The 56,787-nt window shown below is 61.2% G+C and carries 54 protein-coding genes and 1 tRNA gene (2 of these 55 only partly in view); 31 read left to right on the forward strand and 24 right to left on the reverse strand.

Translation table 11 applies throughout. The features are described 5' to 3' along the window. On the reverse strand, positions 1 to 731 hold the 5' portion of the coding sequence (locus V7773_RS12565; protein ID WP_083569156.1) for a glycosyltransferase family 4 protein. It extends 361 nt beyond the left edge of the window; only the first 731 of its 1,092 coding nucleotides appear in the window; its start codon is at positions 729 to 731; its stop codon lies off the left edge, out of view. Positions 732 to 1,073: 342 nt separating this feature from the next. Here V7773_RS12565 and V7773_RS12570 point away from each other — a divergent pair, with 342 nt between their 5' ends. Further along, positions 1,074 to 2,564, forward strand: coding sequence for a helicase HerA-like domain-containing protein (locus V7773_RS12570; RefSeq protein WP_336073648.1), 1,491 nt, complete (start codon positions 1,074 to 1,076; stop codon positions 2,562 to 2,564). Positions 2,565 to 2,677: 113 nt separating this feature from the next. Here the strand turns inward: V7773_RS12570 and V7773_RS12575 are convergent, their stop codons facing one another. Then, positions 2,678 to 3,133, reverse strand: a complete 456-nt coding sequence (locus tag V7773_RS12575; RefSeq protein WP_305468249.1) for a DUF721 domain-containing protein — start codon at positions 3,131 to 3,133, stop codon at positions 2,678 to 2,680. 306 nt (positions 3,134 to 3,439) lie between these two features. On the opposite strand from V7773_RS12575, the gene secA reads away from it, so the two are divergent. The 4 genes from secA to V7773_RS12595 all read left to right on the forward strand — a co-directional run bounded on the left by secA (position 3,440) and on the right by V7773_RS12595 (position 9,183). Next, positions 3,440 to 6,175 (forward strand): preprotein translocase subunit SecA, encoded by a 2,736-nt coding sequence (secA, locus tag V7773_RS12580; RefSeq protein WP_336073650.1) that lies wholly within the window; start codon positions 3,440 to 3,442, stop codon positions 6,173 to 6,175. A 123-nt stretch (positions 6,176 to 6,298) separates the two neighbouring features. After that, entirely contained in the window at positions 6,299 to 7,516 is a 1,218-nt protein-coding gene (argJ, locus tag V7773_RS12585; RefSeq protein ID WP_057452545.1) for a bifunctional glutamate N-acetyltransferase/amino-acid acetyltransferase ArgJ, read from the forward strand. Positions 7,517 to 7,609: 93 nt separating this feature from the next. After that, positions 7,610 to 8,242 carry a glutathione S-transferase family protein gene (locus V7773_RS12590; protein ID WP_336073653.1) on the forward strand — a complete coding sequence of 211 codons (633 nt, stop codon included), beginning with the start codon at positions 7,610 to 7,612 and terminating at the stop codon, positions 8,240 to 8,242. Beyond that, positions 8,239 to 9,183 (forward strand): Nudix family hydrolase, encoded by a 945-nt coding sequence (locus V7773_RS12595; RefSeq protein WP_336073655.1) that lies wholly within the window; start codon positions 8,239 to 8,241, stop codon positions 9,181 to 9,183. Before V7773_RS12590 ends, V7773_RS12595 begins: the two co-directional genes overlap by 4 nt. Before the next feature lie 135 nt (positions 9,184 to 9,318). On the opposite strand, the gene V7773_RS12600 is transcribed toward V7773_RS12595, so the two are convergent. From V7773_RS12600 to V7773_RS12610, 3 genes are read right to left on the reverse strand one after another with little or no spacing between them, the layout of a single operon-like run. After that, positions 9,319 to 9,900, reverse strand: a complete 582-nt coding sequence (locus tag V7773_RS12600; protein ID WP_092145103.1) for a cob(I)yrinic acid a,c-diamide adenosyltransferase — start codon at positions 9,898 to 9,900, stop codon at positions 9,319 to 9,321. 2 nt (positions 9,901 to 9,902) lie between these two features. Continuing rightward, positions 9,903 to 11,939 (reverse strand): sensor histidine kinase, encoded by a 2,037-nt coding sequence (locus tag V7773_RS12605; RefSeq protein ID WP_063324604.1) that lies wholly within the window; start codon positions 11,937 to 11,939, stop codon positions 9,903 to 9,905. A gap of 46 nt (positions 11,940 to 11,985) precedes the next feature. Further along, positions 11,986 to 12,903, reverse strand: coding sequence for a putative 2-dehydropantoate 2-reductase (locus V7773_RS12610; protein ID WP_063324605.1), 918 nt, complete (start codon positions 12,901 to 12,903; stop codon positions 11,986 to 11,988). Between the two features lie 142 nt (positions 12,904 to 13,045). Here V7773_RS12610 and V7773_RS12615 point away from each other — a divergent pair, with 142 nt between their 5' ends. Continuing rightward, positions 13,046 to 13,531, forward strand: a complete 486-nt coding sequence (locus V7773_RS12615) for a YajQ family cyclic di-GMP-binding protein (protein WP_060740892.1) — start codon at positions 13,046 to 13,048, stop codon at positions 13,529 to 13,531. A gap of 154 nt (positions 13,532 to 13,685) precedes the next feature. After that, positions 13,686 to 14,528, forward strand: a complete 843-nt coding sequence (locus V7773_RS12620; protein WP_063324606.1) for a mechanosensitive ion channel family protein — start codon at positions 13,686 to 13,688, stop codon at positions 14,526 to 14,528. Between the two features lie 170 nt (positions 14,529 to 14,698). Here the strand turns inward: V7773_RS12620 and V7773_RS12625 are convergent, their stop codons facing one another. Beyond that, entirely contained in the window at positions 14,699 to 15,952 is a 1,254-nt protein-coding gene (locus V7773_RS12625) for an OprD family porin (RefSeq protein WP_063324607.1), read from the reverse strand. Between the two features lie 888 nt (positions 15,953 to 16,840). Here V7773_RS12625 and V7773_RS12630 point away from each other — a divergent pair. Both V7773_RS12630 and V7773_RS12635 read left to right on the forward strand, forming a co-directional pair. Further along, positions 16,841 to 17,266 carry an HIT family protein gene (locus V7773_RS12630; protein WP_092145111.1) on the forward strand — a complete coding sequence of 142 codons (426 nt, stop codon included), beginning with the start codon at positions 16,841 to 16,843 and terminating at the stop codon, positions 17,264 to 17,266. 3 nt (positions 17,267 to 17,269) lie between these two features. Next, on the forward strand, positions 17,270 to 17,476 hold the full coding sequence (locus tag V7773_RS12635; protein ID WP_003205050.1) for a SlyX family protein: 207 nt from the start codon (positions 17,270 to 17,272) through the stop codon (positions 17,474 to 17,476). Between the two features lie 79 nt (positions 17,477 to 17,555). Here the strand turns inward: V7773_RS12635 and V7773_RS12640 are convergent, their stop codons facing one another. Then, entirely contained in the window at positions 17,556 to 18,161 is a 606-nt protein-coding gene (locus V7773_RS12640) for a cold-shock protein (protein ID WP_003205048.1), read from the reverse strand. A 394-nt stretch (positions 18,162 to 18,555) separates the two neighbouring features. Between V7773_RS12640 and V7773_RS12645 the strand changes: the two genes are divergently transcribed. The 19 genes from V7773_RS12645 to V7773_RS12735 all read left to right on the forward strand — a co-directional run bounded on the left by V7773_RS12645 (position 18,556) and on the right by V7773_RS12735 (position 33,353). Beyond that, positions 18,556 to 19,026 (forward strand): Dps family protein, encoded by a 471-nt coding sequence (locus V7773_RS12645; RefSeq protein ID WP_063324610.1) that lies wholly within the window; start codon positions 18,556 to 18,558, stop codon positions 19,024 to 19,026. A gap of 301 nt (positions 19,027 to 19,327) precedes the next feature. Then, positions 19,328 to 19,672: a ribbon-helix-helix domain-containing protein gene (locus tag V7773_RS12650; RefSeq protein WP_063324611.1), complete on the forward strand. Its 345-nt coding sequence runs from the start codon at positions 19,328 to 19,330 to the stop codon at positions 19,670 to 19,672. A 148-nt stretch (positions 19,673 to 19,820) separates the two neighbouring features. Continuing rightward, positions 19,821 to 20,042 carry an FmdB family zinc ribbon protein gene (locus tag V7773_RS12655; RefSeq protein ID WP_003178589.1) on the forward strand — a complete coding sequence of 74 codons (222 nt, stop codon included), beginning with the start codon at positions 19,821 to 19,823 and terminating at the stop codon, positions 20,040 to 20,042. 75 nt (positions 20,043 to 20,117) lie between these two features. Further along, a complete protein-coding gene (gene aspS / locus V7773_RS12660; protein WP_092145114.1) occupies positions 20,118 to 21,893 on the forward strand; it encodes an aspartate--tRNA ligase in 1,776 nt (591 codons plus the stop codon). 120 nt (positions 21,894 to 22,013) lie between these two features. Next, positions 22,014 to 22,760, forward strand: a complete 747-nt coding sequence (locus tag V7773_RS12665) for a YebC/PmpR family DNA-binding transcriptional regulator (protein ID WP_018614256.1) — start codon at positions 22,014 to 22,016, stop codon at positions 22,758 to 22,760. A gap of 181 nt (positions 22,761 to 22,941) precedes the next feature. Then, positions 22,942 to 23,466 (forward strand): crossover junction endodeoxyribonuclease RuvC, encoded by a 525-nt coding sequence (gene ruvC, locus V7773_RS12670; RefSeq protein WP_063324612.1) that lies wholly within the window; start codon positions 22,942 to 22,944, stop codon positions 23,464 to 23,466. A 115-nt stretch (positions 23,467 to 23,581) separates the two neighbouring features. Continuing rightward, complete coding sequence (ruvA, locus tag V7773_RS12675; RefSeq protein ID WP_058542614.1) at positions 23,582 to 24,190, forward strand: Holliday junction branch migration protein RuvA; 609 nt, start codon at positions 23,582 to 23,584, stop codon at positions 24,188 to 24,190. After that, on the forward strand, positions 24,191 to 25,252 hold the full coding sequence (ruvB, locus tag V7773_RS12680; protein ID WP_003178599.1) for a Holliday junction branch migration DNA helicase RuvB: 1,062 nt from the start codon (positions 24,191 to 24,193) through the stop codon (positions 25,250 to 25,252). A gap of 127 nt (positions 25,253 to 25,379) precedes the next feature. After that, the gene (gene ybgC, locus V7773_RS12685) at positions 25,380 to 25,847 is read left to right on the forward strand and encodes a tol-pal system-associated acyl-CoA thioesterase (protein ID WP_025215227.1); all 468 of its coding nucleotides are present in this window, start codon (positions 25,380 to 25,382) and stop codon (positions 25,845 to 25,847) included. Beyond that, entirely contained in the window at positions 25,837 to 26,532 is a 696-nt protein-coding gene (gene tolQ / locus V7773_RS12690) for a protein TolQ (protein WP_014339916.1), read from the forward strand. The genes ybgC and tolQ overlap by 11 nt, the downstream gene beginning before the upstream one ends. Before the next feature lie 23 nt (positions 26,533 to 26,555). After that, positions 26,556 to 27,008: a protein TolR gene (tolR, locus tag V7773_RS12695; RefSeq protein ID WP_161798348.1), complete on the forward strand. Its 453-nt coding sequence runs from the start codon at positions 26,556 to 26,558 to the stop codon at positions 27,006 to 27,008. Continuing rightward, positions 27,008 to 28,084, forward strand: a complete 1,077-nt coding sequence (tolA, locus tag V7773_RS12700) for a cell envelope integrity protein TolA (protein WP_336073661.1) — start codon at positions 27,008 to 27,010, stop codon at positions 28,082 to 28,084. Before tolR ends, tolA begins: the two co-directional genes overlap by 1 nt. Then, positions 28,081 to 29,382, forward strand: a complete 1,302-nt coding sequence (gene tolB, locus V7773_RS12705; protein ID WP_063324614.1) for a Tol-Pal system beta propeller repeat protein TolB — start codon at positions 28,081 to 28,083, stop codon at positions 29,380 to 29,382. Before tolA ends, tolB begins: the two co-directional genes overlap by 4 nt. Positions 29,383 to 29,434: 52 nt before the next feature. Further along, positions 29,435 to 29,932 (forward strand): peptidoglycan-associated lipoprotein Pal, encoded by a 498-nt coding sequence (pal, locus tag V7773_RS12710; RefSeq protein WP_003178634.1) that lies wholly within the window; start codon positions 29,435 to 29,437, stop codon positions 29,930 to 29,932. Between the two features lie 6 nt (positions 29,933 to 29,938). Beyond that, the gene (gene ybgF / locus V7773_RS12715) at positions 29,939 to 30,778 is read left to right on the forward strand and encodes a tol-pal system protein YbgF (protein WP_336073676.1); all 840 of its coding nucleotides are present in this window, start codon (positions 29,939 to 29,941) and stop codon (positions 30,776 to 30,778) included. Between the two features lie 166 nt (positions 30,779 to 30,944). Continuing rightward, a complete protein-coding gene (gene queE, locus V7773_RS12720; RefSeq protein WP_072348921.1) occupies positions 30,945 to 31,592 on the forward strand; it encodes a 7-carboxy-7-deazaguanine synthase QueE in 648 nt (215 codons plus the stop codon). A 19-nt stretch (positions 31,593 to 31,611) separates the two neighbouring features. Continuing rightward, positions 31,612 to 32,286: a 7-cyano-7-deazaguanine synthase QueC gene (gene queC, locus V7773_RS12725; RefSeq protein WP_336073722.1), complete on the forward strand. Its 675-nt coding sequence runs from the start codon at positions 31,612 to 31,614 to the stop codon at positions 32,284 to 32,286. 63 nt (positions 32,287 to 32,349) lie between these two features. Continuing rightward, positions 32,350 to 32,425: transfer RNA gene (locus V7773_RS12730), tRNA-Lys, on the forward strand. A 244-nt stretch (positions 32,426 to 32,669) separates the two neighbouring features. Then, positions 32,670 to 33,353 (forward strand): hypothetical protein, encoded by a 684-nt coding sequence (locus V7773_RS12735; protein ID WP_336073679.1) that lies wholly within the window; start codon positions 32,670 to 32,672, stop codon positions 33,351 to 33,353. A 5-nt stretch (positions 33,354 to 33,358) separates the two neighbouring features. Here V7773_RS12735 and V7773_RS12740 read toward each other — a convergent pair whose 3' ends face one another. The 5 genes from V7773_RS12740 to V7773_RS12760 form a co-directional block, all read right to left on the reverse strand. Beyond that, entirely contained in the window at positions 33,359 to 34,546 is a 1,188-nt protein-coding gene (locus V7773_RS12740; RefSeq protein WP_072348915.1) for a cyanate transporter, read from the reverse strand. A 256-nt stretch (positions 34,547 to 34,802) separates the two neighbouring features. After that, complete coding sequence (gene copD, locus V7773_RS12745; RefSeq protein ID WP_336073682.1) at positions 34,803 to 35,714, reverse strand: copper homeostasis membrane protein CopD; 912 nt, start codon at positions 35,712 to 35,714, stop codon at positions 34,803 to 34,805. A 4-nt stretch (positions 35,715 to 35,718) separates the two neighbouring features. Next, positions 35,719 to 36,105 carry a copper homeostasis periplasmic binding protein CopC gene (gene copC / locus V7773_RS12750; protein ID WP_063324621.1) on the reverse strand — a complete coding sequence of 129 codons (387 nt, stop codon included), beginning with the start codon at positions 36,103 to 36,105 and terminating at the stop codon, positions 35,719 to 35,721. A 53-nt stretch (positions 36,106 to 36,158) separates the two neighbouring features. Further along, entirely contained in the window at positions 36,159 to 37,079 is a 921-nt protein-coding gene (locus V7773_RS12755) for a copper resistance protein B (protein WP_063324622.1), read from the reverse strand. 10 nt (positions 37,080 to 37,089) lie between these two features. After that, on the reverse strand, positions 37,090 to 38,907 hold the full coding sequence (locus V7773_RS12760) for a copper resistance system multicopper oxidase (RefSeq protein ID WP_336073685.1): 1,818 nt from the start codon (positions 38,905 to 38,907) through the stop codon (positions 37,090 to 37,092). Between the two features lie 476 nt (positions 38,908 to 39,383). Here V7773_RS12760 and nadA point away from each other — a divergent pair, with 476 nt between their 5' ends. Next, a complete protein-coding gene (nadA, locus tag V7773_RS12765) occupies positions 39,384 to 40,442 on the forward strand; it encodes a quinolinate synthase NadA (protein WP_063324624.1) in 1,059 nt (352 codons plus the stop codon). A 234-nt stretch (positions 40,443 to 40,676) separates the two neighbouring features. On the opposite strand, the gene V7773_RS12770 is transcribed toward nadA, so the two are convergent. The 8 genes from V7773_RS12770 to V7773_RS12805 all read right to left on the reverse strand — a co-directional run bounded on the left by V7773_RS12770 (position 40,677) and on the right by V7773_RS12805 (position 50,779). After that, positions 40,677 to 41,165, reverse strand: coding sequence for an RDD family protein (locus V7773_RS12770; protein ID WP_063325237.1), 489 nt, complete (start codon positions 41,163 to 41,165; stop codon positions 40,677 to 40,679). Between the two features lie 93 nt (positions 41,166 to 41,258). Then, positions 41,259 to 41,471 (reverse strand): cold-shock protein, encoded by a 213-nt coding sequence (locus tag V7773_RS12775; RefSeq protein WP_063324625.1) that lies wholly within the window; start codon positions 41,469 to 41,471, stop codon positions 41,259 to 41,261. Between the two features lie 393 nt (positions 41,472 to 41,864). Further along, on the reverse strand, positions 41,865 to 42,989 hold the full coding sequence (gene gcvT / locus V7773_RS12780; RefSeq protein ID WP_336073691.1) for a glycine cleavage system aminomethyltransferase GcvT: 1,125 nt from the start codon (positions 42,987 to 42,989) through the stop codon (positions 41,865 to 41,867). Between the two features lie 39 nt (positions 42,990 to 43,028). After that, entirely contained in the window at positions 43,029 to 44,405 is a 1,377-nt protein-coding gene (locus V7773_RS12785; RefSeq protein ID WP_063324627.1) for an L-serine ammonia-lyase, read from the reverse strand. Between the two features lie 149 nt (positions 44,406 to 44,554). After that, a complete protein-coding gene (gcvP, locus tag V7773_RS12790) occupies positions 44,555 to 47,416 on the reverse strand; it encodes an aminomethyl-transferring glycine dehydrogenase (RefSeq protein WP_336073693.1) in 2,862 nt (953 codons plus the stop codon). Between the two features lie 10 nt (positions 47,417 to 47,426). Further along, a complete protein-coding gene (gcvH, locus tag V7773_RS12795) occupies positions 47,427 to 47,810 on the reverse strand; it encodes a glycine cleavage system protein GcvH (RefSeq protein ID WP_003205000.1) in 384 nt (127 codons plus the stop codon). 425 nt (positions 47,811 to 48,235) lie between these two features. Then, the gene (locus tag V7773_RS12800; RefSeq protein WP_063324630.1) at positions 48,236 to 49,744 is read right to left on the reverse strand and encodes a sigma-54-dependent transcriptional regulator; all 1,509 of its coding nucleotides are present in this window, start codon (positions 49,742 to 49,744) and stop codon (positions 48,236 to 48,238) included. A 129-nt stretch (positions 49,745 to 49,873) separates the two neighbouring features. Continuing rightward, positions 49,874 to 50,779: a LysR family transcriptional regulator gene (locus tag V7773_RS12805; protein ID WP_092223489.1), complete on the reverse strand. Its 906-nt coding sequence runs from the start codon at positions 50,777 to 50,779 to the stop codon at positions 49,874 to 49,876. Between the two features lie 111 nt (positions 50,780 to 50,890). On the opposite strand from V7773_RS12805, the gene V7773_RS12810 reads away from it, so the two are divergent. Together V7773_RS12810 and V7773_RS12815 are read left to right on the forward strand one after the other, a co-directional pair. Then, on the forward strand, positions 50,891 to 51,769 hold the full coding sequence (locus tag V7773_RS12810) for an MBL fold metallo-hydrolase (RefSeq protein WP_336073696.1): 879 nt from the start codon (positions 50,891 to 50,893) through the stop codon (positions 51,767 to 51,769). Between the two features lie 218 nt (positions 51,770 to 51,987). Continuing rightward, on the forward strand, positions 51,988 to 52,602 hold the full coding sequence (locus tag V7773_RS12815) for an NAD(P)-dependent oxidoreductase (RefSeq protein WP_336073698.1): 615 nt from the start codon (positions 51,988 to 51,990) through the stop codon (positions 52,600 to 52,602). A 50-nt stretch (positions 52,603 to 52,652) separates the two neighbouring features. Here V7773_RS12815 and V7773_RS12820 read toward each other — a convergent pair whose 3' ends face one another. From V7773_RS12820 to V7773_RS12835, 4 genes are all read right to left on the reverse strand, one after another. Then, complete coding sequence (locus tag V7773_RS12820; protein WP_170862026.1) at positions 52,653 to 52,982, reverse strand: GlpM family protein; 330 nt, start codon at positions 52,980 to 52,982, stop codon at positions 52,653 to 52,655. 28 nt (positions 52,983 to 53,010) lie between these two features. Next, a complete protein-coding gene (locus V7773_RS12825; protein WP_063324635.1) occupies positions 53,011 to 54,339 on the reverse strand; it encodes a sigma-54-dependent transcriptional regulator in 1,329 nt (442 codons plus the stop codon). Beyond that, entirely contained in the window at positions 54,336 to 56,240 is a 1,905-nt protein-coding gene (locus V7773_RS12830) for a sensor histidine kinase (RefSeq protein WP_336073701.1), read from the reverse strand. Before V7773_RS12830 ends, V7773_RS12825 begins: the two co-directional genes overlap by 4 nt. Before the next feature lie 212 nt (positions 56,241 to 56,452). Further along, on the reverse strand, positions 56,453 to 56,787 hold the 3' end of the coding sequence (locus V7773_RS12835) for an amino acid ABC transporter ATP-binding protein (protein ID WP_003204983.1). The gene runs 400 nt beyond the window's last position; 335 of the gene's 735 nt are visible here — the last part of the coding sequence; its start codon lies beyond the right edge, outside the window — the gene reads right to left on this strand; the stop codon is at positions 56,453 to 56,455.

Here is a 56,787-nt window from a genome sequence, read left to right on the forward strand (position 1 = left end):
GGGCAGAATTCATCGATCACCGTGACGTTGTCCGGCACCAAGGCGGGCATCGACGAGCCCACCAGGAGCAGGTGGTAGCGCTCGCCCAGGCGTTTCATGCACTTGAGCAGCACCGGCAGGTTTTTTTCCTTGGAGCCGCGACCGGCGAAAATCAGCAGGCGCGCGTCTTCGGCGATGCCCAGCTCGGCGCGCAACTCCGGGTCGCGGGCGGCCGGGTTGAAGGTTTGCAGGTCGACGCCCAACGGTTGCACGTAGACGTTCTTGACCCCCAACCCGGTCAGTTTGTCGGCCATGACCTGGCTCGGCGCCAGGACCCGGTCGAAATTGCCGTACAACTTGCTGACATAGGCTTCGATGTTGGGGGTGAACCAGTTGCCCATGCGGTTGCTGACCAGCAGTGGCAGGTCGGAGTGATAGAAACCGATGACGGGCACGTCGAGCTGGCGACGGGCATCCAGCGCAGCCCACGCCGTGAGGTAGGGATCGCCGACTTCAATCAGATCGGGCTGTAGATCGCGCAGGACATTGCGCCAGGGGGCCAGGCGAAGGGGGAAACGATAGCCCTTGCCGAACGGCAGTGCAGGGGCAGGAACCTTGTAGATCCCATCGTGCTCGCTCAAATGCGCGCCGGGGATCAACAGACTGTGGCGAATACCGGGCCGATCGCCCAGGCGCCGGTGCTTGGCATCCAGATAAGTGCGCACGCCTCCGCTGGCGGGGGCGTAGAACATGGTTATGTCCGCTATATGCACGATGAACGTCCCTCCGGTCAGTGTTCTCCTGTGTTGACCTTTAGTAAGAATAGATGTTCGGTTGGGTTATGGTGACGTAGCGGCTATGTAAATGAATACGTGGCGAGGGCGCTTGCTCCCGCTGGACCGGGCTGGTGCTCCAGGGCGAAGGACTCCCAAGATTTTGGGGCCGCTTCGCAGCCCAGCGGGAGCAAGCGCCCTCGCCACATGAGTGCGATCACATGCGATTTTTATTTCCAGCGCCGGGGGCTTAATGCGCCAGGCATGCTTTTATATAAGCGTGCAAAATGGCGTCATATCGCAAACACCACGGGTGACTACATGCCTGACTCATCGCAACTCGTTATCGGGGCCGACCTTAGCGGCCAGCCCATCGCCCAGGCCATGCGCCTGGCGAACCGTCATGGTCTGGTGGCGGGCGCCACCGGTACCGGCAAGACCGTCACCTTGCAGCGCCTGGCCGAAATGTTCAGCGATGCCGGCGTGGCGGTGTTCGCGGCGGACATCAAGGGTGACCTGTGCGGCCTGGGCGCTGCCGGCAATCCCCAGGGCAAGATCGCCGAGCGTATCGCCGGCATGCCCTGGCTCAACCACAAGCCCCAGGCTTACCCGGTGACCTTGTGGGATATCCACGGCCAGTCCGGTCATCCGCTGCGCACCACCTTGAGTGAAATGGGCCCGTTGTTGATCGGCAGTCTGCTGGAACTGACGGACAGCCAGCAGTCGGCGCTCTACGCCGCGTTCAAGGTGGCCGACCGCGAAGGCCTGTTGTTGCTGGACCTCAAGGACCTGAAGGCGCTGCTCAATCATCTCAAGGACAACCCAGAATTGCTGGGGGACGACGCGGCCTTGATGACCACCGGTTCCAGCCAGGCGTTGTTGCGACGCTTGTCCACCCTGGAACAGCAGGGGGCGGACGCGTTGTTCGGCGAGCCAGCCTTGCAGCTCGAAGACATCCTGCAACCGGCCAGCGATGGCCGTGGCCGTATCCACTTGCTCGACGCCAGCCGCCTGGTCCATGAAGCACCGAAGGTCTACGCGACGTTCCTGTTGTGGCTGCTGGCCGAGCTGTTCGAGCAGTTGCCCGAGCGCGGCGATGCAGACAAACCGCTGCTGGCGCTGTTCTTCGACGAGGCGCACCTGCTCTTTGCCGGGACGCCCAAGGCCTTGCAGGAGCGCCTGGAACAAGTGGTTCGGCTAATCCGTTCCAAGGGCGTGGGGGTGTATTTCGTGACCCAGTCGCCGGGCGATTTGCCGGACGACGTGCTGGCGCAGTTGGGCTTGCGCATTCAGCACGGCTTGCGGGCCTTCACTGCCAAGGAGCAGAAATCCCTGCGGGCGGTGGCCGACGGTTTCCGGCCCAACCCGCAGTTCGATGCCCTGGCGGTGCTGACCGAACTGGGCATCGGTGAAGCCCTGGTGGGCACCTTGCAGGAAAAAGGCACGCCGGAAATGGTCCAGCGCGTGTTGGTGGCGCCGCCGCAATCACGCATCGGGCCGCTGAGCGAGGCTGAGCGCGCCGGGTTGATCGCCAGCTCGTCGCTGCAAGGGCGCTATGACAAGCCCATTGATCGCGAGTCGGCCTATGAAGTGCTGATGGGCCGCAAAGGGCTGGAACCGCAGGCCGAAGAGGCACCGGGTAAGCCGACGGCGGAAGAACCGAGCTTCACCGAAAAGGCCGGGGAATTCCTCGGCACCGCGGCCGGTCAGGCGCTTAAATCGGCGATGCGCCAGGCGGCCAATCAGTTGGGGCGGCAATTGGTGCGGGGGTTGATGGGCTCGTTGCTCGGTGGCAGCAAGCGCCGCCGGTAGTCGGGACCGAGTCGCCCCTTTCGCGAGCAAGCCCGCTTGTGTCTTGCTTCGCGATTAAACTGATGGTGAGAACGGGCTTGCTCGCGATAGCGGTTCAACAGGCGCCGAAACTCTCAGCCCTTGGGCCGCGCATGCGCCGCCAACCGTTCCAGCGCCGCCCGCAGGTTGGGGTCGGTGATGCCGTCCGCCGTGGCCTGGATAGTCGCCGCGGCGTCGGTGGACAAATCCAGCGTGTGCCCTTTGGCGCCGACCTGGACGGTGGGCGGTTGCACCTTGAACAGGATCCGCGTCAGGTTGGTGAATTCTTCGAACGCCTGGAGTTGGCGCAGCAGGCGTTTTTGCTGATAGCGCAGGCGTGTGGCCCAGTGGCCGTCGGTGACGATCAGCAGCAAGCTGCCTTCGCGCCAGGACGCCACGTGGCAATGCTCGCGCGCGGCAGGCTGCAACTGGCTGTCGAGCAGGCGCTGCAAGTGGCCCAGGCGTCTGGCGTGGCCGAAGATGGCTTTCAGCGGCTTGGCTTCGCGCAGCAGAACGGCGGGTGCCTTGGCTGGAAGAGGGCGGAAGGCCATGAATGAATACCGCAAGTGACAGAGGCGCCATGGTAGCAGAAAGCGCCGGGCACGCCTCGGCCTGATACCCAGCGGCTTTTACCCGCGCAACCAAAGCGTAACTTCTGCCTTTTGTGGGTTGAAGTTCGCGCAAAAGCCCTTATTTTATGCAAGCCCCGTCACAGCGCTGTGCCAGCATCGTGGAATAACGCCACTTTCCTCTCCATCGTTTCCGGGTAGAATGCTCGTTCGCATGCGGCCATGAGGGCTGCACGGGCGACTCACGGGGCCGCCCTCCATCCCTTTAGTGTGGAAGATCCTGCCGATATGTTTGCGCCTTTGTTAAAGAAACTTTTTGGAAGCAAGAACGAGCGTGAAGTCAAGCGCATGCTCAAGACGGTACAGACTGTCAATGCCTTCGAAGAGCAAATGGTGGCCCTTTCGGACGATCAGTTACGCGCCAAGACTGCCGAATTCAAGGACCGCATCGCCAAGGGGGAAACCCTTGACCAGCTCCTGCCTGAAGCCTTTGCGGTCGCCCGTGAAGCCGGCAAGCGGATCATGGGCATGCGCCACTTCGACGTTCAGTTGATCGGCGGCATGACCTTGCACGAAGGCAAGATCGCCGAAATGCGTACCGGTGAGGGCAAGACCCTCGTGGCGACCTTGGGCGTGTACCTCAACGCACTGTCCGGCAAGGGCGTGCACGTCGTGACGGTCAACGACTACCTGGCCCGCCGCGACGCCAACTGGATGCGCCCGCTCTATGAATTCCTCGGCCTGACTGTCGGTGTCGTCACGCCGTTCCAGCCGCCGGAAGAGAAGCGCGCCGCCTACGCCGCCGACATCACCTACGGCACCAACAACGAATTCGGGTTCGACTACCTGCGCGACAACATGGCGTTCAGCATGGAAGAAAAATTCCAGCGTGAACTCAACTTTGCCGTGATCGACGAAGTGGACTCCATCCTCATCGACGAAGCCCGTACCCCGCTGATCATTTCCGGTCAGGCCGAGGACAGCTCCAAGCTGTACATCGAGATCAACAAGCTGATCCCGCAGCTCAAGTTGCACGTCGAGGAAGTCGAAGGCGAAGTGACCCAGCCCGGGCACTACACCGTTGACGAGAAGACCCGTCAGGTCGAGCTCAACGAAGCGGGTCACCAGTTCGTCGAGGAAATGCTCACCCGTATTGGTTTGCTGGCTGAAGGCGAGAGCCTGTACTCGGCCCACAACCTGGGCCTGCTGACCCACGTTTATGCTGGCCTGCGTGCGCACAAGCTGTTCCATCGCAACGTCGAATACATCGTGCAGGACGGCCAGGTCGTACTGGTGGACGAACACACCGGCCGTACCATGCCGGGTCGTCGCCTGTCCGAAGGCCTGCACCAGGCCATCGAGGCGAAGGAAGGCCTGAACATCCAGGCCGAGAGCCAGACCCTGGCCTCGACCACCTTCCAGAACTACTTCCGCCTGTACAACAAGCTGTCCGGCATGACTGGTACGGCCGACACCGAAGCGTTCGAGTTCCACCAGATCTACGGCCTGCAAGTGGTGGTGATTCCGCCGAACAAGCCATTGGCCCGTAAAGACTACAACGACCTGGTGTTCCTGACCGCCGAAGAGAAGTACGCGGCGATCATCAGCGACATCAAGGAAGGCATGGCCCAGGGCCGTCCGATCCTGGTGGGTACCGCCACCATCGAGACTTCCGAGCACATGTCCGCCCTGCTCAACAAGGAAGGCATCGAGCACAAGGTCCTCAACGCCAAGTTCCACGAGAAGGAAGCCGAGATCATCGCCCAGGCCGGTCGCCCGGGTGCGCTGACCATCGCCACCAACATGGCCGGTCGTGGTACCGACATCCTCTTGGGCGGCAACTGGGAAGTGGAAGTTGCCAGCCTGGAAAGCCCGACCCCAGAGCAGATCGCGCAGATCAAGGCCGACTGGCAGAAACGTCACCAACAGGTGCTCGAATCCGGCGGTCTGCAGGTGATCGCCTCCGAGCGTCACGAGTCGCGTCGTATCGACAACCAACTGCGTGGCCGTGCCGGTCGCCAGGGCGACGCCGGTTCCAGCCGTTTCTACCTGTCCCTGGAAGACAGCCTGATGCGCATCTTCGCCTCTGACCGGGTGAAGAACTTCATGAAGGCCTTGGGCATGCAGCCGGGCGAGGCGATCGAGCACCGCATGGTGACCAACGCCATCGAGAAGGCCCAGCGCAAGGTCGAAGGCCGCAATTTCGACATTCGTAAGCAACTGCTGGAGTTCGACGACGTCAACAACGAACAGCGTAAAGTGATCTATCACATGCGTAACAGTTTGTTGGCCGCCGACAACATTGGCGAAACCATCGCCGATTTCCGCCAGGACGTGCTCAACGCCACCGTCAGCGCCCACATTCCGCCGCAATCGTTGCCGGAGCAGTGGGACGTCGCCGGCCTGGAAGCCGCCTTGCAGAGCGACTTCGGCGTGGCCTTGCCGATCCAGCAATGGCTCGACGAAGACGATCACCTGTACGAAGAAACCCTGCGTGAGAAGCTGCTGGCCGAACTGATCGCCGCGTACAACGAGAAGGAAGACCAGGCCGGCGCCGAAGCACTGCGCTCCTTCGAGAAGCAGATTGTGCTGCGGGTGCTGGACGACCTGTGGAAAGACCACCTGTCGACCATGGACCACCTGCGCCACGGTATCCATTTGCGCGGCTACGCCCAGAAGAACCCGAAGCAGGAGTACAAGCGCGAGTCCTACACGCTGTTCTCCGAGTTGCTCGACTCGATCAAGCGCGACTCGATCCGTGTGCTGTCTCACGTTCAGGTTCGCCGCGAAGACCCGGCCGAAGAAGAAGCCCGCCTGCGCCAGGAAGCCGAAGCCCTGGCTGCGCGCATGCAGTTCGAACACGCCGAAGCCCCGGGCCTGGAAGTGGTCGCCGAAGAGGGCGTCGATGTGGATGTCGCCTTGGCGACCGCACCGGTGCGCAACGAACAGAAGCTGGGTCGTAACGAACTGTGCTACTGCGGTTCGGGCAAGAAATACAAGCATTGCCACGGGCAGATCCAGTAACCCCGTTTCAACGCTGAACCACCCGCGCCGCGACCGGATTTTATCCGTCGCGGCGTTTTGCCATTTTGATTCGCCGTCCCAATGAGGATGGCGTCGATATACATCTCATTTAGGAGCGCATTCATGGCTGTTGGTCTTGGTCCGTTGCCCACGTTGCACCCGGTTGCCGGTTTTGAACTCGGTATCGCTTCGGCGGGCATCAAGCGCCCCGGGCGCAAGGATGTCGTGGTCATGCGTTGCGCCGAAGGTTCGACGGTCGCTGGCGTGTTCACCCTCAACGCCTTTTGCGCCGCTCCAGTCATCCTGGCCAAGCAACGCGTGCAGGGACCGGTGCGTTACTTGCTGACCAACACCGGTAACGCCAACGCCGGTACCGGCGCGCCAGGCCTGGCCGCTGCCGAGCGCACCTGCGCCAAGCTGGCGGAACTGACCGGTGTCGACGCCAGCCAGGTGCTGCCGTATTCCACCGGCGTGATCGGCGAGCCGCTGCCGGTCGAGAAGATCGAAGGTGCGTTGCAAGCCGCTCTCGATGATCTGTCGGAAAACAACTGGGCCGCCGCCGCCACCGGCATCATGACCACCGACACCTTGCCCAAGGGCGCGAGCCGCCAGTTCGAGCACGATGGCGTGACCATCACGGTCACCGGTATCAGTAAAGGTGCTGGCATGATCCGTCCGAACATGGCGACCATGCTTGGCTACATCGCCACCGACGCCAAGGTCTCGCGCCAAGTGCTGCAAGACCTGATGCTTGACGGCGCCAACAAGTCGTTCAACCGCATCACCATCGACGGCGACACCTCCACCAACGACTGCTGCATGCTGATCGCCACCGGCAAGGCCAGCCTGCCGGAAATCACCGAAGCCAGCGGCCCGCTGTTCGCGGCGCTGAAGCAGGCGGTGTTTGAAGTGTGCATGGAAGTGGCCCAGGCCATCGTGCGTGACGGTGAAGGCGCGACCAAGTTCGTGACCGTGCAGGTGAACGGCGGTGGCAATCACCAGGAATGCCTGGATGTCGGCTACACCGTGGCCCACTCGCCGCTGATCAAGACCGCGCTGTTCGCCTCCGACCCTAACTGGGGCCGCATTCTCGCCGCCGTTGGCCGTGCCGGCGTGCCTGAACTGGACGTGAGCAAGATCGACGTGTTCCTCGGCGAAGTCTGCATTGCCAGCCAAGGCGCTCGCGCTGCGACTTACACCGAAGCCCAGGGCGCGGCGGTCATGCAACAGGAAGAAATCACCATCCGTATCGAGCTGGGACGGGGTGATTGCAGCGAAACCATCTGGACCACTGATCTGTCCCACGAGTACGTCAAGATCAACGCTGAGTACCGGACTTAACAGGCTCGGGACCGAGTTGCTGCCATCGCGAGCGAGCTTGCTCGCGATGGCGCCAGAACAGACACCTCAGAACCATAAGAAAGGAATCCAGGCATGAGCATGCACCTGATCATTGGCGACCAACGCATTTCTTCCTGGTCCCTGCGCGGCGCGTTGGCCCTGGCGCTGACCGGCGCGAAGTACACCGAAGAGCTGGTCAGGCTCGACCAGCCCGACACCCGCGAGAAGCTGCTCAAGTATTCGGCCACGGCCAAGGTCCCGCTGCTCAAGACCGAGTTCGGCGTGATCGCCGACTCCCTGGCGATTGCCGAATACCTGGCTGAACAGTTTCCCGAGGCCAATCTCTGGCCCAAGGATGTTGCCGCCCGGGCCCAGGCTCGCTCGGCTTGTGCGCAGATGCACAGCGGTTTTTTAGCCCTGCGCAGCCACATGCCCATGGACCTGCTGCACGATGCGCCGTTGTCGCCGATGCCATCTGACGTGCAGGCGGAAATCCAGCGGATGCTGGCGCTATGGGCGGAGTGCCGTGCGGCGGCTACCGAAACCGGTCCCTATCTGTTTGGCCGCGTGAGCCTGGTCGATGCGTTTTTTGCCCCTGTTGCCGTGCGCTTGCGCACTTATCAGGTGAAACTGTCGGAGGTCGATGAGGCCTACGTCGAAACCCTTTATCAATGGCCGGCGTTCAAGGCGTGGCAACAAGCTGGCCTGGAGGACACTGCGCGGTGAAACGAGTCCATGTGGCGGCGGCGGTCATTCGCGACGCCGTCGGTAAAATCCTGATCGCCCGAAGGGCCGACACCCAGCACCAGGGCGGCCTGTGGGAGTTCCCCGGTGGCAAGGTCGAGGCCGATGAGTCCGTCGAAGCCGCCCTGGCCCGTGAACTTCATGAAGAGCTGTGCATTGTCGTCGATGCGGCCCGACCGTTGATCAAGGTGCGCCACGATTACCCGGACAAACAGGTGTTGCTGGATGTCTGGGAAGTCTCGGCGTTCACCGGCCAGCCCCACGGCGCCGAAGGGCAGCCGTTGGCCTGGGTGACGGCCCGAGATCTGACGAACTATGAGTTTCCGGCGGCCAATCAGCCGATTGTCGCGGCGGCCCGTTTGCCGGGTGAGTACCTGATCACGCCTGACGGCCTTGAAACACCGGCCTTGCTGCGCGGCATGCAGAAGGCGATTGCCGGTGGGATCAAGTTGGTCCAGCTACGTGCCCCCAACGGTTACGACCCGCAATACCGTGATCTGGCGGTGGACGCGGCGGGGCTGTGTGCCGGCAAGGCCCAGCTGATGCTCAAGGGCCCGTTCGAATGGCTGGGGGATTTTCCTTCCGCTGGCTGGCACATTACCGCCGCGCAACTGCGCAAGCATGCAGCGGCCGGTCGACCGTTTGGCAAGGACCGCTGGCTGGCGGCCTCCTGCCATAACGCTGAGGAACTGTCCCTGGCGCAGCAGATGGACGTGGACTTCGTGACACTCTCGCCGGTGCAACCGACCCAGACCCATCCCGATGCACAGCCGTTGGGGTGGGCAGAGGCGGCGCGCTTGATCGAGGGCTTCAACAGGCCGGTCTATCTGTTGGGCGGGGTCGGGCCTGGCGAGCGGCAACAGGCCTGGGAAGCCGGGGCGCAGGGTGTGGCGGGGATTCGGGCGTTTTGGCCAGAGGCTTGAAGCAGCAGTGAACCGATCGTTCCCGCGCTCCGCGTGGGAATGCCTCAACGGACGCTCCGCGTTCGGCTCTGGAGGGACGCGGAGCGTCCCGGGCTGCATTCCCACGCAGAGCGTGGGGAACGATCATGCAGGTGATCAGCCCTCAGGCTTGGCCGCCGCCACCCAAAGCACTTCCGCCACCCCTTGTCGTCGGGCAATGACCCGCGCCGCCACGAACAGCAGATCCGACAACCGATTGATATAGGCCAGCCCCGGCCCGGCCAGCGGCTCCATGGCGTTCAATTGCTGGCAGCGCCGCTCGGCGCTGCGGGCCAGGCTGCGGCAGACGTGGGCCTGGGCTACCAGCGTCGAGCCACCTGGCAGGATGAAGTTTTCCAGGGGGCCCAATTCCTCGTTCCACCCATCGATCGCCGCTTCCAGCCGCTCGATTTCTGCGACGTTCAAGGCCTGATAGGCCGGCATTGCCAGTTCCCCGCCGAGGTCGAACAGACGGTGCTGACAAGGCGCGAGCACGTCACTGACCTCCTTCAGCCCCGGATGCCGGGTCGTTTCAGTGGCGAGCCCGGCCAGCAATAAACCCAGCTGGCTATTCAGTGTATCCACTTCGCCGATGGCCTCGACCCGTGGGTGGTCCTTTGCCACGCGGCGACCATCGCCCAACCCGGTTTCACCTGTGTCGCCGGTGCGGGTGTAAATCTTCGACAGGCGAAAACCCATGCTCAGCGCTCCAGTTGTCTGTTTTCCTGCGGCACCATCGAAGTGCCGGCCAGGGGCAGGCGCAAGGTGAAGCAGGTGCCTTGGCCCGGCGCCGACTGCACTTCCATCTGGCCCTTGTGGTTGTTGGTGATGATGAAATACGAGACCGACAGCCCCAGGCCCGTGCCCTGGCCGATCTCCTTGGTGGTGAAGAAAGGTTCGAAGGTACGTTTGCGCACGTTCTCGCTCATGCCGATGCCATTGTCCTCGACCTGGATTTCCGCCCACGGCGGATTCAACCGCGTGCGCAGGATGATACGCCCCGGTTCGCTGTCGTCCTGGCGCTGATGGATCGCCTGGGCGGCGTTTTTCAGCAGGTTGAGCAGCACCTGTTCCAGCTCGTTGGCCGTGCCGGGCACCGGGCCCAGGTTCGGGTCGAACTGACGGGTGATCGCCTGGCCCTTGAAGTCGAAACCGATGGCCAGGTCGAAGTCGTTGCCAGCGATTTCCACTGCCTGGTCGATCAGCGCGGGCAGGTCGCAAGGCGCCATTTGCCGGGTACTGCGACGACTGAAACTGAGCATGTGGGTGACGATTTTTGCCGCCCGGGCGCCGGCTTGCTGGATGCCGTCGAGCAACTGCGGGATCTCCCGACCCTGGAGGTAACGATTGACCTCCTCTAACTGGATACCCAGCAGCTCGGCCTGTTCGAGGTTCTTGGGCAGTTCCGGCGACAGGCGACGGCGGATGTTCTGCACGTTGTGCAGGATCGCACCCAACGGGTTGTTGATTTCATGGGCCATGCCCGCCGCGAGACCGCCGACCGAGAGCATTTTCTCCGATTGCACCATCATTTCTTCCAGCGACAGGCGCTGGGTGATGTCATCGATCCGGATCACCACGCCACGCCCGGCGCCGCCCATCAGCGGGTAGAAGGTGAGGGCGTAATGCCGGGCTTCGTCGTCCTTGGTCCAAGTGACGCGTTCGATCTTGGCCACCGTGTGCTGCTCGACGGTCTGCTTGAGCTGCGGCAGGTAGGGTTTGAGCGGTTCGAAGGCGAGGAAGATCGGCTGGTTCAGCGCCTCGTCCAGCCGTGTGCCGGAGAGGGCGCTGGCTTCCTGGTTCCATTGGGTGACGTAGAGCTGCTCGTCGAGGGCGATCAGCGCCGACGGCATGGAGTCGATAATGCTGTTGAGGTAATTCTGGAAGCCGGTGAGCTTTTTCTCGATCTTGCTGCGCACCTGGACTTCCAGTTCCAGCTTGCGATTGGTGTGGCGGGTTTCTTCCGCCAGGCCCTGGGCCTGGTCGTAGGCGGCCTGGGAGTCGTCCCGCGCGCGCTTGAGTTGCTGCTCCCGGGCTTCGATGCGCGAGAGCATGGTGTTGAACGCTTCGGCCAGGCTGCCGATCTCATCGTGGTTGCCGCGTGCGGCACGCAGGGCATAGTTCTCTTCGCGGGTGACCTGGCGTGACAGTTCTTCGAGTTGATGGATTGGCTGGGTGATCAGGCGCTTGATCTGCTGGGCAATGATCAGCCACAGCAACACGCTGAAAATCAGGATGCCGAGGCTGGCAGTCAGGGTGCCGGTGTAGAACGCGGTCGGCAATTCGCTGCTGGCCACCAGTAACAGATGGCCGGGCACCGTGCCGGGACGGGGCAGGGTAATGACCTGGTTGCTGCGAAATTCGCCCGCCTGCCAGGCTTGTATGTTGCGGTAATGGTCCGGCAGCTTGAGCTTTTCGCCCTGTTGCAGTTGTGCCAGGCGTTCGCCCTGGCCGTCGTACAGCGCCGCCGCCCGCAACGGTGCGTAGCTGTTGAGCTCGTCGAGCAAGCGTTGGGCGCTTTGTGGCGATTGCAGGGCGTCGGAGATCAGGCTTGGATTGGCCACCAGCCGGCCAATGGTCTGCAGGGCCTGGGGTGCCATGCTTTCCTGGGAGATGTAGTAGGCGGCGCTGATAAAGGTCAGGTTGGCCACCAGCAGGACAGTGGTCAACAACACCAACAGGGCGGCCAGCAGTTTCTGGCCGACCGGGAGGTTTTCAAGGCGCTGGCGCAATGGCATCAGACTCGTCGCTAAAAAGGAATACGAGGGCCAGCGTAGCCGCTGCTCAGTCGCTGGGCAATCCGAGGTTGTGCAAGTGGACAATCAGTCGCTGTCGCAGTTGTTCCAGGTGCGGCACGCTCAGTTCATGGCGTTGGGCGACCTTGCAGGCATAACCGAGCAAGTAGCTGATTTCGGTGCGGCGCCGATTGGCGACATCCTGGTACATCGAGGAATAATTGGCGGCCGTGGCCTGGATCACCCGTTCGACTTCCGGCTGTAAATCTTCGGCCGCAGCGGGCTGGCCGCAGCGTTCGAGCAGGTCGGTGAGTTCTGCGCACAAGGTCGCCACTTCGCAGCGGTGTTCCTGCAAGCCGCCGTTCTTGCAGTGATGCAGCACGGTCAGCGGGTTGATTGCGCAATTGAGCGCCAGCTTGCGCCAGAGCCGGGTGAGGATGTCGGCGCTCCATTCGTGGGGAATGCCAGCGGCGGCCAAGTCGTCGAGCCAGAACGGCGCCACTGGGTGAGCCGGGTCGCCCAGCCAGGTGTAGCCGTGGCCGGCGAATACCACGCGCCAGTCACCGTCGCGGAACGCGCCTTCGGTGCTGGAGGCGCTGATGCAACGGGCTTGGGGCACACAATTGGCCACCGCGTCCTGGCTGCCGAGACCGTTCTGCAACAGGATAAGTTCCGATTCGGCGTCCAGGCGATGGGCCACCGAGGCCACGGCCGCTTCCGCGTCGTAGGCTTTGCAGGCCAATAGCAGGCGCCTGATCGGTTCTGGGTTGTCCGCCGTTTCGCCAGGTATCGGGTAGCTCTGCGCCTGGCCCTGTTCCATCAGCGTCAGGCCGCCGGCGCTTCGGTAGGCTTGCAGGCGGGCTTCGTTGCGCAGCACCAGCCGAACCGGCAACCCGGCCCGGGCCAGGCGCGTGGCCCACAACGTGCCGAGACTGCCGGCCCCCAGGACATGCCAGGTGGTCGACATCAGTTTTTTACTCGGATTGGCGCAGGCATCTGAGGGCTCGCAGTGTCGGCAGGAAAAGAGCCGTTATAATGAGCCCGATTTTAACCACAAGCCAAGCGCGCGCCGTTGATACTGGCGCGCCTTTTTATTTGGAGAACACTACATGCCGTCATTCGACGTGGTATCCGAACTGGACAAGCACGAAGTCACCAACGCGGTTGAAAACGCCGTCAAGGAACTCGACCGTCGTTATGACCTCAAGGGCAAGGGCAGTTTCGAGTTCAAGGAAAAAGACCTGACCGTGAACCTGACCGCCGAGGCCGAGTTCCAGCTCGAGGCGATGATCGAGATCCTCAAGCTGGCGCTGGTCAAGCGCAAGATCGACGTGCAGTGCCTCGAGGTCAAGGACGCCTATGCCTCGGGCAAGCTGATGAAGCAGGAAGCCGTGCTCAAGGAAGGCATCGACAAGGAACTGGCGAAGAAGATCGTCGCTCATATCAAGGACGCCAAGCTCAAGGTGCAAGCCGCCATCCAGGGCGAGCAGGTGCGAGTCACCGGCAAAAAGCGTGACGACTTGCAGGAAGCCATTGCGGCATTGCGCGGCAAGGAATTCGGCATGCCACTGCAATTCAATAATTTCCGCGATTGATACTTCAGTGACCCTGTGGCGAGGGAGCTTGCTCCCGCTTGGGTGCGAAGCGCCCACCTATAAGGGGCTGCTACGCAGCCAGCGGGAGCAAGCTCCCTCGCCACAATGAGTCTCTGCAGGTTTTTTAGTGGTAACAGGAATAAAGGAGAATTTGATGGACTTGAATGCTGAAGTGGACAACCTGGTCAAGGCTTCCCAGACCTGGATCCCCATGATCATGGAATACGGCAGCCGCGTGCTGCTGGCGGTCATCACCCTGGCCATCGGCTGGTGGTTGATCAACAAAGTCACGCAGAAACTGGGTGCGCTGCTGGCCCTGCGTAACGCTGACCTGGCGCTGCAAGGGTTCATCAGTACCCTGGCCAACATCATTCTGAAGATATTGTTGATCGTCAGCGTCGCTTCGATGATCGGTGTGGAAACCACTTCGTTCGTTGCCGCCATTGGTGCCGCCGGCCTGGCGATTGGCCTGGCCCTGCAAGGCAGCCTGGCGAACTTCGCGGGTGGCGTGTTGATCCTGCTGTTCCGTCCGTTCCGCATCGGTGACTGGATCGAAGCCCAAGGTGTGGCCGGTACGGTCGACAGCATCCAGATCTTCCACACCGTGTTGCGCACCGGTGACAACAAGACTGTCATTGTGCCCAACGGCAATCTCTCGAACGGCATCATTACCAACACCAACCGCCAGCCGACCCGCAAGGTGGTGTTCGATGTCGGCGTGGATTACCAGGCCGACCTGCAAAAAGCCCGGGAAGTGCTGCTGGACCTGGCCAAGGATGAGCGTGTGCTGGCGGATCCGGCGCCTGAAGCGGTGATTTCCACCTTGGGCGACAGTTCCATCACGGTGTCGCTGCGTATCTGGGTCAAGACCGCGGACTACTGGAGCGTGATGTTCATGCTTAATGAGCAGGCGCGGGATCGTTTGAAGGATGCCGGTATTGATATTCCGTTTCCACAGCGAGTGATTCGGGTGGTTCAGGAAGGAGCAGCGCAATAATGATTCGACTATAACTTGGCCTGGGGTCAGGTCAGGTTATGTTTAGTTAGCTTGCTATTTAAAAAGTTGTGCTAAAGCTTACATTGCAATGGATATAAAAAAACCGCTCACCTGATCCAGATGAGCGGTTTTTTGCTTGTTGCGGGTGTCGCTATCGAACTAGCACTGAATTACAAGATGCTCAGTGGGTATTCGATGATCAGACGGGTGTCATTGTTGTCGTTGCCGTTGATGGCGTTGTAGTCAGAGTTAGCACGGTAGAACGCAGCACGTACGCGGAAAGACAGGTCCTTGGCTGGACCGCTTTGCATAACGTACTTGGTTTCGAAGTCCCACTCGTGCTCTTTGCCTTCTGCGCCGCCAGTCTCGATGTTGTCACCGGTAACGTAACGAGTCATGAAGCTCAGGCCAGGAACGCCGTAGGTCTTCATGTTCAGGTCGTAGCGAGCCTGCCAGGAGCGCTCGTCCTGACCGTTGAAGTCGGAGTACTGGATGGAGTTGGCGAGGAAAATGGTACCGCCGCCGTCAACGCCATACACATAGCCGGTGTCACCGGAGGAGCGCTGGTGAGCCAGGGTGAACTTGTGGGCACCGATGGCATAGGCTGCTGCGAGGGACCAGATGCGGTTGTCAACGTCGCCGCTGAGCTTCTGGCCCTGATCCTGGCTGTCATAACCGTTGAAGTCGAAGTTCAGGGACTGATCTTCGTTGATCGGCAGGGTGTAGTTCAGGTTGATGTATTTCTTTTTGTAGTGATCTTCAACGTCGGAAGCCGCTACGCCTGCTACGAAATTGTCGGTGAACTGGTAGGTTGCGCCAACGATGTCAGCAGATTTCAGGCCAAGGCCGTCATCTCCCATGCCAGTTTGCGAGCTGATGGCGTTGAAATGACCTGCGCTCAACTCCAAGCCTTTGATTTCTTTGCTGGTGATCAGCGTACCCGTGGCAACTTCTGGCAGCAGACGGCTGTCGTCAGTCGAGAAAACCGGGCTGGTGGTGAACTGGTTACCGTATTTCAGGACGGTGTCGGACAGACGGAATTTAACCGCGCCGCCCACCTTCGATTGTGTGTCTTCCAGGTTGCCGTCGCTGTCACGAGCGAACAGACCGTTACCGGCACGACCGCTACCGCCATCAATGCGAACGGTGCCAAATGCGAAGCCATCAACGCCTACACCAACGGTACCTTGAGTGAAACCCGACTCGTAGATGGCACGAGCGGCAACACCAGACTCTTCACGATAACTTTGTGAAGTGCTTGGGTTGTTCTTGAAATCACGGTTCATGTACAGCGCACGGGTCAGAACAGTCAAGCTCTGATCTTCAATAAAACCCTTGGATTCTTCCTGGGAAGAGGCCATTGCGAACTGCGAGGTACTGGCCGATACAGCCAGTGCGATCATGCTCCACTTCATCACGCGCATCGTGATTTGCTCCTTTGGTTTTTAGAAGAGTACTGCCGTCCCACCTGTTTTTTTATCTGGGCGGCTCTTTCTTTTTGTGTCGGCGCAAACTTATATCACGTCGACATTCTTTGGCGATACTTGCCCATTCAACCTTTCAGCTTCTTTACGACCATGTCGCCAATGGCTCGATCCATGTCGCATTTCAGCTGGTCCGACGCAACCGTATCCACAACTTAATGTTGTTTTTTCTTTTCCGGCATCGGTGTAAAGAGTCCGTCATTACCGCGCTTGAAGCTCCTGTGGGCAGCCTTGCCACTTTAATTTGTATGTCGGCAGGTTCTCGCTTCCGGCGAGGCCTTTGGACAGTGCGGGGATGAATGCAACAAGCATGCTCAAACCCGAATTTCGTTTACATTTTTTTCACATTTCGCCGGTTGACGCGGTGAAACCTCATGAAACCGGGCGCCAAAGGCCTTGTTTTAAATAGGGTTGACTCGTGTGCGGCTCTCGTGTTTGACGCCGACAAACGCGGCGAGACAATCAAAAACGTTACCGGTTCACCCTACCCAGTGAGTAGATCACGGATGCTTTGTGCACTGAGCGTAGACGCACTGTGCTGTTTTGGTGCAAAAAATTTTCCGTCTGTACGAAAATCTTACAACGCCGAAGCCTTGCCTGGGCCCCTGGCACGATCCTGTCAGGACTGTGTGGTGCCGCTTGCGCTGTGTTGGTGCGTCAGCTTGCACAGGTTGATGCTGTGTGTTGAAAAAAACTTCGCAGGACGAGCATCAGGACGGTACACCGTGATCGATCCGGCGTTCGCGGGTATGCTGCGCATCTGAGTCCGATGCAGGCCCGTAGGCCGCCAAACCGGGCAGAACCGATAACGAGCGAGGAGTACACGCGGTGTTCGCTTTAGATCCACGACTGCAACAAGACACATTGCCCATCGGTGATTTCCCATTGTGCCGACTGCTCTTGTCCAACGATTCGAACTACCCGTGGTTCATCCTCGTACCGCGGCGGGAAGATATCAGCGAATTATTTCAATTGGATGACGTTGATCAACAACAGCTGTGGAAAGAAACCACGGCGTTGGCCGAAACCCTCAAGGATTCGTTCGATGCCGACAAGATGAACGTTGCAACCTTGGGTAACGTTGTCAGTCAACTGCACATGCACGTCATCGTGCGCAAACGGGATGACGCCGCCTGGCCCGCGCCGGTCTGGGGCAAGCACCCGGCCCAGCCTTATAATGCAGGGCAGGTCGCGGCCATTCGTGAACGGTTGCGAATGGCCTTGACCGATGATTTCAAGTTTCTGGAGGGCTGAACCATGAACCTTGAAGACCGCGTAACCGATCTGGAAAGCCGCCTGGCGTTTCAGGATGACACCATCCAGGCATTGAACGATGTGCTTGTGGAGCAGCAGCGGATCGTCGAGCGTCTGCAACTGCAGATGGCGGCGTTGCTCAAGCGCCAGGAAGAAATGGCCGGGCAGTTCGAGTCGTTCGAAGAAGAGGCGCCGCCTCCTCACTACTGACTGGGCCCGACTCTCGTTTGACGGGCAATAAAAAACCGCGAGCAGCCAGGCTGCATCGCGGTTTTTTTAGGGGCAGGGATCAGCGGCGCGGCAGCGCGGCGATCACATCTTCGGCCTGCAGGCCCTTGTCGCGGTTCATCACGGAGAACTCCACGCGCTGGCCTTCCACCAGGACGCGATGGCCTTCGCCACGAATGGCCCGGAAATGCACGAAAATGTCATCGCCGGAGTCGCGGGAGATGAAACCGAACCCTTTGGACGTATTGAACCACTTCACCGTGCCGGTATCGCGGTTGGACATGTCGTAGTTCTGCGCAGCGGCGGCCGGCGACGACTTCTTGTAGAAGCTGACGGCCAGGTGCAGTGCCACGGCGAGCAGTGCCGCACCCAGGCTGAACAGAATGGCCGGTTGACCGCCGATTTCCGGCATGGGTGCCAGCAGGGCCAGGGTTTGCAGGGCAACGGCCAGTACCAGCAGGGCGCTGACCAGGTTTTGCAGTTGGTGACGTGGACCTTTGTTCCAGTAAGGGATGACGGGTGCAAGGGTCAGGTTGAGCAGGCCGAAAAAGGCCAGGTACAGTGCATCGGGGTGTTGCAGGTAAGGTGTGGCTTCGGAACCCAGGCTAGGGATGAAGGACAGCAGCAGGGCAGCTGCGCCCATTAGCAAGTGGACGATTTTCAACATTTTGATTGGCTCACGGTTAAGACAGATCACAAGGAAGAGCGGGTCGGGGACGGTTCGCTTCGAAACAATGAGAGGCGTTGGACACGTACCCGAATCAGCCTATGCGCCACACCCGGGAAAATAAGCGTAGCGACACACTGCCTATTTAACAGTAAAGCTCGGGCCTTCTCAAACCCGTTACGGGCGCGCACCGCGCTGTTCGTCGGCCAGAAAAGACTCGCCGATGCTTGAAGGTGCCAGGCAAACGGCGTTGAATTCCTCGAGGTGTCGGAACCGCCCGCTGCCCCGGCTTGTCGGTTCAGGAGGGCTGGCGATCTGTCGCAGGCCATCGGCCGCCAAAACCACTAGAGTTTGGGGCGTTGTCGAATTCATCACCGTCAGGAGATCAACCAGCATGGCAATTGATATCGGTATCAGTGAAGAAGATCGCAAATCCATCGTCGACGGGCTTTCGCGCCTGCTGTCGGACACTTATGTGCTGTATCTCAAGACCCACAATTTCCACTGGAACGTCACGGGGCCGATGTTTCGCACCCTGCACCTGATGTTCGAGGAGCAATACAACGAGCTGGCCCTGGCGGTGGACCTGATTGCCGAGCGCATCCGCGCCCTGGGTTTCCCGGCTCCGGGGGCCTACTCGGTGTACGCGCGCCTGTCTTCTATTAAGGAAGAGGAAGGCGTGCCTGCCGCCGATGACATGATCCGGCAACTGGTCGAGGGCCAGGAAGCGGTGACGCGTACGGCCCGTGGCATCTTTCCTTTATTGGACAAGGTCAGTGATGAGCCCACCGCCGACCTGCTGACCCAGCGCATGCAAGTTCACGAAAAGACCGCGTGGATGCTGCGGGCGCTGTTGGAAAACTAATAGGGCGCGCGTTGTATGTCGTGGCGAGGGAGCTTGCTCCCGCTGGGTTGCGAAGCGACCCCCATACCAGACGCTGATTCTTTGGAGGCTGGAAGATTTTGCGCCTGCTGCGCAGCCGAACGGGAGCAAGCTCCCTCGCCACAGGTGTAGGACGACGTAATTCGTCGCCTGCCTGCTGTTGGCTTGTCCTACGCCCATGGTCATAAAGTCGTCTGGAACTGGCGATGCCGTTGAGCTTCCATAGAGCCACAGGTGGATTGTTCCAACTGAGAGGCTCGTATGGCAAAGGAGTGTCAACGGTATGATTCAAGGAAAGGAACCGGAGGAGGGGGTGCGTGGACGCTTTCAGTCCATCAGCGTCGATCCGTTCGTCAGGGGGTTCGATATGCAACTGGTGCGTCCCCTGGCCCGATCCATTCGTCTGAACGGGTTCGCCACCTGTCTGCGGCTGGAGCAGGTCTATTGGGATATCCTCGGCGACATGGCCCAGCTCAACAGCTGTTCCATCAGTACGTTGCTGTCCCATGTCGACAGAGAGGTGCACCTGCGCCATGGCGGGGTACGCAATTTCAGCGCGCTGGTGCGTGTTGTATGCGTGGTGCATGGTTTGAAGGAAACCGTGTCGCAGGTGGCGGACTGTCATTGACGGGTAGCTGCCCTGTCGATGACTGAGTCGGACTGCAAACGGCCTGTGCGGTCTTACGGCTGCACAGGCCGCATTTAATGGATATAATCCCGCTCTTTGCCGCAAAGCCCAGCCTTTGCGCGAGTAACCTGATCGCCGAGACAACCCCATGCCGATGTACGACTATCAATGTGCTTCCTGTGGTCATCAGATGGAAGCCATTCAAAAGATCAGCGCGGCACCGCTGGTCGACTGCCCTGCCTGCCAGGCGCCAGAACTGAAAAAGATGCTGTCCATGCCTGGTTTCCGCCTCGGCGGCACAGGCTGGTATGAAACCGACTTCAAGACCGGCGCCAAGAAGAATTTGGCCGGTGGCGACAAAGCTGATTGAGTTGAACACGCGCGAGTGCTTGCACGGGCAGGTCCTCCAACCGAATTTCGAATTACGAGAAGTGAAACCACTACCATGATGCGCAGCCATTATTGCGGCCAACTGAACGAAAGCCTGGAAGGTCAGGAAGTTACTCTTTGCGGATGGGTCCATCGTCGCCGTGACCATGGCGGGGTGATTTTCCTCGATATCCGTGATCGTGAAGGCCTGGCCCAGGTGGTGTTCGATCCGGACCGCGCTGACACCTTCGCCACCGCCGACCGCGTGCGCAGTGAATACGTGGTCAAGATCACCGGCAAGGTGCGCCTGCGTCCGGCCGGTGCCGGCAACGCCAACATGGCGTCGGGCATGATCGAAGTGCTGGGTTACGAGCTGGAAGTGCTCAACGAATCGGAAACCCCGCCGTTCCCACTCAACGAATACTCCGACGTGGGCGAAGAAACCCGCCTGCGCTACCGCTTCATCGACCTGCGTCGCCCGGAGATGGCCGAGAAGCTGCGCCTGCGTTCGCGCATGACCACCAGCATCCGTCGTTACCTGGACGAGAACGGCTTCCTCGATGTCGAGACGCCGATCCTGACCCGCGCCACGCCGGAAGGCGCCCGCGACTACCTGGTGCCGAGCCGTACCCACCCCGGCAGCTTCTTCGCCTTGCCGCAATCGCCACAGCTGTTCAAGCAACTGCTGATGGTGGCCGGGTTCGATCGCTACTACCAGATCGCCAAGTGCTTCCGCGACGAAGACCTGCGTGCCGACCGTCAGCCTGAGTTCACTCAGATCGACATCGAGACCAGCTTCCTCGACGAAAAAGACATCATGGGCCTGACCGAAGGCATGATTCGCAACCTGTTCAAGGAAGTGCTGGGCCTGGAATTCGGCGAGTTCCCGCACATGACCTTCGAAGAGGCCATGCGCCGCTACGGTTCCGACAAGCCGGACCTGCGTAACCCGCTGGAACTGGTGGATGTGGCTGACCAGCTCAAGGAAGTCGAGTTCAAGGTGTTCAGCGGTCCGGCCAACGACCCGAAATGCCGTATCGCGGCCCTGCGCGTTCCTGGCGGGGCCAGCATGCCGCGCAAGCAGATCGACGACTACACCAAGTTCGTCGGCATCTACGGTGCCAAGGGCCTGGCCTACATCAAGGTCAACGAGCGCGCCGCGGGTGTTGATGGCCTGCAATCGCCGATCGTGAAAAACATCCCTGAAGCCAACCTCAATGTGATCCTCGATCGCGTGGGCGCGGTTGACGGCGACATCGTGTTCTTCGGCGCCGACAAGGCCAAGATCGTCAGCGAAGCCTTGGGCGCGCTGCGCATCAAGCTGGGTCACGACCTGAAGCTGCTGACTTGCGAGTGGGCGCCAATGTGGGTCGTTGACTTCCCGATGTTCGAAGAAAACGACGACGGCAGTTTCTCGGCGCTGCACCACCCGTTCACCGCGCCGAAGTGCTCGCCACAAGAGTTGGAGGCCAACCCGGCCACCGCACTGTCGCGCGCTTACGACATGGTCCTGAACGGCACCGAGCTGGGTGGCGGTTCGATCCGTATCCATCGCAAGGAAATGCAACAGGCAGTGTTCCGCCTGCTGGGCATCGACGAAGCCGAGCAGGAAGAGAAGTTCGGCTTCCTGCTCGACGCCCTGAAGTACGGTGCACCGCCCCACGGTGGCCTGGCCTTCGGCCTGGACCGCCTGGTGATGCTGATGACCGGCGCCCAGTCGATTCGTGAAGTGATCGCGTTCCCGAAAACCCAGAGCGCGGCCGATGTCATGACCCAGGCGCCGGGTGTGGTGGATGCCAAGGCATTGCGCGAGTTGCACATTCGTCTGCGTGAACAGCCAAAGGCTGAGTAAGGCTGGCACCTGAGAGGGCGCATCTTCGGATGCGCCTTTTCATTGGGGTCGATATTTCTGATTGCCGGCCACTGCGTACGCGCAGGGCGGGCAATGTTCCAAAGAGAAACGGAGCGAGTTATGGCAGGTCATTCCAAGTGGGCGAACATCAAGCACCGCAAAGAACGTCAGGATGCCAAGAGAGGCAAGATCTTCACCAAGTGGATCCGTGAACTGACGGTCGCGGCCCGCCAGGGTGGCGGCGACCCCGGTTCCAACCCGCGCTTGCGCCTGGCCCTGGACAAGGCGCTGGGTGCCAACATGAGCCGCGACATCATCGACCGGGCCATCGCCCGTGGCGCGGGTGCGACCGAGGCCGACAACGTTGAAGAGCTGACCTACGAAGGTTATGGCCCGGGCGGCGTGGCGGTGATGGTCGAATGCATGACCGACAACCGCAACCGTACTGCCGCCGCCGTGCGTCACGCGTTCAGCAAATGCGGTGGCAACCTGGGCACCGACGGCTCGGTGGCCTATCTGTTCGAGCGCAAGGGGCAGATCAGCTTCGCGCCGGGCCTCGATGAAGATGCCCTGACGGAAGCGGCCCTGGAGGCTGACGCCGATGACGTGGTCAGTCATGAAGACGGTTCGTTCGACGTGTTCACGTCGTTCGCCAGCTTCTATGCCGTGCGCAACGCCCTGGAGGCGGCCGGCTTCAAGCCCGCCGACGCAGAGATCGTCATGCAGCCGACCACAAGTGCCGAACTGGACCTGGAAGGGGCCGAGAAGGTGCTCAAGCTGATCGACATGCTGGAAGACCTGGATGACGTGCAGAACGTTTATTCCAATGCCGATATTCCGGAGTCGGTGGCTGAACAGCTGGGCTGACGGGCACTCAAGGCTTGTTTGAAATCATTGTGGCGAGGGAGCTTGCTCCCGCTGGAGTGCGAAGCGCTCCCAAAAAGGTCTGCTGCGCAGCCCAGCGGGAGCAAGCTCCCTCGCCACGGATCCACTGCAAGCCCTTGATGAGCTGTATCCTCTTGTAACCGCATTACCTTTCGCAGGCGCTATGACTTTAATCCTTGGTATCGACCCTGGTTCGCGCATCACCGGCTACGGTGTGGTTCGCGATACCGGGCGCGGCTGCGTGTACGTCGCGTCCGGTTGCATCCGCACCGGGGCGGGTGAACTGCACGAGCGCTTGCAGATCGTTTATCGCGGCGTTCGCGAAGTTATCCAGACCTACGGCCCGGTGACCATGGGCATCGAAAAGGTTTTCATGGCGCGCAACGCCGACTCGGCCTTGAAACTGGGGCAGGCCCGGGGCGCGGCAATCGTTGCTGGCGCCGAGGAAAACCTGGAGATCGCCGAGTACACCGCGACCCAGGTCAAGCAGGCGGTCGTCGGAACCGGGGCGGCGAACAAGGAGCAGGTGCAAATGATGGTGATGCACCTGTTGAAACTGGTCAGCAAGCCGCAGATCGATGCCTCGGACGCCCTGGCCATTGCCATTTGCCATGCCCATACCCGTTCCAGCCTGTTGCCTCACGGCCTGGGAACCGCACGCAGTCGTGGCGGGCGCCTGCGTCTCTGATAGCATCAGCGCAATCTTTCGTGAGCCCGAGCATCTTGCGCCTGTGTCGTCGGCCTTCCTGCCCGGGCTGTTACTCGCCAGCCGGCAGGCTGGCCAACACCCAAGGATCTGAAACGTGATTGGACGCTTGCGCGGCACCCTGGCTGAAAAACAGCCGCCGCACCTGATTCTGGATGTAAACGGCCTGGGCTATGAGCTGGAAGTGCCCATGACCACGCTGTATCGCTTGCCGTCGGTCGGCGAGCCGCTGACCCTGCACACCCATTTGGTCGTGCGCGAGGATGCGCAGTTACTCTATGGCTTCGTCGGCAAGCGCGAGCGGGATTTCTTCCGCGAACTGATCCGTCTCAATGGCGTCGGCCCGAAACTGGCCCTGGCCTTGATGTCGAGCCTGGAAGTCGATGAATTGGTGCGTTGTGTGCAGTCCCAGGACACCTCGGCCCTGACCAAGGTGCCGGGTGTGGGCAAGAAAACCGCCGAGCGCCTGCTGGTCGAACTCAAGGACCGCTTCAAGGCCTGGGAGGCGGTGCCGGCGATGTTCGCCCTGGTGCCGAACCAGCCGGATGCGCCTGCGCCTGCGGTCAGCGCCGAAAACGATGCAGTCACCGCGCTGATCTCCCTGGGCTACAAGCCGCAGGAAGCCAGCAAGGCGATTTCCGCTATCAAGGAAAAAGGCCTGAGCACTGAAGACATGATTCGTCGTGCCCTGAAGGGAATGATTTAAGTGATTGAAGCTGACCGCCTGATCGCCGCCACGGGCGCGCCCCGTGACCGCGAGGAAATCCAGGACCGCGCGATTCGTCCTGTCAGCCTGGCCGACTACATCGGTCAACCGACCGTGCGCGAGCAGATGGAGTTGTTCATCCAGGCCGCCCGTGGGCGCAGCGAGTCGCTGGACCACACTTTGATCTTCGGCCCGCCGGGCCTGGGCAAGACCACCCTGGCCAACATCATTGCCCAGGAAATGGGCGTCTCGATCAAGAGCACGTCCGGGCCGGTCCTCGAGCGGCCGGGTGACCTGGCGGCGCTGCTGACCAACCTTGAGCCCCATGATGTGCTGTTCATCGACGAAATCCATCGGCTGTCGCCGATCGTCGAGGAAGTGCTGTACCCGGCCATGGAAGACTTCCAGCTCGACATCATGATCGGCGAAGGGCCGGCGGCACGCTCCATCAAGTTGGACCTGCCGCCCTTCACCCTGGTGGGCGCTACCACTCGCGCAGGCATGCTGACCAACCCGTTGCGCGACCGCTTCGGTATCGTCCAGCGCCTGGAGTTCTACAACAACGCCGACCTGGCGACGATTGTCAGCCGCTCGGCGGGCATCCTCGGGTTGCCGCTGGACCCGGACGGTGCGTATGAGATCGCCCGGCGTGCCCGGGGCACGCCGCGGATCGCCAACCGCCTGCTGCGCAGGGTGCGGGATTTTGCCGAAGTCCGGGCCAAGGGCCACATCACCAAGCCGATTGCCGACCTGGCGTTGAACCTGCTGGACATCGACGAGCGTGGTTTCGACCACCAGGACCGGCGCCTGCTGCTGACCATGATCGAGAAGTTCGACGGTGGCCCGGTGGGCGTGGACAGCCTGGCGGCGGCCATCAGCGAAGAGCGCCACACCATTGAAGATGTGCTGGAACCGTACCTGATCCAACAGGGCTACATCATGCGCACGCCTCGTGGGCGCGTGGTGACCCGCCATGCTTATCTGCACTTTGGCTTAAACATCCCGACACGAATGGGCGAGATGCCGGTGGTAGACGAATTCCTCGATGCCGTGGACGATTGAACGAGCTCTGTACGCCGACTTTTTTCCAGTTCGTGCTGTCCCAGACGACGCCTGGAGCGTCAATGCGTTCGAGAATGAAAAAACAGTTGCCTGGCCGATTGGCAACCTGAGGAGTAAGCACTAGAGTATGCGCGCGCAAAACGGGCTGGAGTCGTTCGCACATCGCTGTCGCGTTTATTACGAGGACACCGATGCTGGCGGCATCGTCTACTACGTCAATTACCTCAAGTTTATGGAACGGGCTCGAACCGAACGGCTGCGGGAACTGGGTTTTGCCCAATCCGCGCTGGCAGGGGAGGACCTGTTATTCGTCGTGCATTCCAGCGAAGCGCGCTACCACGCGCCGGCGCGACTGGACGACGAGTTGCTGGTAAGTGCCGATGTCATCGAATTGAACCGTGTCAGCCTGCGTTTCAAGCAGCAGGTCAGGCGGGCTACGGATAACGTGCTGCTCTGTGAAGGGCAGTTTTTGGTGGCCTGTGTGCGCACCCATAGTTTGAAACCCCGGGCCATTCCCGAAGCTCTACGCGCGGCCTTTGCCGGCGTGAGCGGCGCGGGTACACACTCAGAGCAGGAGATAAAGCGTGGAAGCTAACGTCGTCGACCATTCCTCCATGTGGAGCCTGGTCAGCAATGCCAGCGTCGTGGTGCAACTGGTAATGCTGACCCTGGTAGCCGCATCGGTGACCTCATGGATCATGATCTTTCAGCGCAGCAACATGCTGCGCGCCGGTCGTCGTGCCCTGGAGAGCTTCGAGGAGCGTTTCTGGTCCGGCATCGACCTGTCCAAGCTCTATCGCCAGGCCGGTAGCAACCCTGACCCGGACTCGGGCGTCGAGCAGATCTTCCGTGCCGGCTTCAAGGAGTTCTCTCGCCTGCGCCAGCAGCCGGGCGTCGACCCTGAGGCGGTGATGGAAGGTGTGGCCCGTGCCATGCGCGTCGCCATTTCCCGCGAGGAAGAGAAGCTCGAACAGGGCCTGTCGTTCCTGGCCACCGTTGGTTCGGTCAGCCCGTACATCGGTCTGTTCGGTACCGTGTGGGGGATCATGAACTCCTTCCGTGGCCTGGCTTCCGCCCAGCAAGCGACCCTCGCCACCGTGGCCCCGGGTATCGCCGAGGCACTGATCGCCACCGCCATCGGTCTGTTCGCGGCCATCCCGGCCGTTATCGCCTACAACCGCTTCGCTGCCCGCAGCGAAATGCTGACCGGCCGTTACTACACCTTCGCCGATGAATTCCAGGCGATCCTGCACCGTAAAGTGCACACCAGCGAAGAATAAGCAGGTATTTCCCAATGGCTTTAATCGCTCGAGCCCGAAAAAAGCGCAAGCCGGTCGCCGAGATGAACGTGGTGCCCTACATCGACGTGATGTTGGTGCTGCTGGTCATCTTCATGGTGACCGCGCCGATGCTCAATCAGGGCGTGAAGGTCGATCTGCCCAAGGTTTCCAGCGAAGCCTTGCCGCAGGACAACAACACCCAGGTCCTGACCATTTCGATCAAGGCTGACAAGACCTACTACTGGAACCTTGGCAGCGAAGTGGACACCGAGAAGCAGCAGGACCGGGCCATGACGTTGCCGCAGATGACCGATGCGGTGACCAAGATCATTCGTGTCGGCAACGATGCCGGCAAGCGCACGCAAGTCTTCATTCGCGGCGACAAGACCGTCGACTACGGTGCCGTGATGGGGGCCATGGGCGGCCTGCAGAAAGCCGGGGTCGGTAATGTTGGCTTGATCACTGAGGCGCCCTGATGCAGCAACAGCGAGAGCCGTCCGCCTCGGAAAGCTACTTCTGGCCCAGTGTCCTGGCCATCGGCCTGCATGTGCTGGTGTTCGGCATGCTGTTCGTCAGTTTTGCCATGACTCCGGAGTTGCCACCGGCCAAGCCGATCGTGCAGGCGACGTTGTACCAGCTCAAGTCGAAAAGCCAGGCGACGACCCAGACGAACCAGAAGCTTGCCGGTGAGGCGAAGAAGTCCGCCGCGCGCCAGACTGAAGTCGAGCAAATGGAACAGAAGAAGGTCGAGCAGGAAGCGATAAAGGCCGCGGAACAAAAGAAAGAGGAAACGGCTCAAAAGGCCGAGGAAGCCAAGAAGGCCGATGAGGCGAAAAAAGCGGACGAGGCGAAAAAGGCTGACGAAGCCAAGAAAGCCGACGAAGCGAAGAAAGCCGAGGCCAAAAAGGCAGAAGAGAAACAATTGGCTGATATAGCCAAGAAGAAAGCCGAAGAAGAAGCCAAGAAAGCCGCTGAAGAAGAGGCCAAGAAAGCGGCCGCTGAAGAAGCGAAGAAAAAGATCGTCGAGGACGCGAAGAAAAAAGCCGCCGAAGACGCCAAGAAGAAAGCTGAAGCTGAAGAGGCGAAAAAGAAAGTCGCCGAAGACGCGAAGAAGAAAGCCGCCGCCGACGCCGCCAAGAAAAAGGCCCAGGACGCAGCGCGTAAATCCGCCGAAGACAAAAAGGCCCAGGCCTTGGCAGATTTGCTTTCCGACACGCCGGAGCGCCAGCAGGCATTGGCTGATGAGCAGGGCGATGAAGTCGCCGGCAGCTACGATGACTTGATTCGCGCACGAGCGGCAGAAGGCTGGGCTCGTCCACCTTCGGCGCGCAAAGGCATGACGGTCGTATTGCAAATCGGCATGTTGCCCGACGGTACGGTTACCTCGGTCAGCGTCGCCAAGTCCAGTGGTGACGGTCCGTTCGACGCTTCGGCGGTCGCAGCGGTCAAGAACATTGGGCGATTGACGGAAATGCAAGGAATGAAACCGAGCGACTTTGCTCCCTATCGTTCATTCAAGATGACATTCACACCTGAGGATCTAGCCTTGTGAGAAACCTTCTTCGATCAATGCTGGTCGTTATCTGCTGCCTGGCAGGGATAGCGGTAGCAGAGGAAAAGAACATCCTGGTCACCAGCGGCAGCGACCGGGCGACCCCGATTGCCGTCGTACCGTTCGGCTGGCAGGGCGGTAACGTCCTGCCGGACGACATGGCGGAAATCATCGGCAACGACCTGCGCAACTCGGGTTACTACGCGCCGATTCCGAAGCAGAACATGATCAGCCTGCCAACCCAGGCCAGCGAAGTCATCTACCGTGACTGGAAGGCCCTGGGCGCCCAGTACATCATGGTCGGCAGCATCGTTCCGGCTGGCGGTCGCCTGCAGGTGCAGTACGCCCTGTTCAACGTCGCCACCGAACAGCAAGTGCTGACCGGCAGCGTGTCGGGCAGCGTCGATCAATTGCGTGACATGGCGCACTACATCGCCGACCAGTCGTTCGAGAAACTTACCGGCATCAAGGGCGCGTTCTCCACTCGCATGCTCTACGTGACGGCCGAGCGCTTCTCCGAGAACAACACCCGCTACACCCTGCAGCGCTCCGACTATGACGGCGCCCGTGCGGTGACACTGCTGCAATCGCGCGAGCCGATCCTGTCGCCGCGCTTCGCCCCCGATGGCAAGCGCATCGCCTATGTCTCGTTCGAGCAGAAGCGTCCGCGCATTTTCGTGCAGCACATCGACACCGGTCGTCGTGAGCAGATCACCAACTTCGAAGGCCTGAACGGTGCGCCAGCCTGGTCGCCGGACGGCTCGCGGCTGGCGTTCGTACTGTCCAAGGACGGTAACCCGGACATTTATGTGATGAACCTGGCTTCGCGTTCGATCTCCCGCGTCACCAATGGCCCGGGCATCAACACCGAACCGTTCTGGGGCAAGGATGGCTCGACCATCTACTTCACCTCCGACCGTGGCGGCAAGCCACAGATCTACAAGACCAGTGCGGGTGGCGGCGGTGCCGAACGCGTGACGTTCGTCGGTAACTACAACGCCAACCCGAAGCTGTCGGCAGATGAAAAGACCCTGGTGATGATCCATCGCCAGGATGGTTTCACTAATTTCAAGGTGGCGGCCCAGGATTTGCAGCGCGGTAGCGTAAAAATCCTCACTGATAGCACTCTGGACGAGTCACCCACTGTTGCGCCCAACGGCACCATGGTAATCTACGCCACCCGCCAGCAGGGCCGGGGAGTCTTGATGCTCGTGTCCATTAATGGACGCGTGAGGCTCCCGCTTCCTACCGCTCAAGGCGAAGTCAGAGAACCGTCCTGGTCCCCTTACCTGAACTGACGCGGCGCTATACGTTTTACTTAACACACTGGGGTTCATTAGGAGTTTCACGATGGAAATGCTGAAGTTTGGTAAATTTGCTGCGCTGGCTCTGGCCATGGCTGTAGCTGTAGGTTGCTCGTCCAAAGGCGGCGACAATGCCGGTGAAGGCGCTGTTGATCCAAACGCTGGTTACGGCGCTAACACCGGTGCAGTTGACGGCTCCCTGAGCGAAGAAGCTGCTCTGCGCGCAATCACCACCTTCTACTTCGAATACGACAGCTCGGACCTGAAGCCAGAAGCCATGCGCGCTCTGGACGTTCACGCCAAGGACCTGAAAGCAAACGGCGCTCGCGTTGTTCTGGAAGGCAACACCGACGAACGTGGTACTCGTGAGTACAACATGGCACTGGGCGAGCGTCGTGCGAAAGCCGTTCAGCGCTACCTGGTACTGCAAGGTGTTTCCCCAGCTCAGCTGGAACTGGTTTCCTACGGCGAAGAGCGTCCAGTTGCTACCGGCAACGACGAGCAGTCCTGGGCTCAAAACCGTCGCGTCGAACTGCGTAAGTAATTCGTCATGCGAACGTGCCGTCGTGCTGTAACTGTTCTGGCTCTCAGCCTTGCGCCGCTTGCGGCGTGGGCTGCGGTTCCTGTGGTCGATAACGATGCCGGCTATAACAATAGCGGGAGTAGCTATCCGCCTGCGGGTTACGGTACGAACGGCGCCTATGCCGGGGGAGGGGTTTCGGCCCCTGTCTCGGCACAGGGCCAGCTGTTCAACCAACTGCAGCAAATGCAGGATCAGATCTCGCGCCAACAGGGTGTGATCGAAGAACTGCAAAATGATATTTCGCGCATGAAGCAGGAAAACCTGGAGCGATACCAGGATCTTGATCGGCGCATAGGAACCGGCGTTGCACCTGCACCTGCCGCGACTCCTGAGAATTCTCCTGCCGGTGGCGACTTGAACGCCCCCGGCGCAGCCGCAGGCGCGGGGGCAGGCGCTCCCGCAGCACCTGCCGCCGGTGGCGAGCCGGCTGATCCGGCGAAGGAAAAGCTCTATTACGATGCTGCCTTCGACTTGATCAAGGCCAAGGATTTCGACAAGGCCAGCCAGGCTTTTGCCGCTTTCCTGCGCAAATACCCAAACAGTCAGTACGCGGGCAATGCCCAATACTGGTTGGGCGAAGTGAACCTGGCCAAAGGCGACCTGCAAGGTGCCGGCCAGGCATTCGCCAAGGTTTCGCAACTGTATCCCAAGCACGCCAAGGTGCCGGATTCGCTGTACAAGCTGGCTGATGTAGAGCGCCGCCTCGGTCACACCGACAAGGTAAAAGGCATTCTGCAGCAGGTGGTGGCCCAATTTCCGGGGACATCCGCCGCCCAGTTGGCCCAGCGTGATCTGCAACGCATGTAAGCTGGCTTGACCTGTTTTGAAGAAACCCGCGCCTGTCGCGGGTTTTTTCGTTAGAATTCACGCCCTTTTTATGAAACACGCTTTTTGGGATCTGCGCGTTGGCGGGGTTCCTTGAAGTGCCTGACGGAGGCGGACAGCCTGTTTAGCTGTTACGCCCGTGGCGACTATGCAAGACACATTGAGAATCACCGAAGTTTTTCACTCGTTGCAGGGTGAAACGCGGACGGCTGGGCTGCCCACAGTATTTGTGCGCCTCACCGGTTGCCCGTTGCGTTGCCAATACTGCGACAGTGCCTACGCGTTCAGCGGCGGCACTGTGCGAACCCTCGACGATATCCTGGAGCAAGTGGCCAGTTATCGTCCGCGTTATGTCTGTGTCACGGGCGGCGAGCCCTTGGCGCAACCCAACGCCATCCCCTTGCTCAAGCAGTTGTGTGATGCCGGTTACGAGGTTTCCCTGGAAACCAGCGGCGCCTTGGATATCTCGGCTGTCGACCCGCGCGTCAGTCGCGTCGTGGACCTGAAGACTCCAGGCTCCAAGGAAGCGCACCGTAACCGTTACGAGAATATCGAGTTGCTGACCCCCAACGATCAGGTCAAATTCGTGATCTGTTCACGGGAAGATTACGACTGGGCCGTGTCCAAGCTGATCCAGTACGGGCTCGACCAACGGGCCGGCGAAGTGTTGTTGTCGCCGAGCCATCACGATTTGAGCGCTCGGGACCTGGCGGACTGGGTGGTGGCGGATAACCTGCCGGTGCGCCTGCAACTGCAGCTGCATAAATATCTTTGGAACGACGAGCCGGGGCGCTGATATGACTGAACATTCGAACATTGCCGAAAAACGTGCGGTCATCCTGTTGTCCGGCGGCCTGGATTCGGCCACCGTCGTGGCCATGGCCCGTGCCGAGGGTTACCGCTGCTACACCATGAGTTTCGATTATGGTCAGCGCCACCGCGCAGAACTGCACGCGGCCGAGCGAGTGGTCCGGGACCTGGGCGTGGTGGAACACAAAGTGATCGGCCTGAACCTCAACGGCATGGGTGGCTCGGCCTTGACCGACAGCTCCATCGACGTGCCGGAGGCGCCTAGCGAAGGCATCCCGGTGACCTATGTGCCGGCGCGTAACACCGTATTCCTGTCCTTGGCATTGGGCTGGGCCGAAGTGCTGGGCGCCCGTGATATTTTCATCGGCGTCAATGCTGTGGATTACTCCGGTTACCCGGATTGCCGCCCGGAGTTCGTCGAAGCCTTCGAGCGCATGGCGAACCTGGCGACCAAGGCCGGTGTAGAAGGGCAGGGTTTCCGCATCCAGGCACCGTTGCAGAATCTCAGCAAGGCCGACATCGTCAAGGCCGGTGTGAAGCTTGGCGTGGACTACGGGCTCACTGTTTCCTGCTATCAGGCCGACGATCAGGGCCGTGCTTGCGGCAAGTGCGACAGCTGCCGCCTGCGCGCGGAAGGCTTTGCCGCGGCGGGTGTGAGCGATCCAACCCGTTATTTTTGATTTATTTCAAATTAGGTGTTGAATAGTCCTTAGAAATCAGTATTATACGCGCCACCACACAGCGGGTCGTTAGCTCAGTTGGTAGAGCAGTTGGCTTTTAACCAATTGGTCGTAGGTTCGAATCCCACACGACCCACCATTTTTTGCAGTTTTAAAAGTCTGGAAGGCCCACGAAAGTGAGGATTTCCGGATTTTTTTTTGCCTGCGAGAAAGTGGCCGGACGAATCCCGAATATGGCCGGTGTGGCACCAGTCCTTGGGGATTACACCACTGACCCTGGAAAATATGGCCTCAGCTCCTAGACTGTTGAAGCCCGCTCCTTGTTCAAGCGCAGCGTGCACCTCGTGATAAGGCGCGAGAGGTTCGATCAAGGAGGATTCGACATGAAGCTGCGAATTACCCAGTTTGCTCCATTCGATCAGGGCAAGGATATCAAGGCTGATATCAAGGGCGGATGGTGTGCCGGGGTAACCGCCACGGTCGGCATTGCCGTGGGCTCCTATGACGTGGAAGGGCAACCCGATTTTGGGCACTGGGTCGAACATGTCGCTTTTGTAAAAGCCAAGGCGGCGTTGCTGAAGATCAATTCCAACCTCAACACGGCCGAAACGCTGCAGGCCGTCCTGGGCCGATACCAGCAAACCCGTGACGTCTGCGGTGAGCTGCATAAATCCCAGTTTGAAGTGCGAGGCTGTAAAGTTCTCCTGAGCTTGTCGGGATGGTTTCCAGTGCTGGGTTATGCGTCCTACTTGAAAAACTCCAAATGGCTGACCAACCATATTGGCTACATCATCCGAGGCGGGGACAAGCTGGTGTTGTTCGACCCCAATTACGGTATCGGTTTGTTCACCATTGAAGATGCGCTGCCGCTGAACCTGAACGAGCTGACCAAGGCGATCGGTATCCTCGCCTGGAAGAGTGGCCTATCCAGTTACCTGCTGTCCTACACGGCAGCGACTTCCGTTGTTGACGAAGATCCCTTGCAACTGCGCTTCTCGAACGATACCAACGAGAAAATCCGAGCCTTGGGAGAGTACAGCAGTCGTTTTTTTCCCGGGACAAAGTAGGAGCGTTAGCGGATATGTCGCCCATAACCCTTTGGGTCAAACCGCAATACCATCACCATCATCAACGCCATGACCGCCGTGAGCGACCACCAGGCCCACTCAAAACTCCCCAACTGGTCGCGGATCATCCCGGCAATCAATGGCGAGAGGCCGGCGATGAGATAGCCGACACCCTGCACGAACGCGGTAAGGCCACCGGCCCGGCGTGGGTTGTCCAGGTGGTCGAGGGATACGATCAGGCTCATGGGGAATAGGCCGCCGATACCCAGCCCCAGCAGGCAGGCCCAGAGCAGGCTGAAGCGTTCCGGACTGAGGATCAGGCCGCAGAAGCCGCCGATGATCAGGGCCAGCAGGACGCTCAGGACCAGGCGTTTATCCCGGCTGCGGTTGGCAATAGCCGGAGTGACCAGGCCGGATAACACTTCCATTGCCGTGAGGAACCCCAGCAGCAGGCCAGCGTGCTGTTCGCTCCAGCCCTTTTCCACGTAGTACGGCGCCAGCCAGGCCAGCACGCAGGTGTAGGAAGCAGTGCCCAGGCCAAAGAAAATCGCCAGGAGCCAGGCCCGGGCGTTGCGGGAAAACGCTTCGTGATGCCGGGACGCTGCTTCGGGCAAGGGCGTGATGTTCGAACGCTGGGCGTACCAGCAGCCCAGGGCGACCAGCGCCAACAATGCCCAGATCGCCAGGCCGACGCGCCAACTGCCGGTCTGCGTCAGGACAAAGGGTGAAAACGATGCGGCAATCGCCGCCCCGCCCATGATGGAGGTGACGTACAAGCCCATGAACAGCGAGACGTTGTCGGCGAAGCGTGACTTGATCAGTGCCGGCATCACCGCCTGGATCAAGGCGATCCCAAGCCCGGCGACGATCGCACTGGCGATCAACCCGGCGGCGCTGTCCAGGTACAAGCGCGAGGCCGTGGCGACGCCAATGATCAACAGCGACAGCACGATGGTGCGGTGTTCTCCGATGCGTAGGGCGATGCGCATGCCCAGGAACATCGCCAGGCCCATCGCCATGACGGGCAACATGGTCAGCAGCGAGGCGGTACTGAAACTCAAGGGCACCTCGCCGCGAATGGCCGACAACAAGGGCCCGACCGCCGCCATTGAGGGTCGCAGGTTCAGCGCCACCAAGACGATGCTGACCATCAGCCAGATGGCGTGGGTGGTTGAGGTTCGAATGTTTTCCATGGAGCCGCCTTTGCTGGACAAAAGGGCATTTAGGCTGGGGCGGCCTGTCATGGGCAAACTGAAAACTGGCAGGGGGTATTGAAAAATTAAATACGGCACGCAATCAGTGAAGGGATCAGAGTTTTTGTGTGGCGAGGGAGCTTGCTCCCGCTGGGGCGCGTAGCGGCCCCTTGCGGTGTGTCAGGCAAACCAGGGGGCTGCTTCGCAACCCAGCGGGAGCAAGCTCCCTCGCCACACAATAGTCGTTCACAACCTCCTATTCCATCGCCGGGCTCAGCGTCCCCAGCCACGCCACCAATCCCAGAATGATCACCGCCACACAGAACTCCAGCACCATGCTGCGCCGCAGGGCATTCACCGCAACGCCGTGCTCGCCGGTCTGTCGGGCCTGTTCCAGCAATGGGCTCAGATGAAAGCGGTTCAGCGCGGCGAACACCAACATGGCCGCGAACAAGATCAGCTTGAGCGCCAGTAACTGACCATAAGTGCTGTCCAGCAGCCCTTCGACATTCGGGCCGACGATAAACAGATAATTCACCACCCCCGTCACGCTGATGACCACCACGATCACCGCCCCGGCGGTTTCAAACCCGGTCAACGTCCGGGCCAGTACCGCCAGCCGAGGTTCGGCCTGGCGCAGCATCAAGGCAAACGCGGCCAAGGCCCCGACCCAGCCACCCGCCGCCCACAGGTGCAGGAAGTCGGTGATGAAGTGCCAGTTGCGGCGCTCACCTTCGTCCATGGCGCCATGCCCGGCCCAGGCCAGCGTCGCCAACGCGACGGCGCCGCCCAGCATGACCAGCCATAGGCTGAGGGTCGGCCAACGTCCATTGAGCGTCGCGGCGACACCGGCCAACAGCAGCGCCGCTATCCGCAGTGTCCAACTCAAGCCGACGTCGGTCTCCAACACCATCATTTCAATGTGCGGCCACAGTTCGGCCCAGTCTGAAACACCGCTCATGGCCCAGGCCATGCACGCCATGGCGGCGAAGGACAGCAGTCCGCCCAGCACCGCCGTGGTCACTAGCAGCGGTGTGAAAGGCAACTGCGCGCCCGACGCCCGCTCCTGGCCTCGCAGGCTATAGAGCCCGAACGCGGCCAGGCCGAACAACAACATCAGATCCAAATACAGGGCAAACCGCAGGGCGATGTTGATCGAGTCGCTCATCAACTCACTTCACCTTGAACGTGACGTTACCGGTGATCGGGTGAGTGTCGGACGACACCGCGCGCCACTGGACCTGATAGGTGCCGGCGCTGAGGGGACCATTCGGGACAATGACCATGGTTTTCGGGTCATCGCTGCCGGAGACCTTGGCTGGCATGGGCATGGGCGAATGCGCCGCCATGCCGGGCATCTCGGTCATCATCAGCTTGGCACCGGAAAACTTGGTCATCAGGTTTTCGGAAAAGTGCAGCTCGATCTTTGCCGGTGCCGCACCCTCGGCGCCCTCGGCGGGGGTAGAGGAGAGCAGCTTCGGATGGGCCTGGGCCAAGCCGCTGATCAACAGGCCAGTGGACAGGGCGACAACAGCAACAGCGTTTTTGAGCAATGACATGCAAGGACTCCTACAACGTGGTTTTTTAATTTTGGGTGAAACAGCTCAGCGGGTCAGAACCACATGCGCAGCCCCAATACCAGGCGGGCTTCGCTGCGATCTTCACCTTCTGCGCGGGCGTAGTCGGCGGTGTTGCCGTAGGTCCGGTTCCAGGTGACGCCAACGTATGGCGCGAATTCGCGGCGTATTTCATAACGTAGCCGTACGCCGAGTTCGGTGTCCGACAGCCCCGAGCCGACACCGCGGGCGGGGTCGTTCTTGCCATAGAAGTTGACCTCGGCGGTGGGCTGCAGGATCAACCGATTGGTCAGCAGGATGTCGTAGTCGCCTTCCAGCCGCGCCGCGCTCTGGCCACCTTCGCCGATGAACGCGGTGGCTTCGGCTTCGAAGTTGTACAGCGCCATGCCTTGCACGCCGAAGGCGGCCCAGGTTTGCGCATCGCCCGGCTTGAAGTCCTGGCGTACGCCGGCCACCAGGTCCCACCAAGGACTGATGGCGTGGCCCCACAGGGCCTGAAGTTCCGCCTCGTCGGTCTTGCCGTTGAGGCGTTCACCTTCGGAGCGCAGCCACAAACGGTCGATGTCGCCACCGATCCAGCCGGAGGCATCCCAGCTCAGGGCGCTGCCGTCATCGGCGTCTTGCCACTCCAGCTGGTCGATGAGGAAAAACGAATTGATTGCGCTGTCATGCACCGCGTGTCCGCCATGATCCTCGTAGACGGCGGCGCGATCGGCGGCTGTCAGTTCCGGGATCGGCGTGCGGCTGGTGGTCGGCGCTGATTGCATGGGCTCCATGCCCTGCATCGAGTCCATGCCTTGCATTGAATCCATACCTTGCATCTGGCTATGGTCCATCCCGGGCATCTGGCTGTGATCCATGCCTTGCATGTCGTTGCCCGCCGCCCAGGCCGAGGTGGTGGCGCCGAGGGTGAGGCTGGCAATGAGTGCCATGGGGTATTGAAAAAAAGTGGTCATGGTCGGCTCCTCATTCCTGCACCCGAACTTCACGGAACATCCCCATCTCCATGTGAAACAGTAGATGACAGTGGTACGCCCAGCGCCCGAGGGCATCGGCGGTGACGCGGTAGCTGCGCTTGGCGCCCGGTGGCACGTCGATGGTGTGCTTGCGCACCATGAACTGGCCGTTCTCGTCCTCCAGATCGCTCCACATGCCGTGCAGGTGGATGGGGTGGGTCATCATGGTGTCGTTGATCAGCACGATGCGCAGTCGCTCGCCGTACTTGAGCAGCAGCGGCGCGGCGTCGGAAAATTTCACGCCGTTGAACGACCAGACGAATTTCTCCATGTGCCCGGTCAGGTGCAGCTCGATCGTACGGCCCGGCTCGCGACCGTCGGGGTCGGGGAAGGTGCTGCGCAGGTCCGAGTAGGTCAGCACTTTGCGGCCGTTGTCGCGCAGCCCCATGCCCGGGTCGTCGAGCTTGGGCTTGACGCTCATGGCCTGCATGTCGACCAGGGGGTTGTCTTTCTCGGTGTCGGGGTGCGACAGCATGCCGTCCATGCCTTGCATGGCACCGTGATCCATACCGGCCATGTCGCCCATCCCCTGCATCTGGCTATGATCCATGCCTTGCATCTGGCTGTCGTCCATCCCGGCCATGCCCTGCATCGAGCCGTGGTCCATGCCGCTCATTTGCCCCATGTCGCCCATGCTGCCGTGGTCCATGCCACCCATGCCCATGTCGTCCATGGTCACCAGTGGCCGCGGGTCCAGGGGCGGCACCGGTGCCGACAACCCGGCCCTGGCCGCGAGAGTGCCGCGGGCATAGCCGGTGCGGTCCATGGACTGGGCGAACAGGGTGTAGGCCTCCTGGGTCGGTTCGACGATGACGTCATAGGTTTCGGCCACGGCGATCCGAAACTCATCGACACTCACCGGTTTGACGTATTGGCCGTCGGACGCCACCACCGTCATCTTCAAGCCGGGAATGCGCACGTCGAAATAGCTCATGGCCGAGCCGTTGATAAAGCGCAGGCGAAGACGCTCGCCAGGCTTGAACAGGCCGGTCCAGTTCATGTCCGGCGCCTGGCCGTTCATGAGGTAGGTGTAGGTGGTGCCACTGACATCGGCCAGGTCAGTGGGGTTCATCTTCATCTCGGCCCACATCTTGCGATCGGCCACAGTGCTGGCCCAGCCGTTCTTGCCCACATCGTCAATGAAGTCGCCGACGGTGCGTTTGTTGTAGTTGTAGTAGTCCGACTGTTTCTTGAGCTTGCGAAGGATGTTGCCGGGGTCTTCATCGGTCCAGTCGGTGAGCATCACCACATAGTCCCGTTCGTACTGGAAGGGCTCCGGTTCCCTGGCGTCGATCACCAGCGGGCCGTAGACCCCGGATTGTTCCTGGAAGCCAGAATGGCTGTGGTACCAGTAGGTGCCGTTTTGCCGGACCTTGAACTGATACACGTACATGCCGTCGGGTTCGATGCCTTTGAAACTCAACCCCGGAACACCGTCCATGTTGGCTGGCAGCAGGATGCCGTGCCAGTGGATGGAGGTTGTCTCCTTCAAGCGATTGCGCACCCGCAGGGTGACGGTGTCGCCTTCACGCCAGCGCAGCAGCGGGCCGGGAATGCCGCCGTTGATGGTCTGGGCGGTACGTGGGTTGCCGGTGAAGTTGACCGGGCTTTCGCCGATGAACAGATCGAACTCGGTGCCGCTCAGGACGTTGGGTTGGCCAGGGCTGGTGACCGCCCAGACAGGCGCGCGCCACAAGCCCAGGCCACCGAGGATGCCGCCGGCAGTCAGGCCCTTTACGAAGGTTCGCCGGGAAGTTTTTGTTTGCATGCGATGGAAGTCCGTCAGTCGATTCGCAGCGAGCACTGGGGCATTGCCCAGTGCCGGTGTGAACAGAAGATGACATAAGCCGGCTGGGCAGGTGATTACATTTCAGTCAGCTTGCCGGAGGCGCTTATCCACTGGCATGAACGGACTTTTGTGGCGAGGGAGCTTGCTCCCGCTGGGTTGCGAAGCAGCCCCAAAAAGGCTGGGTACAACGCACCTTGCGCGTCAAAATGATGGATTTTGGGGCCGCTGCGCGCCCCAGCGGGAGCAAGCTCCCTCGCCACGGAGGGCCGCGTCCGGCCCCGGGACCTGGGCACAGGTCAGAATGATCTTTTGCATCGGTGGGATATTCTGTAGCCTTGCCGGCTTCATGCAGTCCCGTGCCTGATTGATACCCACTTTCCCGGCGGTACCCGAGTGGTCCGGAGCCGGGTGTATACTCGACTTTCGCGCTAAACGCGCTTGCAGGTCTTGCGAACATGACGCAAATTTCCGAACGCCTTCTGGTCCAGGCCCACCTCGACGCCAAGCAGCCCAAGCCGCTGAGCGCCGAGCAAGAGGCCTGGTACCGCGCCGCCATCGCCGCCGAGCTCAAGGCTCAGGACGCGGTGCTGGTCGCGCACTTCTACTGCGACCCGATCATCCAGGCCCTGGCCGAAGAGACCGGTGGTTGCGTGTCCGACTCCCTGGAAATGGCCCGCTTCGGCAATGCCCACCCGGCCAAGACCGTGGTGGTAGCGGGGGTCAAGTTCATGGGCGAGACCGCCAAGATCCTCAACCCCGAAAAACGTGTGCTGATGCCCACCCTGGAAGCCACCTGCTCCCTGGACCTGGGCTGTCCGGTGGACGAGTTCTCGGCGTTCTGCGACCAGCATCCGGAGCGCACCGTGGTGGTGTATGCCAACACCTCGGCGGCAGTGAAGGCCCGGGCCGACTGGGTGGTGACGTCCAGTTGCGCGCTGGAAATCGTCGAGAGCCTGATGGACAACGGCGAGACGATCATCTGGGGTCCGGACAAGCACCTGGGCACTTACATCCAGCGCAAGACCGGCGCCGACATGCTGCTCTGGGACGGTGCCTGTATCGTCCACGAAGAGTTCAAGTCCAAGCAGTTGGAGGACATGAAGGCGCTGTACCCGGACGCTGCGATCCTGGTGCACCCGGAGTCGCCGACGTCGGTGATCGAACTGGCGGATGCCGTGGGCTCCACCAGCCAATTGATCGCTGCGGCCCAGACCCTGCCGAACAAGACGCTGATCGTCGCCACCGACCGGGGTATTTTCTACAAAATGCAGCAGTTGTGCCCGGACAAGGTCTTCATCGAAGCCCCGACCGCCGGCAACGGCGCGGCGTGCCGCAGTTGCGCGCACTGCCCGTGGATGGCGATGAACACCCTGGAACGCACGCTCAAGAGCTTGCAGGAGGGTGCCAACGAGATCTTCGTCGACCCGGCGCTGATCCCCCAGGCGATTCGTCCGCTCAAGCGCATGCTGGACTTCACCCAGGCGGCGCGAATGAAGCTGGCGGGGAATGCCTGATTGTTGGGAGGCTTGAGATTTTCGAAGGTCTTGAGGCTTATAGAGGGGCTTGAAGCGAGGGAAGGTCTTGAGGCCTATGAAGCTTTTTGTGGCGAGGGAGCTTGCTCCCGCTGGGCTGCGAAGCAGCCCCTCTTGTCAGCACCCGATATCTTCAGATAGATCGCACAAGCCTCTTACGACTGCTTCGCAGCCGAGCGGGAGCAAGCTCCCTCGCCACGGGGTCTGGTGGTGGCTTTACTTGGTCTTCTTGGGAATCCGTACCAGCTGCGTATCCGAGTAGATGTCATGCCAACTGCGCTTGCGCTTGTCGAACAGCGCCCAGATAAAGCCCAGCCCCACCAGCAGCAATGACGCAATCGATACCACGAACCGCAACAGCGCCTGCCACAGGCTGATGGCCGTGCCATCGGCGTTCTGTACGCGGATGCACCACACCTGCATACCCAGGGTCTGGCCATTGTGGGTCCAGAACTTGGCGAAGAAGCCGAACAGCACGAACAGCAGCACGGTGGACAGCAACGGGTCGCCGTCCAGTGCGCCAGCTTCGGTCAGGGCCCGCATTTGTTCTTCACCGATGATCGCCATCTGGATCATCTTGTAGGCGCCGCTGGTAACGATCAGCAGCGCCGTGCACAGCAAAAAGTCATAGAACATTGCCGCCAGGCGACGGCCCAGGCCGGCGGGGGGGAAGTCGCCCTGGGGCGTGAGCAGGTGTTTGGGCATGACGGTCTCGGACGAAAAAGAAGCCATTTTACGGATTTACGCCCATAAAAAAGCCCCTGATATCAATCAAGGGCTTTTTAGTTCGCGAAAGCCTTAGGCTTCGGCTACAACCTCGTCAGCCTGCATGCCTTTCTGGCCCTGCACGGCAACGAAAGTGACTTTCTGGCCTTCTTTCAGGCTCTTGAAGCCGTTGCCCTGGATGGCGCGGAAATGCACGAACAGGTCCGGACCGCTTTCAGGCGTGATAAAACCAAAACCCTTCTCGTCGTTGAACCACTTGACGGTACCGCTCTGACGTTGAGACATTTTCTTATTTCCTTTGACGCTAAAATTGATGACAGCCTCTTTCGCATGAAAGAGTACTGGGCTGGGTTGCAGGAAAGTAAGAGACGTCGAACGGGATGTAGCAAACTTCATAAGCTACTGCCCAGGTCACGATTCCAAGCGACCCATGCAAACACAGTGACCAAACTCTACGCCAACTACGAATGAAAAAACAACCCCCGGGGAAGCCCGTATTTGCTCAGCTTGCAGGCATTTACATACATCGCCGGGCGGGGCTTATTCGATAGGCTAGTTCAATTGTTAACGACTGTTATAAGCGCCATTGAATGTCTAAGGATATGCACCTTTTTATGGCGGTTGCGTTACACATTAGTGCACGTATAACGCAATCGCGTTACTTATAGAAACAGTCAATCAACCGCGGTAGTAGCGTTGTGGGACGAATGGCATTTTGCTTACAAGTAAAGGCACCTTTTTCCCACGCACGATGGCCCAAACTGGCGTATCCAGGGCGACATAGGCGCTGTCCAGGTAACCCATCGCCAACGGACCGCCCAGGGTCGGGCCGAAACCGCCGCTGCACACCGTGCCGATAATCTCGCCCGCTTCGTTGACGATCTCTGCGCCTTCGCGCACCGGTGTGCGTTCCTGGGGCAGCAGGCCGACGCGTTTGCGCTTCACGCCGCCCTGTTGTTGGGCGAATACGGTTTCAGCGCCGGGGAAACCGCCAGCGCGGGCGCCGTCGGCGCGACGTACTTTGGAAATCGCCCACAACAGGCTGGCTTCGATCGGCGTGGTCTCGGTGTTCATGTCGTGGCCGTAGAGGCACAGGCCGGCTTCCAGGCGCAGCGAGTCACGGGCGCCGAGGCCGATGGCCGCGACTTCCGGCTCGGCCAGCAGGGCGCGGGCCAGTTTTTCCGCCTCGGCGGCGGGTACCGAGATTTCGAAACCGTCTTCACCGGTGTAGCCCGAACGGCTGACAAAGCAGTCCATGCCCAGCAGCGTGACTCGCTGGAACTGCATGAAGGTCATCTTCGCCACGTCCGGCGCCAGGCGTGCGAGCACGGTGACGGCGGCCGGGCCTTGCAGGGCGAGCAGGGCGCGGGCTTCGAACAGTGGCTCGATGCTGCACTGCGCGCCAATATGGGCTCGCAGATGGGCCAGGTCCTGGTCCTTGCAGGCCGCGTTGACCACCAGGAACAGTTCGTCATTGCCCAGGTTGGCGACCATCAGGTCGTCGAGGATGCCGCCGTTCTCGTTGGTGAACATGGCGTAGCGCTGCATGCCCACCGGCAGGTCGATGATGTCCACCGGTACCAGGGTTTCCAGGGCCTTGGCGGCGCCTGCGCCGGTCAGGCGGATCTGGCCCATGTGGGACACGTCGAACAGCCCGGCCTGGTCGCGGGTGTGCTGGTGCTCCTTCATCACCCCCAGCGGGTACTGCACCGGCATGTCGTAGCCGGCGAACGGCACCATGCGGGCGCCGAGTTCGAGGTGCAGCGCGTGCAGCGGGGTCTTCAGCAGTTGTTCGGTGGGCATATCAGCTCCTGGAAAAAATGTGGAAGTGAGGCAAGCGCATCAGCATTCGATGATGTTGACCGCCAGACCGCCGCGGGCGGTCTCCTTGTATTTGCTTTTCATGTCGGCGCCTGTCTGGCGCATGGTGCGGATGACTTTGTCGAGGGAGACGAAGTGATGCCCGTCGCCGCGCATGGCCATGCGCACCGCGTTGATGGCCTTCACCGAGCCCATGGCGTTGCGTTCGATGCACGGCACCTGCACCAGGCCGCCGATCGGGTCGCAGGTCAGGCCAAGGTTGTGTTCCATGCCGATCTCGGCGGCGTTTTCCACTTGCTGCACGCTGCCGCCGAGCACTTCGCACAGGGCGCCGGCGGCCATGGAGCAGGCCACGCCGACTTCACCCTGGCAGCCGACCTCGGCGCCGGAGATGGAGGCGTTTTCCTTGTACAGGATGCCGATGGCGGCGGCGGTCAGCAGGAACCGCACCACGCCATCTTCGCTGGCGCCGGGGATAAAGCGCATGTAGTAATGCAGCACCGCCGGAATGATCCCCGCCGCCCCGTTGGTAGGCGCGGTGACGACGCGCCCGCCATAGGCGTTTTCTTCGTTGACCGCCAAGGCGTACAGGTTGACCCAGTCGAGCACCGACAGCGGGTCGCGCAGTGCGGCCTCCGGGTTCTTGCACAGCTGGCGGTGCAACGCCGCGGCCCGGCGCTTGACCTTCAGCCCGCCTGGCAGAATCCCTTCGTTGCGACAGCCCGCCGCCACGCAATCCTGCATCACCTGCCAGATTTTCAGCAGGCCGGCACGGGTCTCGGCTTCGGGGCGCCAGGCGCTTTCGTTGGTCAGCATCACCTGGCTGATGGACAGGCCGTAGGTGCTGCAATGGCCCAGCAGGTCCTTGGCGCTCTTGAAGGGGAAGGTCAGGGGCGTGGCATCCTCGACGATGCGGTCGGCGCCGGCCGCGCCTTCGTCGACGACAAAACCGCCACCGACCGAGTAGTACTCGCGGCTGCGCACTTGCAGCCCTGCGGCATCGAAGGCGCGGAAGATCATGCCGTTGGGGTGAAAGGCCAACGGCTTGCGGATCATCGCCAAGTGCAGCTTTTCATTGAATTCGATGGAGTGTTCGCCGAGCAGGTTCAGGCGACCGCTGCTGCGGATCGCTTGCAGGCGGGCGTCGACGGTTTCGGTGTCCACGGTGTCGGGATGCTCGCCTTCCAGGCCCAGCAGCACGGCCTTGTCGCTGCCGTGGCCCTTGCCGGTGGCGCCGAGCGAGCCGTAGAGCTCGACCTTGACGCTGGTGGTGCAATTGAGCAAGTCATCGCGACGCAGCCCCTCGGCGAAACGGGCAGCGGCACGCATCGGGCCGACGGTATGGGAGCTGGAAGGGCCGATACCGATCTTGAACAGGTCGAACACGCTTAACGACATGGTGTTTCTCCGGTTTCTTTTTATGAGGATCGACGGTTATGAAATGAGGCACAGGCTCCCACAGGGAGATGTGGTTTCCTTGAGAAGGTGACCTTCCACAAGGTTCGCGGTGTTGTTGAGAGGGGCGAGCAAACCCGCCCCCCTACAGGTCAAGCGTAGCTTTCGATCGACGGGCAGGCGCAGACCAGGTTGCGGTCGCCGAACACGTTGTCGACCCGGCCCACCGGCGGCCAGTACTTGCCTTCGATCAACGACGCCACCGGGTACACCGCCTGTTCGCGGCTGTAAGGGTGGGTCCACTCACCGACGATTTCCGCCGCAGTGTGCGGGGCGTTCTTCAGTGGGTTGTCGTCTTTGTCCAGGCTGCCGTTTTCCACCGCGCGAATTTCTTCGCGGATGCAGATCATGGCGTCGCAGAAACGGTCCAGCTCTTCCTTGGACTCGCTTTCGGTCGGCTCGATCATCAACGTGCCGGCCACCGGGAACGACATGGTCGGCGCATGGAAACCGAAATCGATCAGGCGCTTGGCCACGTCATCGACGCTGATGCCGCTGCTGTCCTTGAGCGGGCGCAGGTCGAGGATGCATTCGTGGGCCACCAGGCCGTTGCTGCCGGAGTAGAGCACCGGGTAATGCTCTTCCAGGCGACGGGCGATGTAGTTGGCGTTGAGGATCGCCAGTTGCGAGGCGCGCTTGAGGCCGGCGCCGCCCATCATGCGGATGTACATCCAGGTGATCGGCAGGATGCTCGCGCTACCGAACGGCGCCGCGCAGACCGCGCCTTGCTTGCGTTCCATGTTGGCGTGGCCCGGCAGGAACGGTGCCAGGTGCGACTTGACGCCAATCGGGCCGACGCCTGGGCCGCCACCGCCGTGGGGGATGCAGAAGGTCTTGTGCAGGTTCAGGTGCGAGACGTCGCCGCCGAACTTGCCCGGGGCGCAGAGGCCAACCATGGCGTTCATGTTGGCGCCGTCGATGTACACCTGGCCGCCGTTGTCATGAATGATGCCGCAGATTTCGCGGATACCTTCTTCGAACACACCGTGGGTGGACGGGTAGGTGATCATCAGCGCCGCGAGGTGTTCGCGGTGCTCGATGGCCTTGGCCCGCAGGTCCTCGATATCGACGTTGCCGCGGGCATCGCAGGCGGTCACGACCACGCGCATACCGGCCATGTTCGCGGTGGCCGGGTTGGTGCCGTGGGCCGAGGACGGGATCAGGCAGATGTCGCGACGGTCTTCGCCACGGCTCTGGTGATAGGCGCGGATCGCCAACAGGCCGGCGTATTCGCCCTGGGAACCGGCGTTGGGTTGCAGCGACACCGCGTCATAGCCGGTGGCGGCGCAGAGCATGGCCTCCAGCTCGTCGGTCAGTTGCTGGTAGCCAGCGCTCTGCTCGGCCGGGGCGAACGGGTGCAGGGCGCCGAACTCGGCCCAGGTCACCGGGATCATTTCGCTGGCGGCGTTGAGTTTCATGGTGCAGGAACCCAGCGGGATCATGGTGCGATCCAGGGCCAGGTCCTTGTCGGCGAGCTTGCGCAGGTAGCGCATCAGCTCGGTTTCGGAGTGGTAGCGGTTGAACACCGGGTGGCTGAGGATCGCCGATTGGCGCACCAGCTCGGCCGGGATATGGCTTTGCACGCTGGCGGCCAGTGCCGCGAAGTCCGGCACGGCCTTGCCGTCGGCCATCAGGTTACCTATCAAACGGAGCAGTGCTTCGACGTCAGCCTGGCTGGTGGTCTCGTCCAGGGACAGGCCCAGGCGTTGCGCATCCACCACACGCAGGTTGATGCGTTGGGCGCGGGCCTTGTCGTGCAGGGCGGCGGTTTGCGCGCCGGTGCGCAGGGTCAGGGTGTCGAAGAAGCTCTCTTGCTCGACGCTCAGGCCCAGCGCGCCCAGGCCCTTGGCGAGGATCGCGGTCAGGTGATGGATGCGATTGGCAATTTGCACCAGGCCCTTGGGGCCGTGGTACACGGCGTACATGCTGGCGATGTTGGCCAGCAGCACCTGGGCGGTGCAGATGTTGCTCGTGGCTTTCTCGCGGCGGATGTGTTGCTCGCGGGTCTGCATCGCCAGGCGCAGGGCCGGCTTGCCGAAACGGTCCACGGAAACACCGACCAGGCGGCCGGGCATGTCGCGCTTGAAGGCGTCCTTGGTGGAGAAGTACGCCGCGTGTGGGCCGCCGAAGCCCAGCGGCACGCCGAAGCGCTGGGCACTGCCGATGGCCACGTCGGCACCGAATTCACCCGGCGGGGTCAGCAAGGTCAGGGCCAACAGGTCTGCGGCAACGGCCACCAGGGCGTTGGCGGCGTGGAAGCGTTCGGTCAGTTCGCGGTAGTCGAACAGGTCGCCGTTGCTGGCCGGGTATTGCAGCAGCGCGCCGAAGAAGCCGCTGACGTCGCTCAGTTCGCGCTCATCGCCGACCACCACGTCGATGCCCAGGGGCTCGGCACGGGTGCGCAGCACGTCGAGGGTTTGCGGGTGGCTGTGCACGGAGGCGAAGAACGCGTTGCTGCCCTTGTTCTTGCTCAGGCGCTTGCAGAAGGTCATGGCTTCGGCGGCGGCGGTGGCTTCGTCGAGCAAGGACGCGTTGGCGATCGGCAGGCCGGTAAGGTCGCTGATCAGGGTCTGGAAGTTCAGCAGCGCTTCTAGACGGCCCTGGGAAATTTCTGGCTGGTACGGGGTGTAGGCGGTGTACCAGGCCGGGTTTTCCAGCAGGTTGCGCAGGATCGGTGCCGGCGTATGGCAGTTGTAGTAGCCCTGGCCGATGTAGGTCTTGAACAGTTGGTTCTTGGCGGCGATCGCCTTGATCGAGGCCAGTGCATCGGCTTCGCTCTGGCCGTCGCCCATGTCCAGCACGCTGGTGCCCTTGATGCTTTCCGGGATGACGCTGGCGCTCAGGGCTTCCAGGGAGTCGTAGCCCAGGCGCTCGAGCATGGCTTGCTCGTCGCTGGCACGCGGGCCGATGTGGCGGGCGATGAATTCGTTGGCAGTGCCGAGATTAACAGTCATGTGGCGCTCCTCAGGCTTCGGCGTTGGCTTTGATCAGGCGGTCGTAGGCGTCCTGATCCAGCAGTTGGCCAACGGCAGCGGCGTTGACTGGCTTGAAACGGAAAAACCAGCCATCGCCCAGGGGATCTTCGTTGACCAATTCCGGATTGCTTTCCAGGGCCGGGTTCACCTCGAGCACTTCACCGTCCAGTGGCATGTAGACACCGCTGGCCGCTTTCACCGATTCCACGGTGGAGGCTTCGGCACCCTTGTCGTAGCTTTGCAGTTCCGGTAACTGAACATAGACCACATCGCCCAAGGCGTTCTGGGCAAACGCAGTAATACCGACAGTAACGCTGCCGTCGGCTTCGGTGCGCAGCCATTCGTGATCTTCAGTGAAACGCAACTCGCTCATGGAAACTCCTGGGGCCAGATTCGTCTGGTGGACGCGAAGAAAGGCGCGGGGCTTGGCCCGGCCGAATGCTAATACCCATAGCAAGAATGCGGCCAATGTTAATAAGTGCTTATATATCAATGGCTTGATTGGTTTTGTCGAAACTTGGATCGACTTCGGTGTAGCGAAATCGCTACAGCTGGGAGGCTGGATAAAATCGTTGTGGGATCAAAGCCTTGCGCAGCGCTGCTTGGCGATGTGTGTAGCGATATCGTTCCACTGTAGCGCTTTCAGTACAGATGGAGGTCGTTTTTGACATGATTTCGACCGCAACTCAGAACCCTGTGGGCGCTTGCTCGCGATAGCGGTGTGTCAGTCAACCTATGGCTGACTGGGCTACCGTCATCGCGAGCAAGCTCGCTCCCACAAGGGGGACTGCGGCGGGTTTATGGCTTTCCGGAAATCCCGTACTTGCGCAACCGATGGGCAATCGCGGTGTGGGAAGTCTGCAGGCGACTGGCGAGCTGGCGAGTGGAGGGGTAGTTGACGTAGAGGCTTTCGAGCAGGTGCTTCTCGAAGTTTTCCACGGCCTGTTCCAGGCTTTCGACTTCCACATCGCCCTGGCGTGCGACGGAGGTGCCGGCGATGTCCAGGTCGCCGATGTCCACCAGGCTGCTTTCGCAAATGGCGGCGGCGCGGAAGATCACGTTCTGCAATTGCCGCACGTTGCCCGGCCAGCGATTGCCCAGCAGGGCTGGGTAAGTGCCGGGGGCCAGGCGGCAGACCGGGCGCTGGATCTGCGCGCAGGCCTGCTGCATGAAATAACGCGCCAGCAGCAGGATATCCTGGCCGCGTTCACGCAGCGGCGGGACTTCGACATTGAGCACGTTCAGGCGATAGAACAGGTCTTCGCGGAACGAGCCCTCGCTGACCATTTTCTCCAGGTTGCGGTGGGTGGCGCTGAGGATCCGCACGTTGACCTTGATTTCCCGGTCGCCGCCCACCCGGCGGAAGCTGCCATCGTTCAAGAAGCGCAGCAGCTTGGCTTGCAGGTACGGCGACATCTCGCCGATTTCATCGAGGAATACCGTGCCCTGGTTCGCCAGCTCCATCAGCCCCGGCTTGCCGCCTCGTTGCGCGCCGGTGAAGGCGCCGGGGGCATAGCCGAACAGTTCGCTTTCGGCCAGGTTCTCCGGCAATGCCGCGCAGTTCAGGGCCAGGAACGGTGCGCCATGACGGGCGCTGATGGCATGGCAAGCCCGGGCTACCAGTTCCTTGCCGGTGCCGGTTTCGCCCTGGATCAGCAGCGGTGCGTCCAGCGCCGCGACCCGCTGGGCCCGGGCCTTGAGGGTGCGGATCGCCGGGGATTCGCCCAGCAGCGCGTCGAAGCCTTCGGCGTGATCGTGATGCAATGCCGACAGGCGCTCGCCGATGCGGTTCGGCTGATACAGCGTCAGCAGCGCGCCGGCATCGGTGATGGGCGTAGCGTCCAGCAGCAAGGTCTGGCCGTTGAGGGTGATTTCCCGCAGCGGCAAACGAAAACCGTTCTCCAGCAAGGCGTCCAGCAGTGCCTCGTCACCGAACAGCTCGGCCACGCTTTCCCCGGCCGGTTCACGCCCGTACAGGGCAATCAGCGCCGGGTTGGCCAGCAGCACCTTGCCGGCACTGTCCAGGGCCAGCACCGGGTCGGTCATGGCCGCGAGCAAGGCATCGAGCTGCAAGTGCCGACGCTGGCCCGGCAGGATGTCCACCACGGTGACCGCCTGCACGCCGCGCACGCTGAACAACGCCTCGCGCAACTCGTCGAGCACTTGCGGGCTGAGGGTCGGGGCGTCGATGTAGACGTTGGGCGGCACCATCTCCACCGCATCCAGGTTGAGATTGCGCCCACCGAGCAAGGCCAGGACTTCCTGGGTGATGCCGACGCGGTCGATGAAACTGACGTGGATACGCATGGGGCGATGGGTTCTGGAACTCGGAGGGCCGCAAGTATGCCTTGGGGCGGGCTATTGGTGAAATCCTGGTGCAACTCTTGAGAAACACACCGAACTCCCATAGGGGGACGGTGGTGAGGCGAATATGTTCTACAACCCCACATCCCACTCCGGTACCTCGGGAAATTTCTGTACCAGGAAATCCAGCAGACTGCGCAGCGCCGAGGGCATGTGCTTGCGTGAGGCGTACACCGCGTACATGTTCATCCGGCGGGGTTCGGCGTGGGGCAGCAGGCGGATCAGTTCGCCGTTCTTGATATGGGCGCCGGCCTGGTAGCTGGGCAGCATGGCCACGCCGGCACCGGCTATCGTTGCCTGAAGCAATGTGCTGGCTTCGTTGGCGCTGATATTACCTTGCACCGGCACCGAGACCTGCTCGCCGTCCTGCTCGAAATGCCACAGGCTCTTGCCGACGTAGGAGTGGGTCAGGCAGTTGTGTCGGCTCAGGTCTTCCACTCGCAGCGGTGTCGAGTGCTCGCGCAGATACTGTGGCGAGGCGCAGATCACCGAGCGGCAGACCGTGAGGCGACGGGCAATCAGGTTCGGGTCCAGGTCGTTGCTCATGCGGATCGCCAGGTCGATGCGCTCATCCACCAGGTTCACGGTGCGGTCGAGCATCTGCAGGTCGACGCTCACCCCTGGGTAGCGCTTGACGTATTCGGCCATGGCGCTCGCCAGTTGGGCCTGGCCGAACGAGGTACTGGCACTGATGCGCAACATGCCCCGTGGCGCATCGTCCGGGGTGCTGACGGCGGCTTGCATGTCGCCGGACAGCTCCAGCATCTGCCGGCACCGCGGCAGGATCTCCGTGCCTGCGGCCGTCAGGCTCAGCTTGCGGGTGGTGCGGTGCATCAGCCGGGCACCGACCCAGTCCTCCAGCTCCGCCAGATACCGCGACACCACTGGGCGCGACAGGTCCAGATGCTCGGCCGCCGCCGACTGACTGCCCAGGTCCACCACCGTGACGAACACCCGCATTGCTTGTAGACGATCCATGATCTGCCCGATTTCAGAAACAAACTATGTTGGATCATCGCATTTTTTGAAATGAATCAGGTCACTAAGCTTCGTCTCATTCCCTTCGGGCTTTTAGACAATGGAGCACCCATGACCGCATTCACCCCATTCAAGCGCCTGTTGCTGGCGACCGCCTCGCTGGCGTTCGCCGCACACACCTGGGCTGCGGACCTGACGTTGGACGTCTACAACCCAGGGGCGGCAGCGATTTTTCCGGTGACCTCGGTATTGGTCAGCGGCGAGAGGGAGGCGATCCTGGTAGACGCCCAGTTCGGCAAGTCCCAAGCCGTGCAGGTCGTGGAAAAGATCCGCGCCAGCGGCAAACAACTCACCACGATCTACGTCAGCCATGGCGATCCAGACTACTATTTTGGTCTGGAAACCCTGGTTGCCGCGTTTCCTGAGGCCAAGGTGCTGGCGTCCGCACCGACTGTCGAGCACATCAAGCAGACCATGGACGGCAAGCTGAAATATTGGGGACCGATCCTGAAGACCGATGCCCCGACCAAAGCCATCGTGCCCCAGGTGCTCAAGGGCGACAGCCTGACCCTGGAAGGCCAGCGCTTGCAGGTCGTCGGCCTGGATGGCCCACAGCCGGACCGCAGTTTCGTGTGGATTCCGTCGATCAAGGCCGTGGTAGGCGGTGTGGTGGTGGCCGAGAACATTCATGTGTGGATGGCTGACACCCAGACGCCGCAGTCTCACAAGGATTGGCTGGCGACCCTCGCCAACATTGAAAAACTGCAACCGGGTACGGTAATTCCAGGTCACTACTTGGGTGACAGCGCCCGTTCCCTGGCCCCGGTGCGCTTCACCGCCGACTACATCAGGGCTTTCGACGAAGAAACCGCCAAGGCCAAGGATTCCGCCGCGCTGATCCGTGCCATGAAACTACGCTATCCGGACCTGGGTGAAGACAGCTCCCTGGAACTCAGCGCCAAGGTGGCGAAGGGCGAGATGAAGTGGTGAACCCCTGGCGGATGAGCTTTTGTGGCGAGGGAGCTTGCTCCCGCTGGGCTGCGCAGCGGCCCCAATTTCATTGAATGGAGTGTACCTGACACACCGCATGAGCCGTTTTGCGACTGCTTCGCAGCCGAGCGGGAGCAAGCTCCCTCGCCACAAAGATTTGTCGTGTCCGTTTCGAGCACACCTTCGATAGCATTTATGTGTAATCACTGGAGAACACCATGAGCAAAATCGCAATCATCGGCGCCACCGGTCGCGCCGGCAGCCAATTGCTGGAAGAAGCCCTGCGCCGTGGCCACAGCGTGACGGCCATTGCCCGCAACACCGCGAAAATCGGTGAAAGGGCCGGTGTGGTCAGCAAGCAACTGGATGTATTGGACAGCGAGGCGTTGACGGCGGCGGTGACCGATCACGATGTGGTGATCAGCGCGGCGCACTTTGCCACCGTGCCGGCCGACAAGGTCATCGCGCCGGTGAAAGCCGCTGGGGTCAAGCGTTTGCTGGTCGTCGGTGGGGCGGGTTCGTTGTTGCTGCCGGATAACAGCCGTGTGATCGACAGCGATGGCTTCCCGGAGGAATACCTGGCCGAAGCCAGCGCCGGAGCATTGTTCCTGGACGTACTGCGCCAGGAGCAGGACCTGGACTGGACCTTCCTTTCGCCTTCGGCGGAGTTCGTCGAAACCGAGCGCACGGAGCAGTTCCGTCTCGGCAAGGATCACTTGCTGTTCGACGCCGCCGGGCGTAGTTGGATCAGCTTTGCCGATTACGCCATTGCGATGATCGATGAAGTGGAAACGCCGCAGTTTTCGCGCACACGGTTTACCGTCGGGTATTGATCGGGCGCTTTCGCGAGCAGGGTGGCTCCCACATGGGGGCCACAGTTTATTTAGCCATGGACTCTCACCCAGACGCTGACCAGCACCGTCGCGGCCATCAACCACGCCACCGCCGCCACGGCCAGGGACGCCTCCAGGCGCATGCGGTCGACCATCACATACAGCGTCGCCAGGTAGACAAAGTACGGAATGATCGACCACATCCCAAACACGATGGTGGTCTTCAGGTCATCCACCGAACGGCCCTTGCCGACGATGTAATGGGCAATCAGGGCGAAGGTCGGGAACAGTGGCACGAGCCCGGCGATGTAATAGTTCCTGGTCTTGGCCAGCATTGCCAGGATGACCACCACGGCTGCACCGAGCGCTGCCTTGAAAATCAGATCCACAGGTTTCCCGCCCAGTTGATTAATGGCTCAAGCCATATTTTTTGACTTTGTCGAACAGCGTGGTCTTGGCCATGCCCAGCTCCTGGCTGGCCTGGGTCAGGTTGCCGCCGCTGCGTTGCAGGGCGTCCACCAGCAGGTTGCGCTCGAAGGCTTCGACTGCTTCGGCGAAAGCCAGGCCCTGGTTGCCGCCGCTGGCACCGGAGCGCTTGAACGCCGGCAGGCCCAGGGCGTAACGCTCGGCGACGTTGCGCAGTTCGCGTACGTTGCCCGGCCAGTCGTGGCTCATCAGGTTCGACAGGGTCTGGTTGTCCAGCTCCGGCACCGTGCGGTCGAAGCGCAGGGACGACTGCTGGAGAAAATGCTCGAACAGTTGCAGGATGTCTTCGCGTCGCTCGCGCAAGGGCGGCAGTTCCAGGGTCACCACGTTGAGGCGGTAATACAAGTCGCTGCGGAACTGCCCGGTCCGGCCCATTTCGTCCAGGTCGGACTTGGTGGCGGCGATCACCCGGCAATCCACGGCCACGCTCTGGTTCGAACCCAGGCGCTCTAGGGTGCGTTCCTGCAACACGCGCAGCAACTTGATCTGCAACGGCAGGGGCATGCTTTCCACTTCGTCGAGAAACAACGTGCCGCCATCGGCGTGCTCGATCTTGCCGATCCGGCGTTTGCCGGCACCGGTAAAGGCATTGGCCTCGTGGCCGAAAATCTCGCTTTCGAACAGGTTCTCTGGCAGGCCGCCGCAGTTCAGTGCGACGAACTGCTTGTCGTGGCGTCGGCTGAAGTCATGCAGGCAACGGGCGACCAATTCCTTGCCAGTACCGGTTTCACCTTCGATCAGCACGTTGGCCGAGGTGTCGGCGACGTTGGCGATCAGCGCGCGCAGGTGCTGCATGGCGGGCGAGCGGCCGATGATCCGGCCTTCCAGGGAATCGCGTTCGGCCAATTGCCGACGCAGCGACGACACTTCCCGGGCGAGGCTGCGCTGCTCCAGGGCACGGCGGGCGACGTCCACCAGGCGTTCAGGGGAGAAGGGCTTCTCCATGAAGTCATAGGCACCTTTTTGCATGGCGCCGACGGCCATGGAGATGTCGCCGTGGCCAGTGATCAGCACCACCGGCAAGCTGCGGTCCCGCGCCTTGAGTCGGGTCAGCAGTTCCAGGCCATCGATGCCCGGCAGGCGAATGTCGCTGATGACGATGCCGGCAAAGTTATCGTCGACGCGCTCCAGGGCCTCTTCGGCGCTGCCCACGCCGATGCAGGGAATGTCTTCCAGGGTCAGTGCCTGCTTGCAGCCCAGCAGGACATGGGGGTCGTCTTCGACGATCAATACGCTCAGGTCGTTGTTCATAGCGGCTCGGCAGGTAAAAGGCTTACCAACGGTAAACTGAGGACAAACGTGGTTCCACTGCCCTCGACCGGGTGTTCGACGCCCAGGTAGCCACCCGTGGCGGCGGCCAGGCTGGCGGAAAGCGTCAGGCCCAGGCCCAGGCCTTGTTCGCCGGGTTTGGTGGTGAAGAAGGGTTCGAACAGATGCTTGCGTGCTTCTGGGTCAATGCCATGGCCGTTATCCCGCACGCGCAGGCGATACTTGCCATCGCCGGCCTGGCCTTCGAGCCAGAGCTGTGGTTCGGGTTGCGTCTGCATGGCGTCCAGGGCATTGCCGATCAGGTTCACCAGGATCTGCTCCAGGCGCGTCTGGTCAATTTGCACCTGGACGTCGTCGAAGCTGGAATGAATCTGGATGTTCAAGCTTTCAAGACGAGCGCCCAGCAGTTGCAGCGCGGCCTCGACTCCATTGCCGAGGCTGGCCTGGCCCTGGTCGTCCCCACGCCGGGCAAAGGAGCGCAGGCTGGCGGTGATCCGGCCCATGCGGTCGATCAAATCGTTGATGGTCTTGAGGTTGGCGCTGGCGATATCCAGCTGGCCGCGTTCCAGGAAGCGCACGGTGTTGCCGGACAAGGTGCGCAGTGCCGCCAGCGGCTGGTTGAGTTCGTGGGCGATGCTGGTGGACATCTGGCCGATGGCAGCCAGTTTTCCGGCCTGGACCAATTCGTCCTGGGCCCGGCGCAAGGTCTCTTCGGCCTGTCGCCGCTCGCGGATCTGGCCCTTGAGTCGTTCGTTGCTGGCGCGCAGGTCGGTGGTGCGTTCGGTAATCCGACGCTCGAGCTGGTTGTTGGCTTGCTGCAAGGCTTCCCGGGCTGCGAGACGGGTGGCGATGACCTTGCGCCGTTCGTTCCAGGCGATCAACAGGAATGCCACCAGGGCGAAGGCCACGGCCACCAGGATGCCTTGGTTGATCGCCTGGCGACGCAGGTCTTCAAGTGGGGTCAGCAGGGTGAAATTCCATGGTGTATCGCTCAAGGGCCGGGTCTGCGACAAGTAGCTGATGGCGCGCTCGTCGGACACCAGTTCGCTGTTGGCCGGGAATGTCAGCTTCTCCATGCCTTCGGCCAGGTGTTCCCGGGCCAGGGGCACCAGTTCATTGAGCGGGAACCAGTAGTACTGCAGGCTGCGGGCCAGGCGTTCCTTGGTGTCGTCGCTCAGGGGGCGAACCGACTTGAGCCGTCGCGCCGGGTCGCTGGACAGGATAATGATGCCGTTCTCATCACTGACGAACGCCTCCAGCCGCGCACGCTGCCAGCGTTCCTCAAGGGCTTCGAGGCGTACCTTGACCACGGCGACGCCGATGATCTTGCCTTGTTGTTCCAGGCCATGGGCCAGGTAGTAGCCGGGTTCGCCGTTGGTACTGCCGATTCCGTAGAAGCGCCCCGGCTGGCCGCGCACGGCATTCTGGAAGTAGGCACGGAAGGACAGGTCTTCGCCCAGGTAACTGTCGACATCGCGCCAGTTGCTGGTGGCCATCACCCGGCCGGTGGTGTCCATCACGTAGATGGCCCGGCTGCGGCTGCGACGGTTCAGGCCTTCGAGGTATTCATTGACGATCTTGCGGTGCTCGGGTGTCGGGTCGTCGAGCAGTTGCGAGACACTTGACTCAAGCTCCAGCAGGCTGGGCAGGTAGGTGTACTTGCTGATCTCGCTCTCGACCGCACGGGCGTGCAGTTCCAACTGGCGCTCGCCATTCTCGGCGAGGCCACGTACGCCATAGTGCTCGCTGATCCAGAAGCCGAGGTAACCCAGGCCGATCATCAGGGCAATGACCAGTGGCGGCAGGAACAGATGGCGGATCAGGCGGGGTTTCACGGCGAGTGATGGCGGCGCGGCGCGATAGAGGGTGGGGTCGCATTTCATCACAGAAGCCTTGGGTCAACCAGTGTGGCGGCGGCCGCCCTTCGAACCCGGTCCGGTGGCGAGGGAGCTTGCTCCCGCTCGGCTGCGAAGCAGTCGCATAATCGGCTCATGCAGTATGCCAGGTACACCGCATTCGCCGGTTTTGGGGTCGCTGCGCGACCCAGCGGGAGCAAGCTCCCTCGCCACAGGAGCCGCTCCAAAGGACGTGGCGCTTAGTGCTGCAGGATTTTCTCGAGGAAATGCTGCGCGCGTTCGGAACGGGCGCTGATGTCGCCGAAGAACTCTTCTTTCTTGCAGTCTTCGATGATCTGGCCCTGGTCCATGAATATCACCCGGTTCGCCACTTTGCGGGCGAAGCCCATTTCGTGGGTCACGCACATCATGGTCATGCCTTCGTGGGCCAGTTGCACCATCACGTCGAGCACTTCGTTGACCATTTCCGGGTCGAGAGCCGAGGTCGGCTCGTCGAACAGCATCACCACCGGGTCCATCGCCAGGGCACGGGCAATCGCCACGCGCTGCTGCTGACCGCCGGAGAGCTGGCCCG

This window comes from Pseudomonas sp. 3JA (assembly GCF_036961705.1).
Taxonomy (GTDB): domain Bacteria; phylum Pseudomonadota; class Gammaproteobacteria; order Pseudomonadales; family Pseudomonadaceae; genus Aquipseudomonas; species Aquipseudomonas fluorescens_Q.

Excerpts from the sequence above, each read along its gene's own strand:
- V7773_RS12570 (WP_336073648.1), top strand. The coding sequence starts at position 1,074 with ATGCCTGACTCATCGCAACTCGTTATCGGGGCCGACCTTAGCGGCCAG.
- V7773_RS12575 (WP_305468249.1), bottom strand. The coding sequence starts at position 3,133 with ATGGCCTTCCGCCCTCTTCCAGCCAAGGCACCCGCCGTTCTGCTGCGC.
- secA (WP_336073650.1), top strand. The coding sequence starts at position 3,440 with ATGTTTGCGCCTTTGTTAAAGAAACTTTTTGGAAGCAAGAACGAGCGT.
- argJ (WP_057452545.1), top strand. The coding sequence starts at position 6,299 with ATGGCTGTTGGTCTTGGTCCGTTGCCCACGTTGCACCCGGTTGCCGGT.
- V7773_RS12590 (WP_336073653.1), top strand. The coding sequence starts at position 7,610 with ATGAGCATGCACCTGATCATTGGCGACCAACGCATTTCTTCCTGGTCC.
- V7773_RS12600 (WP_092145103.1), bottom strand. The coding sequence starts at position 9,900 with ATGGGTTTTCGCCTGTCGAAGATTTACACCCGCACCGGCGACACAGGT.
- V7773_RS12605 (WP_063324604.1), bottom strand. The coding sequence starts at position 11,939 with ATGCCATTGCGCCAGCGCCTTGAAAACCTCCCGGTCGGCCAGAAACTG.
- V7773_RS12610 (WP_063324605.1), bottom strand. The coding sequence starts at position 12,903 with ATGTCGACCACCTGGCATGTCCTGGGGGCCGGCAGTCTCGGCACGTTG.
- V7773_RS12615 (WP_060740892.1), top strand. The coding sequence starts at position 13,046 with ATGCCGTCATTCGACGTGGTATCCGAACTGGACAAGCACGAAGTCACC.
- V7773_RS12620 (WP_063324606.1), top strand. The coding sequence starts at position 13,686 with ATGGACTTGAATGCTGAAGTGGACAACCTGGTCAAGGCTTCCCAGACC.
- V7773_RS12625 (WP_063324607.1), bottom strand. The coding sequence starts at position 15,952 with ATGCGCGTGATGAAGTGGAGCATGATCGCACTGGCTGTATCGGCCAGT.
- V7773_RS12635 (WP_003205050.1), top strand. The coding sequence starts at position 17,270 with ATGAACCTTGAAGACCGCGTAACCGATCTGGAAAGCCGCCTGGCGTTT.
- V7773_RS12640 (WP_003205048.1), bottom strand. The coding sequence starts at position 18,161 with ATGTTGAAAATCGTCCACTTGCTAATGGGCGCAGCTGCCCTGCTGCTG.
- V7773_RS12645 (WP_063324610.1), top strand. The coding sequence starts at position 18,556 with ATGGCAATTGATATCGGTATCAGTGAAGAAGATCGCAAATCCATCGTC.
- V7773_RS12650 (WP_063324611.1), top strand. The coding sequence starts at position 19,328 with ATGATTCAAGGAAAGGAACCGGAGGAGGGGGTGCGTGGACGCTTTCAG.
- V7773_RS12655 (WP_003178589.1), top strand. The coding sequence starts at position 19,821 with ATGCCGATGTACGACTATCAATGTGCTTCCTGTGGTCATCAGATGGAA.
- aspS (WP_092145114.1), top strand. The coding sequence starts at position 20,118 with ATGATGCGCAGCCATTATTGCGGCCAACTGAACGAAAGCCTGGAAGGT.
- V7773_RS12665 (WP_018614256.1), top strand. The coding sequence starts at position 22,014 with ATGGCAGGTCATTCCAAGTGGGCGAACATCAAGCACCGCAAAGAACGT.
- ruvC (WP_063324612.1), top strand. The coding sequence starts at position 22,942 with ATGACTTTAATCCTTGGTATCGACCCTGGTTCGCGCATCACCGGCTAC.
- ybgC (WP_025215227.1), top strand. The coding sequence starts at position 25,380 with ATGCGCGCGCAAAACGGGCTGGAGTCGTTCGCACATCGCTGTCGCGTT.
- tolA (WP_336073661.1), top strand. The coding sequence starts at position 27,008 with ATGCAGCAACAGCGAGAGCCGTCCGCCTCGGAAAGCTACTTCTGGCCC.
- pal (WP_003178634.1), top strand. The coding sequence starts at position 29,435 with ATGGAAATGCTGAAGTTTGGTAAATTTGCTGCGCTGGCTCTGGCCATG.
- ybgF (WP_336073676.1), top strand. The coding sequence starts at position 29,939 with ATGCGAACGTGCCGTCGTGCTGTAACTGTTCTGGCTCTCAGCCTTGCG.
- queE (WP_072348921.1), top strand. The coding sequence starts at position 30,945 with ATGCAAGACACATTGAGAATCACCGAAGTTTTTCACTCGTTGCAGGGT.
- V7773_RS12735 (WP_336073679.1), top strand. The coding sequence starts at position 32,670 with ATGAAGCTGCGAATTACCCAGTTTGCTCCATTCGATCAGGGCAAGGAT.
- V7773_RS12740 (WP_072348915.1), bottom strand. The coding sequence starts at position 34,546 with ATGGAAAACATTCGAACCTCAACCACCCACGCCATCTGGCTGATGGTC.
- copD (WP_336073682.1), bottom strand. The coding sequence starts at position 35,714 with ATGAGCGACTCGATCAACATCGCCCTGCGGTTTGCCCTGTATTTGGAT.
- copC (WP_063324621.1), bottom strand. The coding sequence starts at position 36,105 with ATGTCATTGCTCAAAAACGCTGTTGCTGTTGTCGCCCTGTCCACTGGC.
- V7773_RS12755 (WP_063324622.1), bottom strand. The coding sequence starts at position 37,079 with ATGACCACTTTTTTTCAATACCCCATGGCACTCATTGCCAGCCTCACC.
- V7773_RS12760 (WP_336073685.1), bottom strand. The coding sequence starts at position 38,907 with ATGCAAACAAAAACTTCCCGGCGAACCTTCGTAAAGGGCCTGACTGCC.
- nadA (WP_063324624.1), top strand. The coding sequence starts at position 39,384 with ATGACGCAAATTTCCGAACGCCTTCTGGTCCAGGCCCACCTCGACGCC.
- V7773_RS12770 (WP_063325237.1), bottom strand. The coding sequence starts at position 41,165 with ATGCCCAAACACCTGCTCACGCCCCAGGGCGACTTCCCCCCCGCCGGC.
- V7773_RS12775 (WP_063324625.1), bottom strand. The coding sequence starts at position 41,471 with ATGTCTCAACGTCAGAGCGGTACCGTCAAGTGGTTCAACGACGAGAAG.
- gcvT (WP_336073691.1), bottom strand. The coding sequence starts at position 42,989 with ATGCCCACCGAACAACTGCTGAAGACCCCGCTGCACGCGCTGCACCTC.
- V7773_RS12785 (WP_063324627.1), bottom strand. The coding sequence starts at position 44,405 with ATGTCGTTAAGCGTGTTCGACCTGTTCAAGATCGGTATCGGCCCTTCC.
- gcvP (WP_336073693.1), bottom strand. The coding sequence starts at position 47,416 with ATGACTGTTAATCTCGGCACTGCCAACGAATTCATCGCCCGCCACATC.
- gcvH (WP_003205000.1), bottom strand. The coding sequence starts at position 47,810 with ATGAGCGAGTTGCGTTTCACTGAAGATCACGAATGGCTGCGCACCGAA.
- V7773_RS12800 (WP_063324630.1), bottom strand. The coding sequence starts at position 49,744 with ATGCGTATCCACGTCAGTTTCATCGACCGCGTCGGCATCACCCAGGAA.
- V7773_RS12805 (WP_092223489.1), bottom strand. The coding sequence starts at position 50,779 with ATGGATCGTCTACAAGCAATGCGGGTGTTCGTCACGGTGGTGGACCTG.
- V7773_RS12810 (WP_336073696.1), top strand. The coding sequence starts at position 50,891 with ATGACCGCATTCACCCCATTCAAGCGCCTGTTGCTGGCGACCGCCTCG.
- V7773_RS12815 (WP_336073698.1), top strand. The coding sequence starts at position 51,988 with ATGAGCAAAATCGCAATCATCGGCGCCACCGGTCGCGCCGGCAGCCAA.
- V7773_RS12825 (WP_063324635.1), bottom strand. The coding sequence starts at position 54,339 with ATGAACAACGACCTGAGCGTATTGATCGTCGAAGACGACCCCCATGTC.
- V7773_RS12830 (WP_336073701.1), bottom strand. The coding sequence starts at position 56,240 with ATGAAATGCGACCCCACCCTCTATCGCGCCGCGCCGCCATCACTCGCC.